47 protein-coding genes and 1 pseudogene (1 of these 48 running past the window's edge) are annotated in these 57671 nt (G+C 67.6%); 32 read left to right on the top strand and 16 right to left on the bottom strand.

Annotated elements, in window-relative coordinates; all coding sequences use genetic code 11:
- From SYV04_RS42020 to SYV04_RS42035, 4 genes and pseudogenes are all read left to right on the top strand, one after another.
- Positions 1-263, top strand: a pseudogene (locus SYV04_RS42020) (hypothetical protein); the annotation flags it as partial.
- A gap of 248 nt (positions 264-511) precedes the next feature.
- Positions 512-1285, top strand: coding sequence for a TetR/AcrR family transcriptional regulator (locus SYV04_RS42025; RefSeq protein WP_321551751.1), 774 nt, complete (start codon positions 512-514; stop codon positions 1283-1285).
- Positions 1200-2993 (top strand): DUF885 domain-containing protein, encoded by a 1794-nt coding sequence (locus tag SYV04_RS42030; protein WP_321551752.1) that lies wholly within the window; start codon positions 1200-1202, stop codon positions 2991-2993. Before SYV04_RS42025 ends, SYV04_RS42030 begins: the two co-directional genes overlap by 86 nt.
- Positions 2994-3161: 168 nt before the next feature.
- A complete protein-coding gene (locus SYV04_RS42035; protein ID WP_321551753.1) occupies positions 3162-3893 on the top strand; it encodes a class I SAM-dependent methyltransferase in 732 nt (243 codons plus the stop codon).
- A 35-nt stretch (positions 3894-3928) separates the two neighbouring features.
- Here SYV04_RS42035 and SYV04_RS42040 read toward each other — a convergent pair whose 3' ends face one another.
- The 3 genes from SYV04_RS42040 to SYV04_RS42050 are packed head-to-tail and all read right to left on the bottom strand — an operon-like array spanning position 3929 to position 8142.
- Entirely contained in the window at positions 3929-4957 is a 1029-nt protein-coding gene (locus tag SYV04_RS42040) for a hypothetical protein (RefSeq protein ID WP_321551754.1), read from the bottom strand.
- 12 nt (positions 4958-4969) lie between these two features.
- Entirely contained in the window at positions 4970-6037 is a 1068-nt protein-coding gene (locus SYV04_RS42045) for a ferritin-like domain-containing protein (protein WP_321551755.1), read from the bottom strand.
- A 32-nt stretch (positions 6038-6069) separates the two neighbouring features.
- Complete coding sequence (locus SYV04_RS42050; RefSeq protein WP_321551756.1) at positions 6070-8142, bottom strand: hypothetical protein; 2073 nt, start codon at positions 8140-8142, stop codon at positions 6070-6072.
- A 167-nt stretch (positions 8143-8309) separates the two neighbouring features.
- Between SYV04_RS42050 and SYV04_RS42055 the strand changes: the two genes are divergently transcribed.
- Positions 8310-8897 (top strand): hypothetical protein, encoded by a 588-nt coding sequence (locus SYV04_RS42055; protein ID WP_321551757.1) that lies wholly within the window; start codon positions 8310-8312, stop codon positions 8895-8897.
- 30 nt (positions 8898-8927) lie between these two features.
- Entirely contained in the window at positions 8928-9593 is a 666-nt protein-coding gene (locus SYV04_RS42060) for a TVP38/TMEM64 family protein (protein ID WP_321551758.1), read from the top strand.
- A 14-nt stretch (positions 9594-9607) separates the two neighbouring features.
- Here SYV04_RS42060 and SYV04_RS42065 read toward each other — a convergent pair whose 3' ends face one another.
- The 5 genes from SYV04_RS42065 to SYV04_RS42085 form a co-directional block, all read right to left on the bottom strand.
- On the bottom strand, positions 9608-11005 hold the full coding sequence (locus tag SYV04_RS42065; RefSeq protein ID WP_321551759.1) for a BamA/TamA family outer membrane protein: 1398 nt from the start codon (positions 11003-11005) through the stop codon (positions 9608-9610).
- On the bottom strand, positions 11005-12507 hold the full coding sequence (locus tag SYV04_RS42070) for a TolC family protein (protein ID WP_321551760.1): 1503 nt from the start codon (positions 12505-12507) through the stop codon (positions 11005-11007). Before SYV04_RS42070 ends, SYV04_RS42065 begins: the two co-directional genes overlap by 1 nt.
- Positions 12508-12604: 97 nt before the next feature.
- Complete coding sequence (locus SYV04_RS42075) at positions 12605-15706, bottom strand: efflux RND transporter permease subunit (RefSeq protein WP_321551761.1); 3102 nt, start codon at positions 15704-15706, stop codon at positions 12605-12607.
- Positions 15707-15763: 57 nt separating this feature from the next.
- A complete protein-coding gene (locus tag SYV04_RS42080) occupies positions 15764-16879 on the bottom strand; it encodes an efflux RND transporter periplasmic adaptor subunit (protein WP_321551762.1) in 1116 nt (371 codons plus the stop codon).
- 128 nt (positions 16880-17007) lie between these two features.
- Entirely contained in the window at positions 17008-17607 is a 600-nt protein-coding gene (locus tag SYV04_RS42085) for a TetR/AcrR family transcriptional regulator (protein WP_321551763.1), read from the bottom strand.
- A 188-nt stretch (positions 17608-17795) separates the two neighbouring features.
- Here SYV04_RS42085 and SYV04_RS42090 point away from each other — a divergent pair, with 188 nt between their 5' ends.
- Complete coding sequence (locus SYV04_RS42090; protein WP_321551764.1) at positions 17796-18305, top strand: nucleoside deaminase; 510 nt, start codon at positions 17796-17798, stop codon at positions 18303-18305.
- Between the two features lie 61 nt (positions 18306-18366).
- A complete protein-coding gene (locus SYV04_RS42095; protein WP_321551765.1) occupies positions 18367-19188 on the top strand; it encodes an SIR2 family NAD-dependent protein deacylase in 822 nt (273 codons plus the stop codon).
- A 32-nt stretch (positions 19189-19220) separates the two neighbouring features.
- Here SYV04_RS42095 and SYV04_RS42100 read toward each other — a convergent pair whose 3' ends face one another.
- From SYV04_RS42100 to SYV04_RS42110, 3 genes are all read right to left on the bottom strand, one after another.
- Positions 19221-19556, bottom strand: coding sequence for a DUF4180 domain-containing protein (locus SYV04_RS42100; protein ID WP_321551766.1), 336 nt, complete (start codon positions 19554-19556; stop codon positions 19221-19223).
- A gap of 100 nt (positions 19557-19656) precedes the next feature.
- Positions 19657-20253 carry a nuclear transport factor 2 family protein gene (locus SYV04_RS42105; protein ID WP_321551767.1) on the bottom strand — a complete coding sequence of 199 codons (597 nt, stop codon included), beginning with the start codon at positions 20251-20253 and terminating at the stop codon, positions 19657-19659.
- A 111-nt stretch (positions 20254-20364) separates the two neighbouring features.
- Positions 20365-21150, bottom strand: a complete 786-nt coding sequence (locus tag SYV04_RS42110; protein ID WP_321551768.1) for an AAC(3) family N-acetyltransferase — start codon at positions 21148-21150, stop codon at positions 20365-20367.
- Between the two features lie 118 nt (positions 21151-21268).
- Here SYV04_RS42110 and SYV04_RS42115 point away from each other — a divergent pair, with 118 nt between their 5' ends.
- Together SYV04_RS42115 and SYV04_RS42120 are read left to right on the top strand one after the other, a co-directional pair.
- Entirely contained in the window at positions 21269-24322 is a 3054-nt protein-coding gene (locus tag SYV04_RS42115) for an ELWxxDGT repeat protein (protein ID WP_321551769.1), read from the top strand.
- 76 nt (positions 24323-24398) lie between these two features.
- Complete coding sequence (locus SYV04_RS42120; protein ID WP_321551770.1) at positions 24399-24872, top strand: FBP domain-containing protein; 474 nt, start codon at positions 24399-24401, stop codon at positions 24870-24872.
- Positions 24873-24902: 30 nt separating this feature from the next.
- On the opposite strand, the gene SYV04_RS42125 is transcribed toward SYV04_RS42120, so the two are convergent.
- On the bottom strand, positions 24903-25547 hold the full coding sequence (locus SYV04_RS42125) for a hypothetical protein (protein WP_321551771.1): 645 nt from the start codon (positions 25545-25547) through the stop codon (positions 24903-24905).
- Between the two features lie 231 nt (positions 25548-25778).
- Between SYV04_RS42125 and SYV04_RS42130 the strand changes: the two genes are divergently transcribed.
- Together SYV04_RS42130 and SYV04_RS42135 are read left to right on the top strand one after the other, a co-directional pair.
- Positions 25779-26264 (top strand): DUF2127 domain-containing protein, encoded by a 486-nt coding sequence (locus SYV04_RS42130; RefSeq protein ID WP_321551772.1) that lies wholly within the window; start codon positions 25779-25781, stop codon positions 26262-26264.
- 411 nt (positions 26265-26675) lie between these two features.
- Positions 26676-29429 (top strand): choice-of-anchor A family protein, encoded by a 2754-nt coding sequence (locus SYV04_RS42135; RefSeq protein WP_321551773.1) that lies wholly within the window; start codon positions 26676-26678, stop codon positions 29427-29429.
- A 51-nt stretch (positions 29430-29480) separates the two neighbouring features.
- On the opposite strand, the gene SYV04_RS42140 is transcribed toward SYV04_RS42135, so the two are convergent.
- Entirely contained in the window at positions 29481-30554 is a 1074-nt protein-coding gene (locus SYV04_RS42140) for a type IV pilus twitching motility protein PilT (protein ID WP_321551812.1), read from the bottom strand.
- Between the two features lie 237 nt (positions 30555-30791).
- Here SYV04_RS42140 and uppS point away from each other — a divergent pair, with 237 nt between their 5' ends.
- The 17 genes from uppS to SYV04_RS42225 all read left to right on the top strand — a co-directional run bounded on the left by uppS (position 30792) and on the right by SYV04_RS42225 (position 49869).
- Positions 30792-31583, top strand: coding sequence for a polyprenyl diphosphate synthase (gene uppS / locus SYV04_RS42145; RefSeq protein WP_321551774.1), 792 nt, complete (start codon positions 30792-30794; stop codon positions 31581-31583).
- A gap of 68 nt (positions 31584-31651) precedes the next feature.
- Entirely contained in the window at positions 31652-33376 is a 1725-nt protein-coding gene (locus SYV04_RS42150) for an AMP-binding protein (RefSeq protein ID WP_321551775.1), read from the top strand.
- A gap of 17 nt (positions 33377-33393) precedes the next feature.
- Positions 33394-33780 carry a DUF4280 domain-containing protein gene (locus tag SYV04_RS42155; RefSeq protein WP_321551776.1) on the top strand — a complete coding sequence of 129 codons (387 nt, stop codon included), beginning with the start codon at positions 33394-33396 and terminating at the stop codon, positions 33778-33780.
- On the top strand, positions 33773-34819 hold the full coding sequence (locus tag SYV04_RS42160; protein ID WP_321551777.1) for a type VI secretion system protein IglI family protein: 1047 nt from the start codon (positions 33773-33775) through the stop codon (positions 34817-34819). Before SYV04_RS42155 ends, SYV04_RS42160 begins: the two co-directional genes overlap by 8 nt.
- Positions 34820-34825: 6 nt before the next feature.
- A complete protein-coding gene (locus SYV04_RS42165) occupies positions 34826-35743 on the top strand; it encodes a hypothetical protein (RefSeq protein WP_321551778.1) in 918 nt (305 codons plus the stop codon).
- A 136-nt stretch (positions 35744-35879) separates the two neighbouring features.
- Complete coding sequence (gene tssB / locus SYV04_RS42170) at positions 35880-36479, top strand: type VI secretion system contractile sheath small subunit (protein ID WP_321551779.1); 600 nt, start codon at positions 35880-35882, stop codon at positions 36477-36479.
- 52 nt (positions 36480-36531) lie between these two features.
- Positions 36532-38196: a type VI secretion system contractile sheath large subunit gene (locus SYV04_RS42175; RefSeq protein WP_321551780.1), complete on the top strand. Its 1665-nt coding sequence runs from the start codon at positions 36532-36534 to the stop codon at positions 38194-38196.
- Between the two features lie 46 nt (positions 38197-38242).
- Entirely contained in the window at positions 38243-38821 is a 579-nt protein-coding gene (locus SYV04_RS42180) for a hypothetical protein (RefSeq protein WP_321551781.1), read from the top strand.
- 18 nt (positions 38822-38839) lie between these two features.
- Positions 38840-40123, top strand: a complete 1284-nt coding sequence (gene tssK / locus SYV04_RS42185; protein WP_321551782.1) for a type VI secretion system baseplate subunit TssK — start codon at positions 38840-38842, stop codon at positions 40121-40123.
- A gap of 1 nt (position 40124) precedes the next feature.
- On the top strand, positions 40125-40511 hold the full coding sequence (gene tssE / locus SYV04_RS42190) for a type VI secretion system baseplate subunit TssE (RefSeq protein WP_321551783.1): 387 nt from the start codon (positions 40125-40127) through the stop codon (positions 40509-40511).
- Entirely contained in the window at positions 40511-42157 is a 1647-nt protein-coding gene (locus SYV04_RS42195; RefSeq protein WP_321551784.1) for a hypothetical protein, read from the top strand. Before tssE ends, SYV04_RS42195 begins: the two co-directional genes overlap by 1 nt.
- A 16-nt stretch (positions 42158-42173) precedes the next feature.
- Positions 42174-42773, top strand: coding sequence for a hypothetical protein (locus SYV04_RS42200; RefSeq protein WP_321551785.1), 600 nt, complete (start codon positions 42174-42176; stop codon positions 42771-42773).
- 25 nt (positions 42774-42798) lie between these two features.
- Positions 42799-44478, top strand: coding sequence for a type VI secretion system baseplate subunit TssF (locus SYV04_RS42205; protein WP_321551786.1), 1680 nt, complete (start codon positions 42799-42801; stop codon positions 44476-44478).
- Positions 44475-45089 carry a DotU family type IV/VI secretion system protein gene (locus SYV04_RS42210; protein ID WP_321551787.1) on the top strand — a complete coding sequence of 205 codons (615 nt, stop codon included), beginning with the start codon at positions 44475-44477 and terminating at the stop codon, positions 45087-45089. Before SYV04_RS42205 ends, SYV04_RS42210 begins: the two co-directional genes overlap by 4 nt.
- A 30-nt stretch (positions 45090-45119) precedes the next feature.
- Entirely contained in the window at positions 45120-45533 is a 414-nt protein-coding gene (locus SYV04_RS42215; RefSeq protein WP_321551788.1) for a hypothetical protein, read from the top strand.
- Between the two features lie 2 nt (positions 45534-45535).
- Entirely contained in the window at positions 45536-49384 is a 3849-nt protein-coding gene (locus SYV04_RS42220; RefSeq protein ID WP_321551789.1) for a type VI secretion system membrane subunit TssM, read from the top strand.
- A complete protein-coding gene (locus tag SYV04_RS42225) occupies positions 49381-49869 on the top strand; it encodes a hypothetical protein (RefSeq protein ID WP_321551790.1) in 489 nt (162 codons plus the stop codon). Before SYV04_RS42220 ends, SYV04_RS42225 begins: the two co-directional genes overlap by 4 nt.
- A gap of 12 nt (positions 49870-49881) precedes the next feature.
- Here SYV04_RS42225 and SYV04_RS42230 read toward each other — a convergent pair whose 3' ends face one another.
- From SYV04_RS42230 to SYV04_RS42240, 3 genes are read right to left on the bottom strand one after another with little or no spacing between them, the layout of a single operon-like run.
- On the bottom strand, positions 49882-51741 hold the full coding sequence (locus SYV04_RS42230) for a phage tail protein (protein ID WP_321551791.1): 1860 nt from the start codon (positions 51739-51741) through the stop codon (positions 49882-49884).
- A gap of 20 nt (positions 51742-51761) precedes the next feature.
- A complete protein-coding gene (locus tag SYV04_RS42235) occupies positions 51762-51986 on the bottom strand; it encodes a hypothetical protein (protein ID WP_321551792.1) in 225 nt (74 codons plus the stop codon).
- A 16-nt stretch (positions 51987-52002) separates the two neighbouring features.
- The gene (locus tag SYV04_RS42240) at positions 52003-53931 is read right to left on the bottom strand and encodes a hypothetical protein (protein ID WP_321551793.1); all 1929 of its coding nucleotides are present in this window, start codon (positions 53929-53931) and stop codon (positions 52003-52005) included.
- 518 nt (positions 53932-54449) lie between these two features.
- Here SYV04_RS42240 and SYV04_RS42245 point away from each other — a divergent pair.
- The 3 genes in view from SYV04_RS42245 to SYV04_RS42255 are tightly spaced (at most 15 nt apart) and all read left to right on the top strand, a layout consistent with a single transcriptional unit that may run on beyond the window.
- A complete protein-coding gene (locus SYV04_RS42245; protein WP_321551794.1) occupies positions 54450-56252 on the top strand; it encodes a vWA domain-containing protein in 1803 nt (600 codons plus the stop codon).
- A 15-nt stretch (positions 56253-56267) separates the two neighbouring features.
- Complete coding sequence (locus tag SYV04_RS42250; protein ID WP_321551795.1) at positions 56268-57284, top strand: hypothetical protein; 1017 nt, start codon at positions 56268-56270, stop codon at positions 57282-57284.
- A gap of 10 nt (positions 57285-57294) precedes the next feature.
- Positions 57295-57671, top strand: the 5' portion of a protein-coding gene (locus SYV04_RS42255; RefSeq protein WP_321551796.1) for a hypothetical protein. It continues 16 nt past the right edge of the window; only the first 377 of its 393 coding nucleotides appear in the window; its start codon is at positions 57295-57297; the stop codon falls past the right edge of the window.

A 57671-nucleotide genomic window follows, 5' to 3' on the forward strand; every position in this document is an offset into this window, starting at 1 on the left:
GCTCGGCCACCGTCGCCGCCAACCGCATCAAACCGCCCCTGCAGTATCCCGGCATCGTCGAGGACTATCGGAAGACCTTCGCCAAATCGAAGGCGATGAAGGTCGACATCTTCCTCGCGCCCCACCCGGAGTTCTTCGACATGGCCGGCAAGCGCGCGCAGATGAAGGACGGCGCCCCCAACCCCTTCATCAATCCCACCGAGTTCAAGCCCTTCATCGAGAAGCTGGAAGCCTCTTTCGAGAAGGCCCTGGCCAGTCAGTAGCACCAGGTCCCCTCACCCCGAGAGCAGACGAAAACAACCAGCGCGAACGTGCGGCGCAGCAGCCCCGCGAGAGTCCAGCCGCTGCGGATCCTCGAAATGCCCGTGGTCGCACTGCCTTCACCAGCGGCCTCAGAAGGGAGGGCCATCCCCGCCCGGATGCGGGCATGCCGCCCGCGTCGACGGCTTGACACGCCGCCCCCGTCTCGCCTTGGATGCGAATAGAGATTCGCATTCGCATTCAAGGCCTCATGTCCGCCACCACCACCTCTCCACGAGCGCCGCTCCAGGCGCGCAGCCGCGATACGCAGGCCCGCATCATTGAGGCGCTGCGGGCGCTGTTGACGGAGAAGCCGCTGGACGCCATCGGGGTGCAGGAACTCGCCCTGCGCGCGGGCGTGTCGGTGGGAGGCTTCTACCGGCGCTTCTCCGGCAAGGAGCACGCGCTCGCTCACCTCCTCTACGAGGGCTACGTGGCGCGAATGGAGGAGGCTGCCGCCCGTGTCCTGGATAAGGCGCGCTGGGAGGGAGCGGACACGGCCGAGCTGGTGCGCGCGTACTTCGGGATGATGTTGGAGGTGGCGCAGGAGCACCTGCCCGTGCTGCGCGAGATGGTGCGGCGCCACCGCGAGAACCCGGACGAGATGGTGCAGAGCGAGGCGTCGCAGCGCTTCCGCGAGAGTGTCCACGTTCCCTTCGTGCGGCTGCTCTCCAGCCGCGCCGGCACCTTCTCGCACCCCGACCCGGAGCTGGCGCTCCGCTTCGCCTTCTCCGGCTGCTCCTCCATCCTGCGCGAGGCCGCCCTCTTCCCGCACATGCAGCCGCGCATGGGCGAGCTGCCACAGGGCGCGCTCGTGGAGGAGCTCACCCGCATGTTCTGCGCCTACCTGGGCGTCCCGCTGCATTCCACCGACTCCTCTCCCACCGGAGGTCCCCCCGATGCGCCCCACCGCCCCACGCCGCGCGGCAGCCCGCGCGCTGCTGCTCCCCGCGCTGCTGCTCCCCGCACTCGCCGCCCGCGCTGAGCCCCCAGCTGGCGCTGCCCCTGCAACACGCTCCTCGCCCGCGGCGCTCGTGCGGGAGGTGGCGGATGCGTACGTGGCGGAGAGCGTCCGTCGCTCGCCGCACCTCGCCGAGCAGGTGGGGGCGCCCACGCCCGTGGACCGGTGGACGGACAACACGCCGGTGGCCCTGCGCGCCTGGGAGGCGCGGCAGGACACCTTCCTCGCGAGACTCTCCTCGGTGGACGCGGCAGCGCTCCAGGGGACGCCCGAGTGGTTCGTGCATGGCATGTTGCGCGAGGCGCTCGAAGCAGAGCGGGCGCAGCGGGTCTGCCGGGCAGAGCTGTGGCGGGGCGTGGACCAGATATTCGGCTGGCACCTGGGCCTGACGCAGGCGGCGGCGGAGCAGCCGGTGGGCACGAAGGCCGAGCGCACCCAGGCCCTCGCCCGCTGGCGTGCGCTGCCGGGCTTCGTCCGCACGGAGCTGGCGAACGCCCGCGAGGGGCTCGCCCGCGGCTACTCCGTGCCCCGCCCCAACGTCGAGCGCGTCCTCGAGCAGCTCGAGGGGATGCTCGCGCAGGCTCCAGAGCGCTCCCCATTGTGGAGCCCGGCGGAGCGCAGCGGCTCGCCCGCCTTCCAGAAGCAGTGGACGGGGGTGCTGAAGAGCGACGTGTTCCCCGCGCTGGGCCGCTACCGAGACTTCCTGAAGAAGGAGTACCTGCCGCGCGCACGCCTGGAGTCAGGGCTCTCCGCGCTGCCGGAGGGCGCGGCGTGCTACCGGGCCATCGTGCGTGCCTACAGCTCGCTCGACGTGTCGCCCGAGGAGCTACAGAAGCGGGCGCAGGAGGCGCGCAAAGGGTTGGAGGCGGAGCTCGCGCCGCTGGTGCGCCGGCTCACCAGCCTCGAGGACCTGCGCGAGGGGCGGCGGGCGCTGGCCACCGAAGCGCGCTTCGCCTTCGGCTCCCGAGAAGCGAAGGTCGAGCAGACGCGCGCCGAACTGGAGCGGGTGCGAGGACTCGTGCCGCGCGCCTTCTCGCGCACCCCTGAGACGCCGGTGGTGCTGGAGGTGGCCGCCGCCTTCCGGGAGCCCTCCTCCCCGCCCGCCTGGTACGAGCCGGCCCCCCTGGACGGCAGCCGCGCCGCCACCTACTTCCTCAACCTCGGCGGTGCGGAGACGTCGCCGCGCATGGGGCTCGCGCCCTCGGTGGCGCACGAGGCGTGGCCTGGGCACCACCTGCAGATTGCCTGGCTGCGCGAGCGGAGCGTGGCGCACCCGGTCCTCCGACTGCTGTCCACCGCTGCCTTCGTGGAGGGCTGGGGGATGTATGCGGAGCGGGTGGCGTTCGAGACGGGGATGTTCGAGGACGAGCTGATGCGCGCCGGGCTGCTCGGCCACCTGACCGATGCGCTTGTGGCGCTGGAACTGGACCCAGGAATGCACGTCTTCGGCGTCACGCGGGAGCAGGCGGTGCAGACGATGATGACCATCTCCAGCCGTCCCCGCGCCGAGGCCGAGCGCTATGCGGACCGGCACGCGTCCACCCCCGGCCAGCTGGCGACCTACATGACCGGCTACCTGGAGCTGATGCGACTGCGCGAGGAGGCCCGGAGCGCGCTCGGGGAGCGCTTCGATCTGCGCGAGTTCCACGACGTGGTGCTAGGGGATGGCCCCCTCGCCTTGCCCCTGCTGCGCCAGAAGCTGGAGCGCTGGGTGGCCGCGAAGAAGGCCTGAGCGGCCCCGCTGGGTTGGCTCTCGTTGTAGCAGGGCCTCATGCGCGCGGATCGGCGGGACCGAAGTTTCCGCCGATCCAGCCTGAATCCCCGCTCTCCCATTCATCGAGAGCCCGACACATCCTCTAGTGAAATCGCCCGCCTCTCGCGGGCCTCCCGAGGACACGTCATGGCTCACGAACACCCCGCCTCCGCCGTCCACCACTTCGTGCCGGGCTTTGGCGCCGACCGTGCTGCCCACTACGACGCCCAGGCGTCCGTCAACCTGGCCGGCATCCAGGCGGCGTACGAACTCTGCGTCAGCGCGCTGACCGCCCAGCTCGACGGCCAGGACACGGCGTCGCTGCTCTTCGTGGGACTGGGCACGGGCTCCGAGTTGATGCCCTACACGCGCTTCAACGTGCCGGGTTGGCGCTTCACGGGAGTGGATCCCTCCGAAGCCATGCTCGCCGTTGCCCGCAAGCGCCTGGAGGCCGAGGGAATACTTTCGCGCACGCATCTCCACGTGGGCGAGCTGCGCACCCTGCCTTCCGGCCCTCCCTTCGACGGTGCGCAGATGATGGGGGTACTCCACCATGTGGAGGGCGAGGAGGCCCGCATCGAGCTGCTGCGAGAGGTGACCCGACGGCTCAAACCCGGAGCGCCCCTCGTGCTGGGCTGCCGCGTCGGCAATGACCCCGAGCTGATGAACGTGGAGCTGCGGCGGCTGCGGGCGTATGGAATCCCCCCGGAAGATCTGGAGCGTCGGCGCCAGCTCTTCTCGGTGATACGGCCCATCGAGTCCGATGCCGCCCTGTTCGCGATGTTCGCCCGGGCCGGATTGGTGGCGCCGCGTCCGATCTTCGTCTCGCTGCAGTTCAAGATCTTCCTGGCGCGCTTCGAGCCCGACGCCGCGGGCTGAGACGCCAGGGGACGCGCCCGCTCCTGGAAGGGAGCCTAACGCTGGCGGCCGATGGTGCCCCAGGTGGGCGCGGACTTACCGGACTTCAACAAGGCGTTGGACGTGCTCGGCGGGTTGAACAGCTGGCACTGGGGCAGGGTCTTCGGATCGAGCCCGCTCACCTGGGCCCAGGTCTTGGCAGGGTCGGGCCGGACCATGGCGAAGTCGGTGTAGTTCTGGCTGACGATCGGAGCGTTGGCGGGCGGCGCGGGGTAGCCGGAGAAATAGAACGACTGCGGGTGGCGGTAGGGGGCTGCGGCCGTATCCACCCGGTCGGGCGTCGCCTTGCTGTCGAACGCGTAGCCAAAGAGGATCGCCGCTTCCTGCGTCTTGTCGGGGCTGGCGCCTGTCTGGATCGGCTTGCCCGTGGCGTGGTCCACCCAGAAGGAGTAGCCCTGCACGCGCCCGTCGAGCTGGGCGCTGTCGCCCTGGCTGTAGGGCAGGTGCTTGATGAAGTCGCGCCGAGGCGGGTGGTTGCGAGGCGAGAACAGGCAGACCGGCGGCATTCCCTGGGGCCGATCGGACTCGTAGGTCACGAAGAAAGCTGTGTCGCCCAGCGAGATGAACGAGCAGGTGTAGTTGTTGGGGATCGGGAAGATCGGCAGGCAGCGCTTGTCGTAGTGCTCCATCATCGCGCCCCGGCCGCCGTCCCAGGTGCTGTCGTAGTAGGTCGCTCCGTACGAGACCTCGTAGTCCTGGCCCTCGACGAGCGGAGCCGGGGGCTTGCCATCGTAGGGCGGCAGGTGGGTCTCATAGTTTTGGAAGACCCGGTACATCGTCCAGTTCGACGTCCAGTACTCCGGATACTCGGGGTTGGTCGGCTCGCCTGGGCCTCGGGTGTACTCGCACTGGCGGTTGGCGCACTGCTTCGAGTGCGAGGAGTTGTGCACGCCGTAGGTGGCATAGACATCATCGGCCGCCCCGTCGTCCCGGGTGGCGGACTTGCTACAGGCGACGCCCCCCAGCGACAGGGCCAGGGTGAGGGCGGAGACAGGAACAATGGGCAGGCGGGAAGGGTGGGGCATGGTCAGGCTTCCTTATGAGACGACCTGAGGGACGTACTCGAACGTGAGGCCGGTGCCGTGGGCCGTGTCATTCGGATCCGGCTGCGTCAGCACCTCGTAGGCGAGGATGCGGAGCTGGTACATGAGGCCCAGGACGGTGTTCAGCCGCTGGGGCTGGCCTCTGAAGACGGTGTCGAGTCCCAGCAGGATCTGCATGTACGCCTGGTTGAACTCGTCCACCAACTTCCGCGCGCGCGTACCCACGGGGTACATGGCGGCCTTGGCGTTTGGCGTCATCGGGAACACCTGGCTCTCGTCGAACTTCACGTCCAGGCCGGTATAGGACCAGCTCGCGGGCTGGGGCTGGATGAGCTTCGCGCCGTAGTAGATCTCTCCAAAGCGGTAGAAGTGCGCGGGATCGCCGTCGTCGTCTGTCGGGGCGTTCGTCGCCCCCTCGCCCTCGGAGACAATGATGTTCACGGCGCGCTTCGCATCATCCAGGGAGGTGATGGGGAACCAGTCCGTCACCCGGAACCACTGGGACTGGGTCGTCTCCGGGGTGACCTGGGCGGACGCCGGACCCCAGGTGACCGGCATGGACTCGAGCATGCGGAGCAGGGCCGCGTAGAAGTCGCCGATGGTGGGGTACTCGCCCGAGGAGGCTGCCGGGTAGTCCGAGGTTCCTCCGCCCTTGAGCGGGAGCCGAAGCGGCTCTGTCGGTTGCTCGATGCGCATGAAGGTGTCGTAGATGAGCGACTTCGAGCAGGGCAGGAGGCCGACCTGCAGGTCATCATCCACCTGCATGGGCAGGGGGCCTGGGTAGCTCGGCACGAATCCTGGGGCGGCGAAGTGCGGCTTGCCGCCCAGGGCGACGAGCAGGTTCGCCGCGATCGTCATGTGCAGCATCTCCTCGCGCACGATGGAGGTGATGATCTGCGCAACGGCAGGGTTGCTGCCGGGCTGCAGGCTGTAGAGCGCCGTCAGGTAGGGCGGAATGGTGGAGTGCTCGAGCTGGATGGCGGCCTGGAGGAACTCGTGGAGATCCGCCTGTGTCCTGGCTTGCCGCAGCCGCTGGAGCAGGTTCTGTTTCACGCGGAGCATGGAGGTTTCCTTTCACCGTGCGGGGGGACGCGTCACGGCTTCTCGCTGCCACTCTTGACGGACTGGCTCTTCTTCAGGCGGGCGGAGACGGCCGAGGCGGTCTCCTTGTCCAGCGCGGGGATGGAGGCTCCCGGTTGGAGCGCGGCTCTTCGCTTCGAGACCTTGGGGGCCAGGGTGACGGCCTTGCCCTGGAGCTTGCGCAGATAGGCCAGCAGCGTCTGTTGCATGGCGGGCGGCATGTCGCGCGTCACGGGCATGAAGTTCGGGTCGTTCATGTCCAGGCTGAAGGCCAGCTCGATGATGGCGGCGTTGGCCGTGACGGCGTCCTTGTTGGACAGATCGACGAGCCGCTTGCTCATGACAGGGTAGAGGTTGCCGTACTGGGTGAGGATGGGGGCCACGTCCTCCCAGCTTGGATCGAGGTTCACCGCATAGCCGTCGCGCACGTGCAGGTAGACGGCGTCGAGCATGTGCTGCTGGCCGGTGGGGCTCTTCCAGCCCGCTGTCTCCTGGAGCGTGTACAGGAGGGTGTAGATCTGGCCATTCATGTAGGGAGCGGCCAGCGCGGGCTGCTTCTGGGGCGGGTCGCCGGCCTTCAGCTCTGGCGGCGTGTAATAGACGAGCCGCGCCCCCTGCGGATCCGTGGCCGTGACGGTCAGCGCGGTTCGTCCCTGGGCGAAGGCTGTCGTCGTAGAGGAGACCACGTCGAGCGGCCAGCCCATGATGGGAACGGGGATGTCCAGCGCCTGGTTGCCGGTGCCCTCATCGGGATCGGCGCCCGCCTGCGCCACGGTCAGGGCGGTGCTATCGAGGGGAGTGCCCCACTGCGCCGCATAGACAGACACGTCCACGGAGTCCGTGGGCTGGGGGTCGGGGTACTGGCTCTGTGGGTTGAGGCGCTGGACGAACTCGTCGGCGCGGACCAGGTAGCCCATCACCGTCTCGCGGGCCTTGAGCGTGTAGGACGGGCGCGGATCCTGGGCCACGGTGTGGATGAGGGCCAGCGGGTGGTCCTTGATGAGCGCCAGCGCCGCGGGAGGCAGCGGCAGCCGGACGATGCCAGCGGTGGTCTCCAGCCAGCCCGGCTCCTGGTAGGGAATGGCGCCGATCGTCACGAACTGGCTCGGGGTGAGCGTGGCGTCGGTGGGCAGGAAGGTGGGCTGCCCATTCGAGACGGTGTCGGCGACGGTCAGCACCGCCAACGACAGCTGGCCGAGGTCCGTCTTGACGTTCGCGTCGTCATCCAAGGGGATGGAATTACCGAGGTCGACGGAGACGGTACTGGACGCCATGTCGACCATGGCATCGAAATAGCTGAAGCCGGCGGGAAGCCCCCGGGGCGTTGAGGTGGGGGCGAAGCGGCGGCCCAGCACGAAGGTCTTCGGCTCGCTGGGCAGCGCGACACCCAGGGCTCCGACCACATTGCCGAAGGTGTAGCCCTGCGCCGCTGAGTTGTTGATGTAGTTGCGCCCGTACTTGTACACGCTGAGGCGGATGGAGAGCGCAGCCTCGGGGCCGTACCGTTCCACCAGGGTCCGCATCTGATCCAGCACCTTCGAGAGCACCTTCGGGGCCGGGTCCCAGACGAGGTTCTGCAGGATCGAGGTGTAGGCGGCGCCCAGCGACTGCTGGTTGGGCGCGGTCCTCGGCTGCCGGGTCATGAGATCGCGGAACGAGGCGGGCCAGAAGTCTCCCGCGACATGGCCGGCGCCAGTGCCGTCCGTCAGCCGGATGCCCAGGCCCCAAAGGGCCGAGACCATCTGCATCTGGGGATCGAGATCGACCATCTTTCCGGCTGAGCGGCCCAGCGCGTTACCGACGAAGAGGCCAATGGCCGAATCCTGCGTGGGGTTGGTGACCCAGGTGCCGTCTGCCCAGAGGGCTCCCTTGACCACGCAGTTGACCAGACGGAAGGCGCCAGAGCCGTCGGGGTTCCACCAGCCACCCTCGGACGGAGGAGGTGGCTGTTCGTAGGAGGGCTGCTGCTCCTGGAAGGAGGGCTTGAAGTCTTTGTTGGAGTAGTGCCGGACGTCGTTGTTGACCGTCGAGACATCGGCTTGGAACAGACCCGAGAACGTGATCCGGGGCCCCACCAGATAGCTCATCTGTGCCTCCCTCCCCTGCGCAGAGGGCAAAGCCTAACCTGTCCGGCGCTGCCTCCCAAGGACTCTCGTGGAGTGCTGCAATGCCTCTCAGAAAGGTTTCTCTGTGGCTCTTGGCCGCATTGTTGGGCACTCTGTGCGCCTGGGTTCCTCTCTGCCGTGGAGCATGCATGTCGCTGATCCACCCTCTTGGCCGGCTGTTGGTGGTGTCCTTCGTCGTCATGGCAGGGCTCGCGGGAGCAGAACCCGCTGGAACGGTCGAGGCCGAGCAAGAGGCGGCCCCCCGCAACTACGGCAACCTGCGCATCGGGGCGTCCACCTCCGCGCGCCGCCCCTCGCTGTGCCTGGAGCTGGCTCCGCTCGACAGGATTAGCGTGGAGGGCTGCGGCACGGGCTCTGGTTTCCTCCACCATGATCCGGAGCCGGAGATCGCTCACTTCCGCGCTCACTTCCGGCTCGCCTCGTGGAAGACCTCCGTGGGCTGGTTCCAGCCGAGGCTCAGCGCGGGTTTCGCCGAGCTGCAGGTAGGAGAGGACAGCGGCGGCTTCCATTTCAACGGCACCGGTCCCACCGGGGTGGAGACCGCTGGGCCCGAGGTGGGGGCCTCGTTGAGGGCCCTGCTGCCTGTCGCCGCTGGCGTGGAGCTTGTGGGCGAGCTGGGCATGAACATGGCCTACTTCCGCCATGCCCCGGAGCTGCTGCGCCCTCAGCGGGTGTGGCACCCGGGAGCCTCGCTCTCGGTGGGCGTGGGCTTCTGAGCGGTTTCCAGGGAGCAAGGGGCGGCTGAGATGGAGCCGGAGAGCTTGCAGGCGAAGCGGGTGGCGGTGGGGTGGGGGGCCTTTGGCGGCCTGCTGCTGGCGGCCATCCTCATCCCCTTCTTCCTCTTCGGCGAGGCGCTGGAGGAGGCCGCCCGCCGCTTCCTCGAGGCGCATCCTCCGGGTTGGCAGGCAGCGCTGCTGCTGGGCGGGCTGCTGGCCGGCGACACCGTCCTGCCGGTGCCCTCGAGCCTCATCGCCACGGCGGCGGGGGCGCTGCTGGGCTTCTGGCGCGGCACCGTCACGTGCTTTGCCGGGATGATGGTGGCGAGCGAGCTGGGGTATCAGCTCGGGGCAAGGGCCGGCGAAGCGGCCCTGAGGCGCATGGTGGGCGAGTCCGAGGTAGCCCGGCTGGTTCGCGTGGCCGGGCGCCATGGCCATTGGTTCCTGCTCGTCTTCCGCGCGGTGCCTGTGCTGGCCGAGGCGTCGACCGTCTTCGCTGGGGCCAGTCGCATGTCACGGCGGGGCTTCTTCACCTCGGTGGCGCTGGGCAACCTCGGTGTCTCCGCGACCTACGCAGCGGTGGGAGCCTCGGCCGCGGGGACGGGCTCCTTCCTGCTGTTCTTCGCGGGCATGGTGTTGCTGCCGGGCCTCGCGCTGTGGCTGGCGGGGCTCCCAGGCAGAACCCGCTCTCGGTAACTGCAGAGGCCTCCTTACAGGCTGACGCCGGCCGCGACGCTGACCGTCACCTCGTGCGTGGTGGGGGCGCGCGTCACGTCGACGCCCAGGGCGGGGATGGCGACGTTGCGCAGGTAGACGCGCAGGCCCGCACCCGGGGTCGCGTACGTCAGCGGGTCGCCTTGCCAGCGCGCCACACCCGCGTCCACGAAGGCGTTGGCGGTCAGGACGCCCCAGCCTGGCTTCCAGAGGGGCAGCTGGTATTCGGCCGTGAAGGTGGTGGCCTCCTCGGCCCAGAGTCCCCCCTGCACGAAACCGCGGCTCCCCATGCGCCCGCCCAGCAGGATGGTGTCGCGGAAAGGGTTGCCGTGGGAGAGCTCGAAGCTGCCCGAGAAGCTCAGGGTGTGGTCCCCCAGCACCGCGTGCGTATAGGTGGCGCTCGCCTGCACCCGCCGGTACGGCAAGGAACCGGCGAGGTCCAGCCCCTCGTCCACCTGCAGCCGCGCGTTCAGCCCTTCGTTGAAGAAGAAGCGGAACGTCTGGCCCTGGTAGTCGGCCGAAGCCGTGACGCCATACGCCTCGCCGCCAGGGGGCGGTGCCGTGGCGAAGCCATCGCGAGCCTTGGGGCGCAGGATGCGGCCGAAGAGGCCTCCGGACACGTTCAGCTCGCGCGTCAGTTGATAGCCCAGCTGGGCGCTCGCCTCGTAGCGAGCGTCCCGGTAGCTGTCGAGGACCACCTCCACGGGCACTCGCTCGCGGTCCGTCACGCCGAGGAAGGTGGACGCGCTCAGTGTCCAGTTGCTGCCTCCGAGGCTTGGGTCCCGGTAGAAGACGAAGCCGTTGCTGCCACGGTTGGAGTAGGTGCCGCCGGCCGCCAGTTGCTTGCGGCGGCCGAAGAGGTTGGTCTCCACGAGGAAGAGGCCCGCCTGCGTGCGGCCCTGGGAGCTGTTGAAGAAGGGCACGGGCAGCAGCGTCCAGCGCTCCACCACCCCCACCTCCAGCACCACGCCGGAGGCGCCCGGGCGCAGCGCCACCTTGGCGGCCGAGAAGAGGCGCAGGTTGATGAGGCGGCGCTCCAGCTCGGGCACGTCCTCGGTCGAAACGGGCTCGCCCTCCTTCACGCCCAGCGCGCGCAGGATGACGTCCGGGTGCGTACGCGTGTTACCCGTCACCTCGATGCGCTCGAGGGACCGCACCGTGGGCGGCGCCTCCGGCGTCGTCTCGTCGCGCTCGAGGGGCTGCGCCGCGGGCGGCGTCTCTGGCGTCGTCGTCTCGGCACGATCGATGAGCTGCTCCGCGGGTGGTGTCTCCGTCGTCGTTTGGGCGTGCGCGTATCGGGCCGGGAGGAGTGTGGAGGCGATGAAGAGCGCGAGGAGCGCATCCTGCGCTTGGGGACGGAGGGCGCGCGAGGCCAGGACATGCGCCGCCCGCATCAGCGCACCGTCTCGGGCGCGGAGTCGGCTGGGGCGGGGTCGAAGTCGCCCACCGCGCGCTCCAGGTCGAGCCGGGCCAGGCGCACGTTGAGCGACTCGGCGACGGCCGCCAGCTCCGCCTGCGCGAGGGCCGAGTTGGTATCCGACACCTCGAGGTAGGTCGCCGCGCCCAGCTCGAAGCTGCGCTTGACCTGCAGCGCGGACTCGCGCGCCACCGCCACCTGCTCCTGGGCCGTGGCGAGGTTCTTCTCCGTCGTCTCCAGGTCGTTGAGGGCGCGGCGCACCTCGTCCCGCGCTTTCTCCTCGGAGGCACGCAGCGTGGCGCGCGCCTCGGCGATGCGCCCGGAGGCCTCGCGCAGCTGCGCCTCGCGCAGGCCGCCGTCGAAGAGCGTCCACGACAGGCCCAGCCCCACGCTCCAGTTGCTGTTCTGGCCGGTGAAGCCGCCCGCGTTGCTCAGGTTGTAGGTGCCCGTGGCGGCAAGGTTCGGCAGGTAGCGCGCGGCGACGGCGCGGCGCTGCCCTTGCGCGACGTCCACGCCCACGCGCGAGGCGGCCACGTCGAGCCGCGCCTCCAGGGCGTGTGCCTCGGCGCTGGCGGCGTCTTTCTCGGCCGACTGTCCCACCGCCCCTTGCCCCTCGGGCGTCTGCACGTCGAAGTCCACGGGTCGGGCGAGCAGCGTGGCGAGCGCGCTCTTCGCGTTCGTGTACGCGTTGCGGCTGCGCACCAGCTCCTGCTCGGCGCGCGCGCGGTCGAGCGTGGCGCGCAGCACCGCGAGCTTCGGAACGTCGCCCACGGAGAAGCGCGCCTGGGCATTGCGCTCGAAGCCCCGGCGCACCTCCAACAACTGCTCCTGCACGGCCAGCACCTCGCGCAGTGAGGCGGCTCCCAGGTAGGCGCGCGTCACGCCGAAGAGGATGGCGCGCCGCGCATCCTCCACGCTGAGGGTGGCCTGCTTCTCCCCGAGGTAGGCATTGCGGATGGCGACGTAGCCCTCGGGGATGATGAGGCCCTGGCGCAGCGAGATGCTGCCGCCCAGCTGGTCCTTCTTCTGGATGGGGACGGACTGGTAGTCGGCCCCCACGGCCACGAAGTTGGTGGCACCGCCGGGCGGGTTGTCTGGGCCCACGGGACGGCTCGGGTCGTTCGCGGGGCCGGTGGGCGCGCCCACGTCCCGCACGATGTAGCTCGTGGGTAGCGTCAGGTTCGCCTCGGCCGAGTTGCGGGTGTAGCCACCCTGGGCCGTCACCTGCGGCAGGTACGCGGACCAGGCCTGGGCGGACAGCGTGTCGGCCTGGGCCAGGCGAGCGCGAGCCACCTCGAGGTCAGGGCTCTGGCGGTCTGCTTGCCGCAGCGCCTCCTCCAGGGTGAGGACGGGGAGCTGAGGCGCGGGCGTAGCGGCGGGCGCGGAGGTGACAACCGGCGCGTCGGCGGCAGGGCTCGGGGGAACTTGGGCCGGGGCCTGCGCAAGCAGCAGCCCGGCAAGGAGAGAGAGGGGGTGCATGGTGGGGAAGTCCTGAAGCGTGGGAAGAGAAGGGGGACGGAGCGCCCGGCGGCGGATGCGGCACGCCGGGCGCGGTCCAGGGGGAGGAGCGAGGTGACTACGGGGTGCTCGCCACGGGCTCCGAGTGCGCAGGGGCCTCGGCGGGCTGTGCGGCCTCGGCGTGGCGCTTGCGCGAGGCGAGGCCGTCCAGCAGCGAGTACACCACCGGCACCACCACCAGCGTCAGCACGGTGGAGGTGATGAGGCCGCCGATGATGACGAGCGCCATGGGCACGCGCGTCTCGGCACCATCCCCGCGGGCGAGTGCCACCGGCACCATGCCGGCCACCATGGCGATGGTCGTCATGAGGATGGGGCGCAGGCGCACGGGAGCCGCCTGCAGCAGCGCCTCGCGAGCGCTCTTGCCGGCCTCGCGCAGCTGCTGGGTGAAGTCGACCAGCAGGATGCCGTTCTTCACCACCAGGCCCATCAGCATGATGACGCCGATGAGGGCAATCATCGACAGGGCGTTGCCCGACAGCAGCAGCGCGCCGATGGCACCAATGAGCGCGAAGGGGAGCGAGAGCATGATGGTGAAGGGGTGGATGTAGCTCTCGAACTGCGCGGCCAGGATCATGTACAGCAGCAGGATGCCGAGCCCCAGCGCCGTGGCGAAGGCCCCCATCGTCTTGCCCATCTCCTTCGCGTTGCCGGAGAAGCCCCCGGTCACGCCCTTGGGCAGCTCCTGCGGGGCCTTCGCCGTGAGGAAGCTCATCCCCTCGCCCAGGGTGTAGCCGGGAGCGAGGTTGGCCAGCAGGGTGATCTGCCGCTGCTGGTTGAGGCGGTCGATCTGCACCGGGCCCTCGGACGGGGTGATGTTCGCCACGTTGCGCAGCTCCACCAGCTGCCCGCTCGAGGTGCGCACGGTGAGCTGTCCCAGGGCCTCCTGGGAGGCGAGCGTGGCATCGGGCAGGCGCAGCTTCACGTCGTACGTCTCGCCGCCCTCGCGGTACGTCATGAACTCATCGCGGCCGAGGTAGGCGCGCAGCGAGATGCCCACCTGGGCGGCAGGAACGCCGAGCTGCGCGGCGCGCTCGCGGTCGATGCGCACGTCATACTGGGGTTTGCCGCTGCGGTAGGTCGTGTCGATGTCGGTGAAGCCCGGGTTGGACTTCATCACCGCGAGCATCTTCTCGCTGGCGGCGGTGACCTGGGCCCAGTCGGTGCCGCGCAGCACGTACTGCACCTGCTGGGTGCGGCCGCCACCACCCACGCCAGAGCTGTCCTGCACGGACATCAGCACGCCCGGGCGCTGCGCCAGCGTGTCGCGCAGGCGCGTCTTGAAGGACTCCTGGTCGAAGCTGCGCTCCTTGCGCGGCACGAGGTTCACCAGCACCTCGCCCTTGTGGACCTCCTCGAGGGTGCCGCCACCCGCCGTGCTGAACGTGTCCTTCACGCCCTCCAGGGTGCGCACCTGCTGGGCCACGATGCCGAGCTCACGCTCGGTGTCCTCCAGGGTGGAGCCCACGGGCAGCTCGAGCGTCACGCGCACCGCGCCGTTGTCGGAGGCCGGGATGAAGGTGAACTTGAGGAAACGGGCCATGCCCAGCGTCAACACCAGCACGCCCACGGCGGCGGCCATGGCGAGGCCACGGCGGTTGAGCACCGCGCCCAGGGCGCGCCGGTACCAGTCCTCCATGCCCACCAGCACGCGCTCGATGGCGGCGCTCAAGCGGCTGGGGGTGTCGTGCCCATGCCCCTTGAGCAGGCGGCTGGACAGCATGGGCGTGAGCGTCATCGACACCGCGTAGGAGATGAGCACCGCCACGGCCACCGTGACGCCGAACTGGTAGAAGAACCGGCCAATCATCCCCTCCATGAAGGCCACGGGGATGAACACCGCCACGATGGCGAGCGTCACGGCGAACACCGCGACGGCGATCTGCCGGGTGCCCTCGAGCGCGGCCTGGACCGGCGTCTTTCCCTCCTCGAGGTGACGCACGATGTTCTCGATGACCACGATGGCGTCGTCGATGAGCAGACCGATGGAGAGCGTCAGCGCGAGCATCGTGATGATGTTGAAGGTGAAGCCCAGCAGCGCCATCACCGCGAAGGTGCCGACGACGGACACGGGCAGCGCGATGGCGGACACGAGTGTGGAGCGCAGGTTGCGCAGGAAGAGGAGCACGATGAGGACGGAGAGGACGCCGCCCAGCACCATGTCCACCTGCACCGCGTGGATGGAGGCGCGGATGCTGGTGGAGTTGTCGCTGACGGTGCTGACCGCCACGCCCTCAGGCAGCCCGGCGTTGATCTCCGCGAGCGACTCCTTGACGAGCTCGGCCACCTGCACCGTGTTGGCGCCCGACTGCTTGCGCACCACGAGGGCGACGGCGGCCCCCGAGTCCGAGCGTGCCAGGCCGCGCGCCTCCTGGGCGCCGTCCACCACCGCCGCCACGTCACGCACGCGCACCGGGGTGCCGTTGGGGCTGGCGAGGATGATGTTGCCAATCTCCGAGACGCTGCGCGCCTCGGCCGTCAGGCGCACGATGCGCTCGCGGCCCCCTTGTGTGGCGCGCCCGCCGGGCAGGTCCACGCTCTGCGCCTGGAGGGCCTGGCTCACGTCGCCGATGGCCAGCCCGTAGCCGCGCAGCCGCTGCGGATCGACCACCAGCTGGATCTCCCGCTTGCGACCGCCCACCACGCTGATGCTGCCCACGCCCGGCTGGCTCTGCAGCGAGGGCTTCACCACGTCCTCGGCCACGCGCGTGAGCTCCTCGATGGGCAGGGAGCCGGACAGCGACAGTGTCACGATGGGTGCCGCACCGATGTCGAACTTCTCGATGACGGGCGCCTCGATGTCGTCGGGCAGCGAGCGCAGCGTGGCCTGCACGCGGTCGCGCACGTCCTGGGCCGCCACGTCCAGGTTGGTGTCCAGCTTGAAGCTGATGATGATCTGGCTGACGTTCTCGAGGTTGATGGAGCTGACCTCGTCCACGCCGTTGAGCGTGTTGAGCACCTCCTCGAGCGGGTCGGAGACGTTCTTCTCCATGGACTCGGGGTCGGCGCCCGGCAGCAGCGTGGTGACGGTGACGACGGGGATGTCGACGTTGGGGAATTGGTCAACGCCAATGCGTGGGTAGGCGTAGAGGCCGAAGACGACGACCGCCGCCATCAACATGATGGTGAAGACGGGGCGTTTGATGAAGGTCTGGAGCATGGGAAGGGCGTGCGGCGAAAAGAGTGGGAAGGAAGAGAGGGGAAAGGCCGCCCGGAGCTACTGGACGACCTGGAGCGCGGTGCCGTTCTGGAGCGGCAGGCTCGCGTCGGCGACGACGCGCTCCTCGGCGCCGAGGCCCTGCACCACGCGCACGAAGCCGGGCAGCACGCGCTCGACCTTGACGTCACGGCGCTGCGCCTTGCCGTCCTGCACGACCCAGACGAAGCCCTGCTGGCCCTGGGCCTGGACGGCCTGCGAGGGCAGGAAGAGTCCCGCCTGGCCCGGCTCGCCTTCGGAGGCCACCGCGGCCGAGAAGTCGAGCTCCACGAGCGCCCCCGCGCGCAGCTGAACTCCCCCGGTCTCCTTGGCCGGGAGCACGTCGGCGAGCACCTCGACGGTGCGCGTCTGCGAGTCGATGGTGGCGCCCAGGCTCGCCACTCGCGCCTCGAAGGGAGCGCCGGAGGGGCTGATCGTGCCCTTGACGACGCTGCCCTGCTTCACGCGGTCCACGAAGGCCTCGGGCACCGGGACGCGCACCTCGAGTTCCTGCGTGTTGACGAGGCCGAAGATGGCCGTGCCGGTCGACACGTAGTCGCCCTCGTTGCGGTTGCGGCTGGTGATGACGCCGTCGAAGGGAGCGGTGAGGGTGGCGTCGCGCAGCACCTCGTTCGCGTTGGCCAGCGCGGCGGCCGCCTGGGCGGCCTGGGCCTGCGCCTGTCGGTAGCCCACCTCGGCCTTGTCGAGGGAGGCACGGGCGAGGCTGCCCGCCTCCGTGAGGGCTCGCGCCCGCTCCACCTCGGTCGTCGCGCCGTCGAGCGCCGCGTCCGCCGCCGCCTTCGCGGCACGCGCCTGATCGGCGGCGATGCGCGTGTTGGAGGTGTCCAGCTGCGCCAGCACCTGCCCGCGCTTCACGCGCTCGCCCACCTTCACGCTGACGCGCATGAGGGTGCCCGAGCCCTGAGCGCTCAGCGTCGCCTCCTGCTTGGAGCGCACGCTGCCGGTGGCCCGCAGGACGCTCGCCTCGAGCTGGGGAGCGGGCGTGAGGGCCTTCACACCCACGGGCTTCTGGGCCACCTGGGCTGCCGCGGGCGGGGGGGCCGACTTGCTGCTACCGCCACACCCAGCCGCCGCCACCGCCACTGCCACCACGACCGACTTCACGGACGCCTTCATTGTTTTGCTCCTTGTTCTGTGGGTCTGGCCCCTCTTGGGAATACAGACCTGATGACTGGATTGGTTTTTGGGTCAGTTCAGGGCACACGAACACCCCACGCCTGCGCGGTGAGGAGGTGCGTGGCGTTTCAGCTCGGATGGGGCGGCGCGGCGCGTGGAGGCGCAAGCCCGCGGATGAAGACGTCGAGGTAGGCGTCCAGCGCTGCTCTCAACGCAGCGGTGCCGTCCTGCGTCAGCAACTTGCCGGAGATCGCCCAGAGTGTCTCCACCAGACCGGTGGCCACCAGGTGGGGGGCTGCGACAGCCATCACCCCTTGAGCATTGCCCTCGGCGAGGATGCGCTCGAGAAGCGCCGTCTCCTTCTGCTGGAACTCGGGCAGGAGGCGCCGAGCCTGCGTGCCCAGCTCAAAGAGGGTCTCCATCTGGAACCGCTCCCTGTGAGCCATGCGCGAGTTCTGCTCCAGCTTGCACTGGATGAACGCCCGGATCTGGGCACCAGGGGTTTCGGCCCGACGCACGGCCATCTCGAACTCGGCTATCGACTGCGCACTAAGGAGCCGAAGGCACGCCTCGAACAGCTCCTCCTTGCTCTCGAAGTGAAGGTAGAGGCTGCCCTTGCCCACACCGGCGCGGCGGGCAATGTCCTCCATGGAGGCCTTCTTGAACCCGAAGCGGGCGAAGACCTCACCGGCGGAGTTGAGAATGGCGGTGCGAGGGTCGGAACTCATTGACCCAAATAGTAATCCGGTCAGTCAGTCAGCGCAAGTCCTCTTCTCCACAGTGCGGAAGCCCCCCTCCTGCGGGCCGCCTGAAGGCCGGTCGGGCATCCTGGCGCTCGAAGTCCGGCCCGTCCTGCACCCCGAGAAGTCATCCCATACGCCCTCACTCTGCGTAAGGTGGACACGAGGAGGGTGGCATGACGGGCTCTCGTATGAACACGCGTGATCGAACCTACCTTGAGCGCGCGGTCGAACTGGCGCTCCAGTCCGAGCGTGCGGGCAACCTGCCTGTGGGGGCGCTCCTGGTGCTCGATGGCTCCATCATCTCGGAGGGAGCGAGCTCGGTGCTGCAGCCCGTCTACGATCCGGGCGCGCATGCGGAGATGTGCGCGCTACGGGGAGTGGACAAGGCGCTGTGGCCGCGAGCGCGAGAGATGACGTGTTACAGCACGCTGGAGCCATGCGTCATGTGCATGGGCGCCCTATTGCTGCACGGGGTGGGGCGGGTCGTCTTCGGCGCGACCGACGTCGAAGGGGGAGCTGGAGGGCTGCTGCCCCACCTGCCTCCGTACTACGCGGGCACGAACGCCATGGAGTGGGTCGGTCCGCTCCTGCCCGAGGTGTGTGATCCGCTGTACCGGCGGACCGATGAGGCCTTCGCGAAGCTGCCCTGCGGGCGGGATGCGTTGCGCTCCAGGGACTCGTGAACCCATGAGCGCGTCCCCCGATATCCAGCTCTGAAAACCCCGCGTAGTACGCTCGTGCCCCATGCAGAAAGCCCTCTCCACTCTCATCGCGTCCGTGCGGGCCACGCACCCCGGCCAGATCCTCATCGTCACCGGCGCTGGCGTCAGCCACGCCAGTGGCATTCCCACCTTCCGGGGCACCGATAAGGACGCCATCTGGAAGCGCGATGTCACGGAGCTCGGCACCTACCGGTTCTTTTCCGAGAACCCAGCGGGCTCGTGGCAATGGTATCTCTCTCGGTTCGACAAGCTCGAAGGCGCGCGTCCCAACCCGGGGCACCTCGCCATCACCGCGCTGGAGCGATTTCAGCTCGCCCGGGGAGGCGACTTCCTGCTGGTCACGCAGAACATCGACACGCTGCATGAGCAAGCAGGCACGCAGCGGATGATCAAGGTGCATGGCAGCAGCGATCGCTATCGCTGCTCCGAGCCCGACTGCGCGCTGGGGGCGCCCGAGGGCTCCATCGCCGCGAGCGAAGTCGATCTCACCGCCTTCCGGAAAGAGCCGGTAGAGGCCAACGTGCCGCGGTGCCCATCTTGCGGCGGCTTGCTGCGCATGCACGTCCTGTGGTTCGACGAATACTACGCCGAGCACCGCAGCTATGGCTGGCAGGCCGTGTGCCGCTCCGCGGAAGAGGATGCGCAACTGGTCATCTTCGCGGGTACGTCATTCTCGGTGGGCGTAACGGACCTGGTGCTGCGCTCAGCGCGCATGCGCAACGTGCCCATCTTCAACATCGATCCCGCTCCGCGCGTCAGCGGCGATGGCGTCATGTCCATCTCCGCCGGCGCGGAGGTCGTGCTGGTCGAGGTGTGCAAGGCGCTCGGATTGGCGATGTCATAGACCCCTCGCGACAGGTAGCCTCGCCAGCTGCATCAGGCGCGCAGCCAGGTCTCGGCTTCCTCTCTCGAACGAACGAAGCGAATCATGTTGTGCGATCGATGTTCGTAGGCAAGCTCCTTGACCCGGTCGCCATGGACTTCTGGATTCGGCAGGACGATCGCCACGCGCAGTCGATAGTTCGAAAACTTCTGTAGGACCTCGCCCGCCAATCCGTTGCGGAGAACGAAGAACTCCGGCCCGAGATCTCCCTCGAGGAAGATGATGCCCTCCGCGCCAAAGCATGCGCCGATGGCGTCGGGAATGTCTTTGACGCTTCGGATGGAAATGCCCTGTTCAGAAGCAACGATCACTCTGCGCTCTTCTTGCATGGTCTCGTTTCTCGGTGGAACGGCTCATGGCAAGGGTACACCGAGAAACGGATGGGCGCGCGGCGTCCGGGCACCGCGCGCCGTGCTTGCCTGAGGCGCGCTACTTCGGCTCCTCCGGGGCTTCAGGGACTCCGGAACCCCCGACTCCAGAGGAGGGCGCGTCGCCCCAGCCCGCCTCGTACATCGTCTTCCACTTCCACTTGCCATCGCGTTTCACCAGGAGCCCAGCGTTCCGACCGCTCCGCTTCTTCCCTTCCGAGATCATGGTGAAGTCATTGGTGTAGGTGGCAAGCGAGTCCGACAACACGGTGATGGTGGGCTTGCTGGTCATCACCGTGTCGGCGGGCATGTGCGCGAACATGGACTGCATCATCTCCTTGTACTTCTGAAGGTCGTACGTCTCCTCCTTGGGGATGCCTTTGCGGGTATCGGTCACCCAGAGGGTCGGGAAGTCCACCCGGGAGATCGCCACATCGATATCGCGGCTCTTGATGAGGGCGTCCTCTTCCTTGAAGAAGGCTTCAATCTCCTTTTTGGTCTTCGATTCGTTGGTCGGCTTGCGGGTCCATGGCCCCATCATGTCCGGGTCCATGGACATGCCCGAGCCCCCTGTCTCAGGTGGGGGCTTCGGGTCCTTTGCCCAGGCAGGTGCGGTGAGCACGAGCGAGACGAGACACACTGCGATTCGACGCATCATGAGCGACGTCCTCCTGACGCGAAGGTGGAGGCGCTCCCATTCACGGACAATCAGGCCCGCTGAGGTCGCCTTGTCCCGAGGGGAGCCCCGAGCAGCCAGAGGGGCGCACTCCTAGATGTCGCCAACGCTCGCCCGCGCTTCGTCGCATTCCTCGCAGCCAGCGCCCGAAGGGTGGAGGAACAGGAGGGGGTCGCTCGCCAGCCGCTCGACGGCAACCCGCACGAGGTCCTGCGCGCGCACCAATCGCGCAGGCGCGTGACCCACCGGGCCTTCCGCCTGGAGCCCCGCTGCCCGCAGCCATGCATCCATCTGCTCGAAACGCTCGCAGCAGTGGTCGTTCTCGCCGTAGTCGATCCGGACGGGCCGCCCGTCCCGGAGTTCCGTGTAGTGGCGCGGAACCCGATAGGGGGCGCCGCCGAGGATCTCCGCGAGGTGCAGCATGGTGCTGCAGCCATGGCCCACGCCGAGCAACAGCACCTGCCCGTCGAGCGCGTGGATGACGCTGATCGGGCTTCCAGGCGAGGACGGGGGCAGCGTGAGCGGCGCGGAGATGATCTCGGCTGCCCGGGGTCCCACTGACGCGAAGCCGCCAAAGTGGTTGCTGCGGAGCACGCCCGGCTGACGCCAGAACAGCTCGGGCAGGATGCCAAGGCTCTCCGCTGCGGGCGTGGTTCGGGGGTCGAACGGTGTGTCATCGTCGCCGGTGCTCGAGGGCAGGACCAGTGTGCCCCGCGGCCCGAGCGCGTCGCGCAGCGCGGAGATCAATCCGAGGGGTCCGCCCTCCACCGGCCGCACCGCGCGGAAGGAAGTATGGACGAGCAGCACGCCGCCTTCGCGGACGCCCAGCGCGCGGAGCTGCTCTGCGACATGGGCTCTGCTGAGTTCGGGTCGCTCCATCTCGCTTGCGCTCATCCTGGCCATTATCGCGCCGGGCGATGCCTCCGTGAACAAGACGCTTGCCCAAGAGGAGAGGGAGCCGGATAACGAAGTGGCACTGAAGGGGGAGGACCCATTGATGCGACGGACGAAGAGGATCCAGGCACTGCTCGTGGCCGCGATGGCGGCGGGACTTTCGGGATGTGAGGAGCCTTCGGCGCAAGCAGGAGCGCGGACGACTACGCCCCAGTCCTTGGAGGGAGTCACCCGGGCGCGGGACATCAACACGCGGCCCCAGGGGTTTCCCGACTACGCGGATGAGGGCAAGGGGGAGATCTTCACCACGGCGGCGGGAGTGACCTTCCTGTCGCTGGACGATGGGGCAAGCGGCAACGAGCTCTGGAGGAGCGACGGGACGGAAGCGGGAACCCGGCGCATCAAGGACATCGCCCCAGGGCTGAGCTCTTCCAATCCCTCCCGTTTCGTCGAGCTCCAGGGCACGGTCTACTTCGTGGCCACCAGCGACTTCGCGGAGGTGGGCCTCTGGAAGACGGATGGTACGGAGGCGGGCACGGTGCTCGTGAAGCGCTTCCGGGATGGACGCGACCCGGAGCAAGACATCAGCGCCACGGCTGTCGTGGGCGACAAGGTGCTCTTCATCCGCGAGAGACAGCTCTGGAGCAGCGACGGAACCGAGGCGGGCACGGCCCCCTTCAAGGCGCTCTCGTCGGGGGAGGACTTCTACTCCGACTCCCAGCTGGTCTCCATGGGAGGCGCGGTCTTCTTCACCGCGCTGGACGCCACCCAGGGCGTGGAGCTGTGGAAGACGGATGGCACGCAGGCAGGCACCACGCGCGTCTTCGATCTGGTCCCCGGTGCTCTGAACCGCTCCTCCGCCGAGCTGGAGGCGGTGGGGAGCACGCTCTTCTTCAACGCGGGCAGCTCGCGCAACGAGCTGTGGAAGACGGACGGGACCGAGGCCGGGACGGTGCGGCTCGACAACCAGTCGGGAACGCCCTCCCAGCTGACGGCCTTCCAGAGCAACCTGCTCTTCGTGAAGAACAACCGGCTCTGGCGCAGCGATGGCACGAGCGTGGAAGCCCTCACGGGCACCGACTTCTCCTTGATCTACAAGCCGCAGCCCGTGGGGGGCACGGCGTTCTTTCTCTCCGCCGCTCCGGATGCCAACGAGCCGGAGCTGTGGAAGACGGACGGCACTGTCACGGGCACGGTCCCGGTGGGGGACTTGTGGCCAGGCGAGGCGCGCGGCTACCCCCACGTCTTCCGCGCTTGGCAGAACACGATCTTCTTCCTGGCCTCCGCGGGCGAGGGCCGAACCGGCCTGTGGAAGAGCGATGGCACGGAGGCGGGCACCGTGATGTTGAAGGACTGGGCCCAGGACTGGGACGTCATCCACGACGCCTTCTACGGCGGGCCCGTCCCCGTGGGCGCGTCGCTGTTCTTCAAGATCCGTGGCGCGCAGACGTCGACGGAGGTGTGGCGCACGGATGGGACCGTGGCCGGAACCGTGGCCATGGGGAGCCTCGAGCCTCGGACGAAGCACTCCGTGCTCTCGGTTCGCAACCTGGCGGTGATGCAGGGCTCGGTCCTCTTTCCGGCCGACGATGGCTCGGGGAACCTGGGACTGTGGAAGACCGACGGCACCGAGGCGGGGACCGTGTTGCTGAAGCACTTCGGCGTCCGCCCCGCCGTGGGCATCTCCCTGCCCCTGCTCGTTGGCACCACGCTCTTCTTCGTCACGGATGACGGCGTCCATGGCACGGAGCTGTGGAAGACCGACGGGACGGTGGAGGGGACGCAGCTGGTGAAGGACATCCGCGTGGGGCCTGGGGGCGCGACGATCCTGGAGCTCGTGGCGCTGGGAAACACCCTCTACTTCATCGCCGATGATGGCATCCACGGCGGGGAACTGTGGAAGAGCGATGGGACAGAGGCGGGCACCACACTCGCGATCGATCTGAACCCTGCCGCCAACGAAGGCTCCTACCCCGAGCAGCTGACGGTGGTGAACGGCTCGCTCTACTTTGCCGGCTCCGCCGACGGCACGGACCCGGTGCTGTGGAAGAGCGACGGCACGCAGGGGGGCACGACGCGCTTCCGGGAGCTCTACCCGCGGAACATGCTCGCGGGCGGCAACACCCTCTTCTTCATCACCTCGGACGGAGAGCTGTGGAAGAGCGATGGCACGGGGGAGGGCACGGTTCGACTGCGCCAGGAGTTGGGCGAGGTCAACGAGCCGCGTTGGGTGGGGGACCGGCTGTTCTTCGTCGCGGACGATGGGACCCACGGCCTCGAACCGTGGACGAGTGATGGAACTCCGGAAGGCACCGTGACGCTCGGAGACCTGAACCCAGGCAGCGCATCCTCCTTCGCGGGGGCGTTCACGCGATTGGGCGCGCATGTGCTCTTCGCTGCCTTCGATGATGCGCATGGCTTCGAGCTGTGGCGGACGGATGGCTCCGCGGCGGGTACGGCTCGGGTGTCGGACGCGCGGCCGGGGCCCACCAGCGGACTCTTCGTGCCCTATCTCCTGGATGATGACAGTCCGCTCGACCTGCTCGTGCTGGAGGAGCGCGGGCTGGTCCTCTTCGCGGGGATCGATGATCAGGCAGGCGTCGAGCCGTGGGTGACGGACGGAACCGCGCAAGGCACCGAGCGGTGGGTGGATGCGGCGCCAGGCGCGGGCTCATCGACTCCACTGGCCTTCTCGCGGCTGGGCGACCATGCGTTCTTCTTCGCGAATGACAGCGCCGTGGGCTTCGAGCCCCACCGCATGGTCCTCCCGGACCGCACCGTGCCCGTGCTGAACTGCCCGGCCAATGTCTCCACCACCACCAAGGCGGAGGAGGCACAAGTCGACTATGCGCCCGCCACGGTGACGGACCCCATCGGCAACCCGACGATCGCGTACAGCCATGCCTCCGGTGCCAGCTTCCCGGTGGGCTCCACGACGGTGATGGTGCTGGCCACCGACGCCAGCGGCAATCGGGCACAGTGCTCCTTCTCCGTCACGGTGGAGCGCGATTCCCAGGTCCAGAATCCGGCGCCCGAGACAGAGGACAGTGGCTGTGGGTGTGCGTCCTCCTCGGTGGGCGGAGGCTGGGCGGGGTGGGGCTTGCTGGCGCTGGCGTGGGCAGCGCTGTCTCGCGGAAGAGCGCTCGGTCGCATGTAGGCAGGGCGGCCATGCGGCTAGGGTGGATCCGGGAGGGCCTGCTTGTTACGCACTGAGGCCTTCCAAAGGAGCCGCTGTGTTCCGACTCGAAACCGACCGGGCGCTCATCGAGTCCTTCAGCCCGCGCGACCGCCGGGTCATCGAGATGCCCTCGGCCATTGCCTTCCCGCTCTTCGTTCGCGACTACCTTGCGTGGACGGAGACGTCCGGGGCACGGGTGTACCTCGTCTTCACCGCGCCCGGCAGCCGCAAGCCCATCGGCATCATCTTCCGCCGCGACTCACCGGACCGTGGGATTCCCAGCTCGCGCATCTGTGACTGGTGCCACACCCATGGCTCATCGATCGAGGTGGGCCTGCTCACCACCGACGCGACCAGCAAGCGCCGCGTGGGGGTGAGCCTCTGTGTCGACCTGCGGTGCAAGGAGAAGCTGGAGGAGGCGGCCGACCGCTCCGGACGCCACCCGCGTGCGGCCATCGAGCAGCTCAAGGAGCGCATGTTCCGCTTCGCTCACGAGGCGCTCGGCATCGAAGGTCAACCCGCGGCGTAGGCCCGCGGGCTGGCCGTGGCGCCTCGCCGGCTAGGTCCCCGGCGGTTTGCGCGGCAGGTCCGTGCCGAACGCCGCCTGGAGCAGATCGATGAGTCCCGGCCAGGCTTCGGCCGACAGCCACAGGCCTTCGGCGCAGTGCTCGGCCGAGATCGCCAGCGTCGAAGACTCGAAGAGCCGCGCCGAGACCACCCCCTCCTTCGGGAGCTTGCCGTCCACCTCCAGCACCTGCCCATCCCAGCGGATGCCTGGAGGCAGCAGCTTCTCCGCCAGGGCCCGTATCGCCGCCTGGCCCGCTCCCGCGCGCAGCACGCCCATCAGCAGCGCGGACCCCGCCGGCGACCCTTCCAACTCCACCTTGCCCGGCGTGCGCAGCCACATCTTGTAGCGCCCGGAGGCCAGCTCCAGGCGCTCCAGGGTGGCCTCCACCCGCAGGCGCCAGCCGCTCACGGACAGCCGCACGTCGTACACCGTGCCACCAGACGCCCAGTCGCGCAGCTCCAGCGCCTTCACGTCGCGCAGCACCTGCCGCGAGAGCGCCTCCACGCGGGGATGGGACAGGCGCACCCGCTTGCGCCCCACGTCGATCGCCACATCCGCCGCCAGCGCCGTGGGCAGTCGCTTCACCCAGTCGCGCGCGCCTTCCAGAATCTTCGTCGCCAGTGACTGCCCGGCCATCCTGCTTCCTCCGTGGTGCCGCTGCGGCTTCGAGCATGCCTGGGTTTTCCCTGGGATGGTCGGCCTTTCAGGCAGGCAGGCGGGCGGGCGGGTGACTGCCAAAGCCGCGTACAAGGTCGGACGTCTGAGATTGGGGGCCGGTCCGAGGGAGCGCGGAGGATTCGTCGGGCGGCGCACACTCCTGCCAGCGGAAGATGGGCGGCGAGCACCCCGGCAGGCAGGTTGTACCGTATGCCGCCACTGTCCCCAGGCCCGTCCGAGCGGCCCTTCGGACTCAAGCTCATCATCGGCTACAAGTTCACCAAAGCGACGCTGATGCTGGGCCTGGCGCTCTTCCTGACGGTCGCGCCCGAGAGCGCGGGCGCCCTGGCGAAGCACCTCGCCACCGAGCTCTCCTCGGGAGGGACGTTCATGCGCCGAATCGGAGCGTGGCTCGGGGCGCACAGCCTGGGCACCCTCGTGGCCGAGGCCCGGCTGGCGGCCTGGCTCGACGGGCTCACCACCGCGCTCGAAGGCGGGCTCATCTACCGGGGCAAGGCGTGGGGTGAATGGGTGGTGATCGCGCTGCTGAGCGTGCTCATCCCCGCGGAGCTCGTCTCCATGGCCCGGCGCCCGTCCGAGGCGAAGGTGCTCGTCCTCGTCCTCAACGCGGCCGTCGTCGCCTACCTCGTCTGGCTCCGGCTCCGGGCGGGAAGAGCCCGGAAAGAAATGTTTTAATTGACGTCCCCGAGTGGGTTCCCGCCGGGGAAGCAATTGCTCGCGAGGATGAATTCTTCTCGCGTGGCACCTTTCTTCCCTTGGCGTGTCTCATGCCCTGTTTACAGCGCGGGAGGCGGTTTCTCCGAGCGAGAGCGTCACAATGTTTCAGGGGCGAGGTAAGAACCGCCCACAAATCCAGACGGTCAAATTTCGCTTGCCAGTGTTCAGCATTAAGAGCAACTCTTTGGGCCGCCCTGTGCTGTGGATTGAACCCTGGTTGTCTATGAAATACCAGGAATTCCCATGCAGAGGTGATCTCGGGTGCGACTGCCGTTGCTTGGATTATCGAGGGATCAAATGGCATTGAGAGCTTCGTGGAAGGCATTGCTGCTGATGTCTGCGCTGACAGTCATTTCCTGTGGTGAGGAATTGACTGAACCCCTGACGCAGCCGGCGCTGGAAGCCGCGAGCACGGTGCGCCAGGAGGTCAACAGCCTCAAGAAGGTGCTGATCCTGGGCTCGTCCGTGAGTGGTGGGACCTCGAGCCGCGAGGCCGCGGCCGCGAGCGCCCTGGGGATACCGGTGGAGGTGGTCACCCCCGCCCAGTGGAGCACGATGACGGCCGAGCAGTTCATGAGCTACCGCGCGCTCATCATCGGCGACGGCACGTGCGAGCCAGGGGAGCGCGCGTTCCAGGCGGCCATCGACACCCGCGACAGGTGGGGAGCGATCGTCGACGGCAACGTCGTCATCATCGGCACCAACCCGACGACCAATGGCACCGAGCAGCTCGTGGAGAACGCCATCTCCTTCGCGACCGCGATTCCCAAGCTGACCGGCATGTACGTGGCGCTGGGCTGCGCCTACCAGGGCGCAGCGCCGAACACGCCGGTGCCGCTGCTGCAGCCGTTCGGAAATTTCACGGTGGCGGGTGCCGATTGCGGCGCCCATACCGCTGGGCACGTCTTCTCGCAGTACCCGGCCCTCGTCACGGAGGGGCTCTCGGATGGAGCGCTCAGCGGCAGGGAGTGCGCCGCGCGCTCGGTGTTCACCAGCTACCCGGAGCGCAACTTCTCCATCGCGGCGGTCGCGGTGGATGCGAATGGTTCGCTGCCCGGCTCGCAGCTCCACTTCGACTACGACTGGCAGGAGAGCTTCGCGGGCACGCCCTACATCCTCACGTACGGCACCGCGTCGCTGGGCCTGGGCTGCGGCGGTGACTCGAACCACGTGTCCTCTGGCGAGGAGTGCGACCTGGGGGACAACGGCAACGGCCAGCCGGCGCTCCAGCTCGTGCCGGAGCCGACGTGCTCCTGGTCGTGCCGCGAGAGCTGGTGTGGCGATGGCATCTTGGATCCCGCCATCGGCGAGGAGTGCGATGACGGCGTCCGCAACGGCCGTGAGACGGACGCCAGCGCCAACATCGGCGCGTGTACCGCGTTCTGCAAGATTCCCGACTTCGCGCCCCAGGACGGCCCGCCGGTAGCCCTCTGCCGGGATGTGACGGTCGTGGCCGAGTACACCTGCGGCGTGGAGGCCTTCATCGACAACGGCTCGATGGACGCGGACGGTGACCTGGTGGGCTGCACGCAGAGTCCGGCCGGTCCGTACGCCATCGGCACGACCTCGGTGACGCTGACCTGCACCGACGCCGCGAGCAGGAGCGCCACGTGTACCAGCCTGGTGACGGTGGTGGACCGGGTGGTGCCGACAGTGACGCTGGTGGGCCCGGTCAGCCAGACGCTGGAGTGTGGCTCGGCGTATACGGATCCGGGCGCCACCGCGGGTGATCTCTGTGTGGGGGACCTGACGGCGGCCATCGTTCGGACGGGCTCGGTGAACGCCCACACGCCGGGGATCTACTCGGTGAGCTATGACGTGGAGGACTCGGCCGGGAACAGCCCTGAGGAGGTGACGCGCACGGTCACCGTGAGCGACACGCTGCCGCCAGTGCTGACGCTCAATGGCCCGGCCAGCCAGACGCTGGAGTGCGGCACCCCGTACGCCAACCCGGGCGCCACAGCCTCGGATCTCTGCGCTGGAGACCTGAGCGCCTCCATCGTCACCTCCGGTGCCGTCAACGTCGCGCTGCCGGGCAACTACACGCTGAGCTACGCGGTGGTGGACCCCGCTGGCCAGGGCACCACCCTCGGCAGGACGGTGAAGGTCCAGGACACCCTGGCGCCCCAGCTCCAGGTGCGCCCCGGGCCGTCCGTGCTCGAGTGCAATGGCGCGCCCTACGTGGACCCTGGCGCTACGGCCTCGGACGTCTGCGCCGGCAACCTCACCCCGAACATCGTCGTCACCAGCAACCTCAACCAGACCCAGGCGGGCCAGTACTCGGTCACCTACCGCGTGACGGACAACGCGGGGAACGTGAGCACCGCCGTCCGCTCACTCACGGTGGGCTCTTGCGCCACCTGCATCAACGTCAACCTGAGCGACTACAACCTCTTCCTGCTCGGCGACTACAACGGGGGACACGACGTGGAGGGCAAGGTGGCCGTGGGTGGCAACCTCACCATGACGGACTTCTCGATGGCCCATTCGGTGCCGGACGGCTCAACGGCCCGCTCGGTGGTGGCCGGCGGCAACCTGACGCTCTCCCGCGGTGGTGTCTGGGGAGAGGCTTGGTACGGGGGGAGCTTCAGCGCCGACACCACGGTGGTCTACCCACGAGGCCGCAGCGTGTCCCAGGGCACGCCCATCGACTTCGCCGCCCGGTTCGCGGAGCTGCGCGGCCTGTCCACGAAGCTCGCGGGCCTGACGGTCAACGGCACCACGCGACGCGAGACGTGGGGCGGCGTCATGCTGCGCGGCACGAACGCCCAGGTGAATGTCTTCAAGGTCAACGCCAGCGCCTTCACCGGCGCCAAGCTGCTGTCCATCGAAGCGCCCGCTGGCTCGCTGGTGGTGGTCAACATCTACGGTGCCTCGGCCACCTTCACGGGCTTCGGGCACTCGTTCAGCGGCGGCATCAACCAGAACGGCATCCTCTACAACTTCGTGGACACCACCTCCATCACCGCGCAGGGCTACGGCTTCTGGGGCACGGTGCTGGCGCCCTACGCTCACGTCAACTTCAGCGATGGCAGCTTCGATGGAGGCCTCTACGCCCTGTCGCTGACGGGCAACGCCGAGGGCCACATCAACGTGCTGACCAACCGGCAGATCTGCCGGTAGCGGCCACGCCCGGGCTGGAGACTCGCGGTGTCTCCAGCCCGGCTTCCTGACTCACTCGAACTCGAGCGCGCGCTGGAAGTCGGCGGGGTTGGTGGCTGCGCCGCGGGCCGTTTCCAGGGTGATGATGCCATCGCGGTACAGCTTGCTCAGGTGCTGATCGAAGGACTGCGTGCCGTAGGTGTCGCGGCCCTTCTCGATGACGTCCTTGAGCTCGTTGGCCCGGTCCTCGCGGATGTACTCCTGGACGGTCTTCGTCTGGACCATGATCTCCAGCGCCACCGCGCGCCCCTTGTTGTCGCCACGGGGCAGCAGGCGCTGGGAGATGGTGGCCTTGAGGCTGTCGGCCAGGCGCATGCGCACCATCGCCTGCTCCTCGGCGTTGAACACCGAGACGAGGCGGTTGATGGTGCGCGAGGCGTCCGTGGTGTGAACCGTGGAGAGCACCAGGTGGCCCGTCTCGGAGGCCTTGAGCGCGATGTCGATGGTCTCCGTGTCGCGCATCTCGCCCACGAGGATGACGTCCGGGTCCTGCCGCAGCGCAGCGCGCAGCGCCATCGCGAAGCTGTTCGTGTCCGGGCCGATCTCCCGCTGGGAGATGGAGGACTTGATGTTCTTGTAGACGAACTCGATCGGGTCCTCGATGGTGAGGATGTGCAGGCTCTCGTTGCGGTTGATGTGGTCGATCATCGCCGCCAGCGTGGAGCTCTTTCCCGAGCCCGTGGCCCCCGTCACCAGCACCAGCCCGCGGTCCTGGCTGGCGATGGACTTGAGGACCTCCGGCAGTCCGAGCGTGTCGATGGTGGGCACGCTGGCGGGGATGATGCGCAGGATGACCGCGAGCGTGCCGCGCTGCCGGTAGATGTTCACGCGGAAGCGGGCGACCCCGGCCAGGCCGTACGAGGCATCGTGCTCTTGGAGGGTGTCGATCTGGTTCTTCGCGTTCGGATCATGAATGAGGTGGAGGGCCACCTCGCGGGTGTGCTCCGGGCTGAGCCTGTCCATCTTCAGCGGGCGGAGCACGCCGTTGACGCGATAGATGGGCGGGTCGCCAGGCCGGAAGTGGATGTCGGAGGCGCCGTTCTGCACGCCGACGGAGAGCAGCTTGTCGAGTGTTGCCTTGTCCAGGATTCTTACCTCGCGAAATGGGGGAACCCTAACATCTCGGGGCTCCAGTCCATAAGGCGGTGTCTTGGGTTCTCGTCCTGGACGGCGACAGGGTTAGCGGCGCGTGTCGCGACGCTTCTGCTGGCGGGCTTGCTCCGCTCGGAGTGCGCCACCGATGCGACGGCCAGCCACTTGCCTGGGTGCCGCAAGTGCGTGCCGTAGACGAAATCCACCTCGTGCATTACGGTTCCCCAGCCTATGTCCAGCCCTGCGTCGCCGGATGAGCTCCTCGAGCAACAGGTGAAGGAGCGAGGGGTGCCGCGCCATGTAGGCATCATCATGGATGGCAACGGGCGCTGGGCGGAGGAGCGGGGGCTTGTCCGGCTGGAGGGCCACCGCGAGGGTTCCTCCAGCGTGCGCGAAGTCACCCGTGTTGCGCGCCGCCTGGGCGTCTCCGCCCTGACGCTCTACGCCTTCTCCTCCCAGAACTGGGCCCGCCCCGCCGAGGAAGTGGCCGGACTGATGGAGCTGCTGCGCGAGTACCTGGAGAAAGAGCGCGCGGAGATCCTCGACAACAACATCCGCCTCGATGCCATTGGCGAGCTGGACCGGCTGCCTCGCTATGTGCGTGCGCCGCTGGACCGGCTGCGGGAGGACTCCGCGGGCAACACCGGCATGGTGCTCAGCCTGGCGCTCTCCTACGGCGGCCGCGAGGAGCTGGTACGCGCGGCGCGCCTGCTGGCCGAGGCGGCCGTGCGAGGGGAACTGAAGCCTGCCGCCGTGAACGAGGAGCAGCTGGAGCGCCACCTGTGGACGAACGGCTTGCCTCCGCTGGACCTGGTCATCCGCACCAGCGGAGAGCAGCGTATCAGCAACTTCCTGCTGTGGCAGGCCGCCTACTCGGAGCTGGTGTTCGCTGAAGAGCCGTGGCCGGCCTTCCGCACGCCGGCCTTCCTGGCCTGCCTCGCGGAGTACCAGCGGAGGGAGCGCAGATACGGGCAGACCTCCGCACAGGTGCGGGGCGGCGTCGTCGATCCTACCCCCTCCTGAGTTCAGGCCTAAAAGTGTACAGCCCCGTGGCGAGGCGGCAGGCTGCCGCGCCATGGGGTGGTGCTGACATGCCCTTCGACGTGCGGGAGATCCTCAAGTACCTCGATGAGGGCCACCACCCGGACGCGGGACCTCCGCGTTGGCTGCGGGAGAGCTGGGAGGACCCGGAGGGGTTCTTCGTCGCGTTGAGAGCCGCGCACGCGGGCCGCTCCGCGGTGCAGCCCAAGAGCCAGCCGGGTCAGCACTACGACCTCTTCCATGACCTGGTCCTCCGGCACTTCGACTCGGACCGCGTTGCCCTGCGGGCCTATGACAAGCTCCGGGGATGGCAGACGCTGAGCTACCGCCAGCTTCATGACCGGGCGTCTCGGCGAAGCGCCGAGTGGGCCGAGCAGGGCGTCAAACCCGGGGCGAAGGTCTGCCTCATCTACAACGTGGGAGTGGAACAGGTCATCTCTCTCCTGGCCGCGCTGCAGCTGGGCGCCTGCGTGAGCCTGCTGCCCACCCGAGGCATGAGCTTCGTGCCTCACCGCCTCGAGATTCTGCAGCCAGACCACATCGCCGCCGAGCCCCACCAGGTCCCCCTGTTCGAGGGCTTCGAGAAGCTCTTGCTACGCGGCCGAGGCGTGGCGACCCCGCGCTTCAGCTCGCACGTCTACGAGCCGGATGAGCCCGTTGGCCTGCTGTTCTCGCCGCTGGCGGATCCTCCTGACACGCCCGTGCCGCTTACCGCGGCCCAGGCCTGGCAGGGTGCGCTCTGTGACGGGATGCTCACCTTCGGGTTGGGCGTGGGCGATCACCTCGCGGCTCCCGGCCTCCACTTCCTTCAGCATCAACCGGCTCTGCTCTTCGCCGCGCTGCTGCGAGGCGCCACCTTCCTGCACCTGGAGCTGGAGGATCTCGAACGGGATCCGACACCGCTCTACACGCACCCCATTCACACGATGGGCGTCTGCCCGGAGCTGCGGGAGATCCTCCTGAAGTCCCGGAGCGGGAGCCTCGCGAAGGTCTCCCTCTGGTTCCGAAGCCCCGAGGAGCCACTCGACTGGAAGTCCTGGCGAGACTGGGTGCGCCAGTGCGAACTCACCGAGGCTCAGCACGCCAACGTCCTCATCGACGCCGCGGCAGGGGGCATGGTGGTGGGCTCCCTGAGGAGGGTGGGGGACATCCACGTCGATGCGTCCCCGGCCCCCGGGCGCACCTGGACGTTGAAGGACATCAACATGAGCGGGCAGGAGGCGCCGGGGGATGTCGGCGTCTTCACGCTGTTGCCCGACGAGGAGCGCCCGCCGGGCCACGTCGTCCTCTCGCGCGTGAGAGACCAGCACCTCTATGCCGCCACCCGCGACGTGCGGCGGGAGGGGCGCGTCTACCCCGCCGCCGAGGTGGTGACGGCCCTCCAGGACATGCCCTTCTCCGCGGGCGCCTCGGTGTTCCCGGTGCCAACGGGCGGCTTGCAGGGGCACAGCTACGTGCTGCTCGTGTTCACCGGAGCCGAGCTCCCCGCTGTGACAGCGCGAGAGGCGGGGACGCGCAGGGAGCAGATCCGCCAGCACCTCGAGCTCCAACTGGGCGCCGAGTACCTGCCGGACCGCATCGAGTTCTTCCCGCTCTATCCCCGAATGGCGAAGAAGGGCCTCGACGACGCATGGTGTCGCTCGCAGTACGAGACCGGCGCGCTCCACCGCAAGTCGAACCACCCGATCTTCCGGGCCATCACGGGAGTGCGTGGCCGTTTGCTGGAAAGCGAGGCAAGGTCGGGTGACGATGCGCGGGACCGGATGACCGGGTGAGCTGAGGGAGAGGTCTCATGGGTGCGCAGGTCGTCATGGGCGCCATGCTTCAATGCAGCTTCGGCGTGGCCCCCTCTTCGATGGTGGTGCTGCCGACAAACCACGTCTTGGGCTCCATGCCCGCGGCGAACATCATGGACAACGTGCCGTTGATGAACATCCTGCCGTTCGGGATGTGCCAGTCCCCCTCCAACCCCACGGTCGCCGCCGCGACCGCCGCGGCCCTGGGGGTGCTCACGCCCATGCCGTGTGTGCCGGTGACCACCGCCCCATGGATGCCGGGCGTGCCCACAGTGTTCATCGGCAACATGCCGGCCGTCGACAGCAACTGCAAACTCATGTGCAACTGGGGTGGAGTCATCCAGGTCGTGAGCCCCGGCCAGTTCGTGGTGATGGATGGCTGACGAAGCTTCCTCCCTTCCCCCTCTGGACGGTTCACTGCTCGAGGAGCCCCTCGAGGGCGCCCCGCTGGAGGAGGCGGATTCAGAAGAGCCGGATACGCGGGTGGACGACGTCGCCGACCGGGTGGGAAACGGCGACTACGCCGAGGCCGCGCGCATGGCCGAGGCGCTGTTGCGAGCAGAGGTCCGCGACGTACGGCTCATCAGCCCCTACCTCTTTGGGGTGTTCCACGAGAAGGGGCTCCAGGCGATGCCGGGGCTCTTCCGCTCCATCATCGTCACCCTGACGAAGAGCTGGGACGCCTTCGGCCCGCCGGAGAAGAAGGTCGTCCTCACCGCTAACGGCCTGCGCTGGTTGCTCAAGACGCTGAACAAGCACCTGCTGCACCACGAGAAGCTCAAGGACTCGCGCTGGAAGCAACTGGGCGAGCCCGCCAACCGCGCTCCCCTCGAGGAGGCGATTCCGCTGGCTGGCCAGGTCCTCGCGGCCCTCGATGAGACGCTCCCGGAGAGCGGCTGTGACAAGCCCTTCCGTGCCCTCGTCGCATGGCTGAATGATCACCTGCGCACGCTCCCAGCCCCGAGCGCTCCAGAGCAGAAGGCCTCCCCAGCTCCCGCGAAGCCTGCCTCGGTCTCGGAGCCGGAGCAGGAGCCCGAGGACGAGCAGGTGGCGCCGAGCACCACATCCCCCGTGCGGCGAGCGGCCTCATCGGCGCCAGCCGCTGAGCCGGGCCTGCCCATCTCGCCGCCCATGGCGCTGCTGCTGCGCAAGCTCGAGGCCTTCAACGTGCTCGTCGAGCGCCAGGACTTCCTCAAGGCCGGTGTCGTCGCCATGGACGTGCTGGCCACCGTCGAGCGGTTCGATCCTCGCCTCTACCTGCCGATGATCTTCTCGCGCTTCTACGCGGGCCTGAGCACGCACGCGGAGACATTCGAGCCCTTGCTGCAGAGCACCGAGTCGCTGGCGTTCCGCTCGCTCGATCAGCTCTTCCGGGTCGACCTCGAAGCCTTCCTGGCCCAGGCCGAGCAGGCGGAGGAGTAGTCATCCATGGTGGCGGAGCAGGGCAGGGAGCGTCTCCAGCGGCACGTTGCCGAGCGCATCCAGGACTTCGACATCCCGGCGCTGCTCTCCCTGCTCTCCAGGATGGGCTACGGCAGCGACCAGATCGAGTTCCGTAGCCACCGCACCACGGTGCATCAGCCCCACCTGCTGCAGGAGATCCAGTTCATCCCAGCGGACTTCGACACGCGGTTGGGCAAGGAGCTGCCCGCGCGCGTGGAAGTCACCGTGAACCTGGGCCTGCTGGGCATCCAGACGCCGCTGCCCTCGTTCTTCTTCCGCGAGATGGATCAGATCGATCCGGAGAAGATGGAGCGCTTCATCGGCTACTTCGACCACGTCCTGCTGTCGGCGCGCTTCCGAGGCCTCTTCCCGGAGCGGGACGAGTCGTTGCTGCCAGGGTGGACGGGCAAGGACTCCACGTTGCACCGGCTGCAGCTGCTGCGCCTGGCCAGTCCCAGCAGCCTGCACTGGCTGTGCTCCAAGGTGTTCCCGGAGGCGGAGGTGGCGGTGCAGCGCGAGACGAGCCGCCAGCGCATCGACGCCCGGGGCCTGCGGCTGGGCAGTGGGGCGCTCGGAGATGGGGCCGCCGTGGGAGGCTTCGCCAGCGTCCCCATGGGGGGCGTCATCGTGTGGATCTACCTCGATGGCTCGTCCACCGGGGACGGCAAGCCCTGGGCGGAGGAGGCCCGGCTCCGCCTCCACGAGCGCATCCTCCCGTACCTCGTCGATGCCCTGGCCCCGGTGACGGTGATCCTCGTGCTGAGGGATCAGCAGGGCTTTGCCCAGCTCGAGGACACCAGCTACCTCGGCTACGACCCCATCAGGGGCGGGCCCGAGCACGCGCGACAGATCATCCTCTTCTCGGGCATTCCCTCGAAGGCGCGAAGCACGCGCGAGCGCTGATCAGCCTGTCGAAAAATTGACCGGGCCCGAAGCCCAGCTAGGGTTTTGTGGCAATCCATCAGCATGAGCGCGTCCGAGCATTGGGCGTGGTGGGGTCGAGGCGGGGCAGGGGCGCGTTCTGATTCCGGGAGATACCGTGGCAATCCAGGACGAGCTGCCCAAATCACGCATTACCCTGACCTATCGTACGACGATCAACGGCGAGCCCGAGACCGTCAAGCTGCCGCTGCGCCTGCTCATCCTGGGTGATTTCTCCCTCGGTACCTCGGCGGACCGCCGGGAGAAGGACGAGAACGGCAAGGACAAGAAGAACGAGGCCGGTGACCTCAAGGAGATCGACCTCGAGGCGCGCCGCATGCGCACGCTCAACGGTCGCAACCTCGATGACGTCATGAAGGACATGAAGATGTCCCTCAAGCTCGACAGCATCACCAACTTCATCGATGAGAGCGGGCCGTTGCCGGTCGAGCTGCCGATCACCCGGATGAAGTCGTTCCACCCGGATGAGATCGTCCAGCACGTCCCCAAGCTCAAGGCGCTGCTGCTGCTGCGCAAGCTGCTGGCGGAGATGCAGTCCAGCATCGACAACCGCAAGGACCTGCGCAACGCCATCTACAAGCTCTTCGAGGACGAGGCGCAGCGCAAGGCGATCGCCGACGAGCTGGCTGCCACCCACAAGAGCCTGAAGCTGCCGGCGGGCAAGGCCCCCGATGCCCCCGTGACCCCCACCACCTAGCGCTGGGACGCGTCCGCAGCCCCCTTATCGAGAGAGAACCCGAGGATTCGCCATGGCCGGAGAAGTGAAGAAGTTCATCGAGAGCCTGAAGTTCGAGCCTCTCACCGAAGAGCAGCTCAAGGTGTCGCTCATCAAGGATGACTTCACCGAGAACACGGACATCACCAAGCAGCTGGAGGAGAAGAAGCTGAAGGACAAGGAAGCCGATGCAATGCGCTTCCTCTCCAGCCTGGCGGCCCTGCTCCAGAACGTGGAGCCGGTCGCGCCCGCCGACCCCAAGGGCAAGGCCCGCTTCGACAAGGGCCGGGTGGCTCGGGCCATCGAGAAGATCGATGACCTGATCAACCTCCAGATGAACGAGATCCTCCACAACGAGAAGTTCCAGCAGATGGAGGCCGCCTGGCGTGGGTTGGAGGACCTGGTCACCAACACCAACTTCAAGGCCGATATCACCATCGACCTGCTGGACGTGGAGAAGAAGGAGCTCGCCCAGGACTTCGAGAACAACTCGAGCAACATCTTCTCCAGCGCGCTCTTCGAGAAGGTCTACATCCAGGAGTACGATCAGTACGGTGGTCGTCCCTACGGTGTGATGATCGGCCTGTACGAGTTCGACTCGACGCCCGCCGACCTCAAGTGGCTGCAGTTGATGGGCAAGGTGGCCAACGCGGCCCACTGCCCCTTCGTGTCCTCGGCCAACTTCAAGTTCTTCGACGGCGCCTACAAGAAGGCCCAGGACGTGGAGGCCATCAAGGACCTCGACGGCCATCTGGCGCATCCGAAGTTCAGCCGCTGGAACAAGCTGCGCGACACCGAGGAGGCTGCCTACATCGGCCTGACCTTCCCCCGCTATGTCCTGCGCTCGCCCTGGCACCCGGAGAAGAACCCCTGCGAGGTGCTCAACTTCGAGGAGGACACCCGGGCTGACAACAAGTCGATCATCAAGCTCGAGAGCTTCCCGACGGAGGACCAGAAGGCCATTCGCCGCGTCGAGGAGGACAAGATCTCGGACCCGGAGGATCCGCGCAAGGATCCGAAGAAGGACCCACGTCAGATCGACCAGTCCAAGTACCTCTGGGGCAACGCGGCGATCCTGTTCGCCCGCAACATGGTCAAGGCCTTCGAGATCGCCGGCTGGTGCCAGGCCATCCGCGGGCCCAAGGGCGGCGGCCTCATCACCGGCCTGCCGGTGGACACCTTCCCGCTGCGCGGCCAGGAAGAGATGATGCCGCCGGTGGAGATCGCCATCCCGGACTACCGCGAGTACGAGTTCGCGCGAAACGGCATCATGCCGCTCGTCTATCGCAAGGGCTCCGGTGACGCGACGTTCTTCAGCACCCAGTCGCTCAAGGTGACCAAGCGGTTCAAGGACCCGAAGGACTCGGAGAACTCGCAGCTGGTGGCCAACCTGGCCTACACGTTCTCCATCACGCGGCTGGCGCACTACATCAAGTGCATCATGCGCGACAACATCGGCAGCACCGCCGACGCCGTCTACATCCAGCAGCAGATCGAAGCCTGGCTGGCGGGGTACGTGACGACGGTAGCCAACCCGGACGACCTCACCGTGCGCCGCTTCCCGTTCAAGGCCACGAGCGTCGAGGTCATCTCCCGTCCCGGCGAGATCGGCTGGTACGACTGCAAGGTCGCCGTGCTGCCGCACATCCAGTTCGAGGGCCTGAACGTGACGCTGATGCTGGAGTCCCGGCTCGGCTGATCCCCATCGGAACCCCTCGCCACAACCATCTTCGTAGGAGTGGGAAATGCCTCAATTCTCCCGTGCGCTCGACGTCTACCAGGGCTTCAACTTCAAGAAGGACAAGCAGTCCCCCATTGGCTACATCCTCTCGATCAAGATCGGCGATCAGGACCTGACCGCGGACCAGGAGACGCTGAAGGATCCGGAGCAGCCGGCCAACGCGCTGGCCGACAAGGTCGTGGCGGTGCTCAACCACTACCTGTGGGAGACCGGTACCACGGACGCGATGTACTTCTCCGGCCAGGTCTCCACGGCGAACAAGCAGAAGCTCGCCGAGATGATCCTGGGCTCGTTCTCGAACATCCAGGTGGCCTTCAAGTACGTCGTCTACGAGTACGATCCGCTCGCGAAGAAGTACTTCAAGTCCAACTACGTGGACGCGGTGGTCAACGGGCTGCTCGAGAAGAGCGGCGACGAACTGAACATCTCCGTAGCGGATGACCCGTCCGCCGAGGTGCAGTCGCCGAAGAACTACACCTTCCAGATCGGCATCAAGCCCCAGACGACGGAGCAGTCGGTGAACATCGCCACCGCCTCTTCGAAGAACATCGTCAAGCAGTGGGGCGTGACGGAGACGGCGTAGCCTGAGCCGCGCCTGAGCATGAACGAGCCCTGGAAGTTCAAGCTCGCGCGCGTCCATTGGGAGGTGGGGCAGACCCTCCTCCCGATGCACTTCACCACCCAGGAGGAGGCGCTCAAGGCGGAGATGCGGCTGCACGCCGCGCTCTCCGGGCTGCCCTCCTATGGGATCGCCGAGCTGCGTTGGGACAGCACGCAGCTCGGCGAGGGCTTCATCGCCATCTCGTCGTTGACGGCGGTGACGAAGGCGGGCTTCGTCATCCATGTCCCGGGCAATGCGACCGTCGAGCGCTTCCCGTTGGACGACAAGGGCCGGCCGGAGCTCACCCTCTACCTCCATGTGCTCAGCGGCACCCGCACGGAGGAGGCGGACGCCAAGCGCATCCCGCTCTATGCCAAGGATCCCCTGGGCCTGGAGCGCGTCATCCACGAGCTGCAGCTCTCCATCGATCCGCAGCTGGATGGCTCCATCGACTCGTTGGAGCTGGCGCGGGTGGAGCAGGGCAAGGACAAGCAGTGGCGCCTGGTGGAGAAGTGGGCACCGCCGCTGCTGCTCGTCGGGGCCAATCCGCTGCTGGACTGGCTGCTCGATGACCTGGCCCCGTTCTTGAGCGGGGTGGAGAACCAGCTCCGCGCCCACTTCATCGACGACATCAACCTCAACCAGCACCACCGCAACAGCGCTGGGCGAGTGCTGTGCGAGGTGCATCGCGTGCTGGCGATGCTGGCGGACTTGAAGAAGGGGCGCGTCTATCTGCACCCCTATCACCTGTTCGACGCGCTCCGGCGCCTGTACTTCGAGACCTGCTCCTACCTGGGAGAGCTGCCCAGCCCGAAGCTCCCCGTCTACGAGCATGACTGGATCGGCGAAGGGCTCGCGGAGTGGTACCGGTTGCTCGAGCAGGGCTTCAGGCCCGAGGTCACCCGCTCCACCTACCAGCCCTTCGACTTCCGGGAGGGGAAGTTCATCCTCTCTCCGTTGCCGGAGGAGGCCCGCTCCGCGTCCGACATCTACCTGCTCGTGAAGCGTCGGGACGGCAAGAAGGTCTCCATCGATGGCATCAAGGTGGCCAGCCCTTCTCGGCTCTCCACGGTGCGCCGCATGGCGCTCAAGGGGATCCAGCTCAAGCCCGTGGAGTACGTGGCCTTCCCTCATGGCATGGACGATGACCTCGACTGGTACCAGCTCCAGATCACTCGGAACGAGGAGTGGACGCAGCACGCCCTGAAGGAGAACGGCCTGGCCTTCTTCCCCACCACGGAGTTGCACCAGGACAGCGATGTCTCGCTGTTCTGGCGCGCGTGAGATGGCTCGCAAGTCGTTCCTCGACAAGTTCAAGGGCGACAAGTCCGGACACAGCGTCCGGGACAGCCTCACGCACGTGATTCGCAACATCGAGGCCGTGCTGAACACCAAGTCGGGCTACGGCTACTTCGTTCGGGACTTCGGGCTCGGGGCCTACACCGAGAAGTATGGCTCACGGGATCTGCTCAAGACGCTCGTCGAGGAGATCCAATCGGAGATCGAGCAGCACGAGCCGCGCATGAGCGAGGTGTCGGTGGAGCTCAAGGGGCGGGATAGCGGACTCTGGCTGCACTTCGAGTTGAAGGGGGTCGTCAACGACCAGCCGTGCAAGCTGCGGCTCTCCTTCCACACCGTGAGCGGCTTGGTTCGCGTCGAGGAGAGCGCTTGATGGAGACCGGCTTCACGGACCGGCTGGTCCCCACCCTCAAGCTCACCCTCGCCGGCACGGAGCACACCATCCCTTCCGGCAACGTGAGGACCTTCGAGCTCGACCTGTGCGGCTGGGGGCTGGAAGGCTGGGTGGAGTTCCTTGTCGTCGATGATCAGGGACGAGGGGGGAAGCAGAAGGACGAGATCCTGGCGGACTTCCTCGAGGCGGACCTGGGCGAGGTCTCGCTCGAGCTCAAGGCGTCCTTCACCGACTCGCCGACGATGCCGGAGGTCACCTCCCTGCAGGTGAAGGGCCTCATCATCGACAAGTCGCTCACGGAGATGCCGGCCACGATGGCGAAGGGGGCGCCGCTCCTGCATCGTCGCTACAGCGTCCACTTTTGTGACGCGGCCCGGCTGCTGTGGCGCCAGCACCACCCCACCGTCCTCTACACCAGCAAGACGCTCAAGGATGTGTTCGACGCCCACAAGGGCGACAAGATCTCCCTGACGTATGACTGGACCGACGGCTTGGAGACCTCCTGCCCGATGATCTTCCTCGGGCTCGATCCGGACTCGGGCGCGAGCTTCTATGACTTCATGCTCTGGTACGTCGATACGCGTAACGGCGTGCTGAGCTACGACTACACGGAGCAGGGCTACAAGCTCTCCGCCGCCAAGGATGCCTCCGGGACACCCCTGGACCTTCGCCCCGAGGACGTGGCGGAGGTGGAGGTGGTCTTCCCGGAGGTCATCCGCCACGACGTGACGGTGCTCAACTCCTACACGGAAAGCACGGCGACGGAGGCCATCACCCAGGAGCAGGCGGTCTCCGGGATTCGACAGGACATCCTGCTGCGCACGCCCATCGCCGACGAGGTGCAGGCGCGGGTGACGCTGGAGACGGCGCGGCTCAAGATCCGAGGGCTGGAGGTGGAGCTGAAGTGGCGGCGCCTGCCAGCCGCCTCCTTCACGCCGGGGATGCTGGTGAAGCTGCCTGGCACCACGGGGTTCTCGGCCGCGGGAGTCCCTGCCTCCGAGACCTTCCGCGTTCGCCGGATGCACCTGCGCGGTGAGGCCATCGAGGCCGGAGCGGACTCGGAGCACCAGGGCACCACCGCTGGCTACCACTTCTCGATGAGCTCCCGTCTGGAGCGCAAGGACGAGACCTACGTCGAGCTGCCCGAGTACAGGGCGCCACGCTATCCGCGCTACATCGAGGGGAAGATCGTCAGCGAGGTGGGCGAGGACACCCACGAGACCTGGCAGGCGTACACCGACTCCGAGACCTCGGTGGACAGCTACAAGGTGAAGATCCCCCTGTGGGAGAACCAGATCATCACCGTCCCGTTCAACGCGAACCTGCAGCCGGGCCAGTTCTACTTCCCGGCCTACAAGGGCTCACGCGTGCTGGTGGCGATGGACTTCCAGCAGGCCTGGCTCAAGCGCTTCCTCGACTGGCGCGCTGGAGCCCGTATGCCCTCGGATGGGCAGGGCGTGCAACTGCTCATGGGCAAGACGACGACGAGCGGCACGGCGATGAAGCACTACTACGAGGACGCCAAGCCGGTGTTCCAGCTCCAGCGCATCAACGACAAGGACACGGCGAAGATCGAGGTCAAGGAAGGCTCCCTGCTCATCCTGGTTCAGGAAGAGCAGTCATGACGGTTGGCGAGGGCTCATGGGCACCCTGGTTTGCAAGATCGAGCTGGACAAGCAGAAGGGCATCACCGTGACGGTGGAGAACGCCGACGGGAAGATCACCCAGACGGTGACCATGGACGGCACGACGATGACGCTCAAGGTGGCGGGCGAGTCGGACACCAGCACCGTCGTCCAGAAGGCCGACAGCATCGCCGTCACCTGCAAGACCTACACGCTCGACGCCGAGACCATCACGCTCACCTCCACGAAGGCCTCGAAGTGGACGAGCCAGGACACGCTGGAGGTGACGAGCACCAAGGACATGACTTTCACCTCCAGCGCCAAGCTCACGCAGAGCGCCACCCAGGACGCCAAGCTCTCCTCGAGCGCCAACGTGAACGTGGAGGCGACCAGCAACCTCACCATGAAGGGCATGGCGGCGGCGATGTCGGCCACGGCGGGGGAGGCGAAGGTGGATGGGCTGACGCTCAAGCTGAGCGGCCAGAGCCAGGCGGAGATGGCGGCGGCGATCGCCAAGGTGACGGCCCAGGGCCAGCTGAGCCTCGAGTCGTCGGGCCTGGCCAACCTGAAGGGCTCGATGACGACGGTGGGCGGCTCACTGGTGAAGCTGGGCTGACGGCGAGGCGCCGGGAGGAGGGACCGTGAAGGACTTATCGGAGCGAATCTACCTCGACTACCTGTCCGAATTGGACGGGCTCGAGCGCTTCCGTCAGCGCTTCCAGGAGCGCCACCCCGCCATCCCGCTGGAGCGCGAGGACCCGGACGTGCGGCGCCTCATCGAGGCGATGGCCTATTTCTCGGTGCAGACGCGCAACGCCACGATGAAGAACCTGCGCTCCACGTGGCGCCGGCTCTTCGCCGGCTTCTTCGACTTCCTGCTGGAGCCGGTCCCCGCGTCGGCCATGATCCAGGCGTTGCCAGGGGAGCGGATGGCCGAGGTGGTGGAGCTGCCACGCGGCACGGAGATCCGGTTGGCGCCCGCGGACGGAAAGGCGGGTGCCTTCCGCCTCCAGCGGGATCTGCGCGTGCTGCCTGTCTACATCGAGCGCTCGGAGGTGGTGCGGCGCGAGGGAGGCTTCCGGCTCATCGTGACCTTCCGGTCTCGCTTCACGCGCCCGGACCCCGTCGGTGTCCTCAGCCTTCACGTTCGCCACCTGGATGAGTACCGGACGTCGCTGGCCGTCTTCCACGCGCTGCAGAAGTCCCTGGAGCGGGTGAGCGTCGTCTACAACGAGCCCGCGGACGCGTACCAGAAGGGGCTGCTGTGCAAGGAGGTCTCCTTCAGCCGTGCGCCGCCCGCGCCGGATGACGCGGTGGCCTACTCGCACCCCCTCCAACGCCTGCGCTCATTCTTCCAGTTGCCCGAGCAGCAGCTCTTCGTCCACATCCAGGTGCCGACCAGCCCGGTGGACTGGGAGCGGTTCTCGCTCTGCTTCGATCTCAAGTCGGACTGGAGGACGGGCAACTCCCATCACCCGGACTTCTTCGTGCCCTTCAGCGTGCCGGTGACCAACCTCAAGCGCGAGCCGGCCCAGGTCATCACCGCCGATGGCACGCGCACCGAGTACGCCATCCGGAGCGTGAGCACCGGGCGCGAGTTCAGCCTGCACTCGGTGCAGGGGGTGTACGAGCTGACCAAGGCAGGGCGGGCGCCGCTGCGGCCGAGCTACCTTCCGGACGTCAATGCGGACGCACGGAAGCCGGGCGAGCAGTCACCCAGCTATGAGATCGACGAGACGATCGATGCGAGCCTGAACGCGCACCAGAGCCTCATCGTCCACATGCCCGAGGCCTTCACGACGCCGCGCAAGCTGCAGGTGGAGGCGCTCTGGTATCAGCCGGGGTTTGCCCCCGAGGCGTCGGGCCGTATCAAGGCGACGCTCCCGGGGCGGCACATCGATGGGCTGGAGTGGCAGGTGTCCGGTGAGGTCAAGCAGCACCTCGACAGCCACCTGCAGCACGACATGTCCGCGCTCGTCCATGTGCTCTCCATGCGGACCCGGTCGACGCTGACGCGCGATGACCTCATCGCGTTGCTCAACTACCTCGGCACGCCCATGGAGAGCCCGTTCCGCAGGGTGCTCCCCTGGTTGCGCGATCTGACGGTCACCACCCAACCCGACGGAGCGCTCCGCGGCACGGGAATCCAGCACCTCTACAAGGCGGAGTTCGACGCGTTCGACCCCAGCTTCGAGCCCCTGGTCGTCTGCTTTCTTGATCAGGTGAGAGAACTGCTCGATGTATGGAATAATGAGGCAACGGTGGAGCTGCGGGCCACCGTCGCCGGTCGAGAGCTTTTCCCGCCGAAGAAGTCGCCATGAATCTCGAGCACTGGAAGGCCATCCTCGGAACGTACCGGCAGGGGAACGCGCTGATCGAGAAGCTGGTGCCGTCGGCGGCGCAGGTGAAGCCCGAGCGTCTGAAGTACCTCCAGGAGCAGCTCATCGAAGAGCTGCTCAAGCTGCAGATGGCGCTCAGCGTCGACATGCGGGCCGACCTGGTGAAGGACCTCCTGCGGCCGCTCACCTACCTCTTCGATGAGCTCGTGCTGCGCAGGCTGGAGGACAAGGACCCCTCGCTGTGGCCGATGCTCCAGAAGCACTTCTTCGAGCTGGACTGGGGCGGTGACCACTTCTTCGAGTTCACCGAGGAGATGCTGAGGCAGCCGGGCACGCCCATCCCGGTCTACGAGATGCTGCACTTCTGCCTGGGCGCGGGCTTCGTCGGCCGCTATGCGAGCTGGCCGGCCAAGATCCTCGATTACATGAAGGAGCTCTCGGCCCGCATCCCCAAGCCGGCCGCGGTCACGCCGCCGCCTCCGCTGCCTCCCGCGGAGCCTCTCCAGGCCTACGATTTCCCCCTCCGGTACTACGTGACGACCGGTTTCGTGATTGTCTGTCTGCCGGTGGTATTGTGGGCGCTCTCGAATTGAGTTGAGGGCGCGGAGATGAGGGAGCCGAGCATGCCCCCCAGGACGGCGGTGGCACCGGCGGCGCTGCTGGAGGAACTGGTGCGCGTCATCGCGGCCAGCCCCAGCTCGACGCTGGAGAGCCTGCGTGCCCTGGTTGCTCCCAGTCCTGATGGGGTGCGCCCCTGGTCCTTGGCGCCAGAGGCATGGCGCGCGCAACTGGTGGAGGAGATGACGGGCGCACGCCGTGAAGGCGTGGCATTCCTGCTCGCCGACGTGGTGCAGGGCGTGTCCGCCCTCTACCCGGATAAGGCGGGGGCGTTGCCCTCGCCCAAGGAAGAGGAGAAGGGGCGCGCGAAGATGGCGAAGCTCCTGGACCAGCTGGAAGACATCCTGGAGGCGATCGATCTCTGGGATGTGTCCGCCGACCCCTTGGCCGCCAAGGGTGGGAGACGGGGAGGAAGCTGACGGTGGGGGCGCTCCAGAACATCTGGACGGCGGTGCGACCGCACCTGGGTTGGATTCTGCTCGTGCTGGGGATCCTGCTCGTCGTCGTCCTCGCGCTCACCGCGAAGAAGTGGCGGCCCAAGCTCCAGAAGTGGCTCAAGGGGCTGAAGGGCGGTGCGGCCACCGAGGGGGAGGCCCTGCACCCTCGTCGGCTCGTCGGGACCTACAAGCGCTTCCTGCGCGCGTTGCCCTGGCGCTATCGCTCCGCCGTCGTCGACTTTCCGGCCGTGGTGGTGCTCGGGCCCGCGGGCAGTGGCAAGGCGGAGCTGATCGGACTCGAGGTGGACTGGCAGCGGCAGAAGCGCCAGTTCATGCCGAGCTACGAGGAAGATCCGCTGGTGAAGATCTACCTCGGGCCCGAGTCCGTGGTGCAGAAGATCTCCTCCTCGCTCCTGGGGAACATCACCCCGGAGGCCGAAGAGGCGCTGCGCAAGCTGTGGAAGGAGAGCATCGGTCGGAACAAGCGGGCGCTGGCGGTCATCGTGCTGGATGCCAACTGGCTCCGTGAGCGGCCTCCCGATGAGATTCGGGAGTTCACCCACCTGCTGCGCGGCAAGCTCAACCTCATCTCCGACGTGTGCAAGGCGCCCGTGGAGACGCGCGTCTGCCTGACGCACATGGACACCCTGCCGGGCTTCGCGGACTTCGCCAAGCTCTTGCGCGGGCACGGCGTCTCGCTCGACATGGAGGTGCCGGCCGGAGGCGAGGAGAGGCGCCTGGCGGACCACCTGAAGCGGCTGGAGGAGCACCTGGCCCTCGGGTTGACGGCCCTTCCGGTGGAGGCGTTCGAACGCCTGGAGGCGTTCTACTCCGGCCTGGGAAAGGCGTTCGAGGGCCTCATCCGGTTCGTCAGCGGGCTTCGGGAGGGCGGCTCGCTGTCGTTCCCACCCAACCTCACGCGCGTGTACCTGTCGACGCTCTCGCCGGAGTCGCGCGCGATGGGCTCGCTCGCCGTCCAGACCGAGAAGAAGGTCCAGCAGCTTCAGAGCCACTATCGCTGGGTCCACCTGCGGCGCTGCGCGATCATCCTGGCGCTGGGGTGCCTGCCGGTGCTGGCCGCGTACGTCAACTTCTACCGGGTGCTGGGCAATGCCTGGGATCGGGTGAACCACTTCGAGCAGATGGCGGAGCGGCTGAAGGAAGAAGGTATCAAGCCCGAGGGAGAGCTCGTCGATCGCGAGGCCGCCGGGGCGATGGTGGCGATGGAGAAAGTCTGGGCGTCGTCGCGCTACTGGCCGCCGCTGCGCAAGAGCTTCCAGGACGACCAGCGGCAACTGCGCGCCAAGCTGGCGGGGATCATCCGCGAGGCCTACCTGCAGCCGCTCTTCGAGCACTGTCGGGAGGTATGTGCGAGCTGCAACGAGGTCCCTGGGTGTTCCGCGCAGCCCAAGTGCAAGAACAAGCAGGCGAAGGACACCGAGTACTACCACTATGCCGAGGATTGCCGCCCCGAGCAGATGCTCTACATGCAGGCGATCCTCAACGCCTCCCGGGGGGATGCGCTCGGCGACTTCATCCTCGGCAGCTTGGATAGCAGCGAGCATGGCAAGTGGAATTGGGCCCAGGAGGCGCTCGAGCTGCACCACCAGGCGAACCGAGGGAGCGATCAGAACAACTGGATGGACCGGCTCGGGGTGGTCGATGCAATCGCCGGCATCTACGTCATCAACAGCGACAAGCCCTGGGACGCCGAGGATCCGGAGAACCCCGCGGAGGGGGACTGGTACAAGTGGCCCTACCAGAACTTGACCTTCAAGGACCAGATCGCTCCCTGGTGGAGGCACTTCGACAGGCTGAAGGCCTGGTTGGAGGAGGAGGAACTGGACCTGGAGGAGTGGGAGCGCCTGCAGGCGGAGCGTGCAGAGCTCCTGGTGCTCCTGGAATCCGCCCAGTATTACTCGGAAGGAGAGCTCCAATTGGAGCGGCTCAACGCTTCTCCTACGAGCGTCAAACAAGGCCATCTCGCAGGGGTCAAGGAGACCCTGCGCGCGCTTGCCTGGATGCGTGAGAATCACGAGGCGCTCCAAGCGGTGCTGGCGCTGGAAGAGGAGGCGGGCGAGGCGCTGTATGCAAGCCATGAGATGTCCGACGCTCAGCTCCTCACGCAAGCCAACGGCCTGTTCGTGCCGAAGGCGGGAGACGTGGTATTCGAGATCTCAGCGCCCGATTTCGACACGTTCGATCTCAGCACGATGACGGTCTCCGAGCGACTGCTGGACAAGCTGGAGCTGCAGGTCAAGCAGTCGGAGCGGCTGGCCTTCGACCAGCCTCGGGGTGATTCGGCCGAGGGCACGGTCGTGCCGGTGGGTGGAGCGGTGGGAGAGGACGGGGAGGTGGTGGAGGGGGTGGGGGTGCCTTCTGGGCCCCTGGTGAGTCGCAAGCAGTTCGACACCGAGATCAAGCCGCTGGTGGATGAGTTCACGCAGCGACTCGACAAGTCCAACCTGACGCCAGAGAAGGCCGCGACGCAGGAGACGTTCCTGCTCGGGAAGATGAAGGGGTTCTCGCAGAACTACAGCCAGAGTCTCTTCGCCGCGTTCCGTGGCTACAAGTTCGAGGCGCCCGCGGGCACCCTGCGGGCCGAGCTCGGGGCGCTGTCGCAGCCCTCCTCGAATCTGGCGGACATGCTGCGCGATGTGTCGGACCGCGCCAGCATCGGGCCGCTCGACAGTCGCTTCTACGAGCCGCTGCGCAAGGCCATCGAGCCATTCAAGCCCATCGTTCAGCTGATGGCGCCGGACAAGGACGGAAAGACGCCTGCGTTCGATGAGTACCGCCTGCTCGTGTCCCAGCTGCATGGAGAGCTCGCCGGCTCCAAGCCCGCGAGCAAGGCGCCCGCGGCGAAGGCCCCTGCGGGCAAGGCCGAGACGGAGAAAGCGGAGGCTGGCGCCGTCACGGAAGAAGCTCCCGGGGCGCAGCTGGCCGAGCTGCTCTCTCCGCTTGGGCGGGTGGCGCTCGCGATGTCGCTCGAGGAGGAGGGCTCCTATCTGGCCAAGGTCGATGTATGGCTCGAGCAGCAGGGGATCCTCGGAGAGTTCCGGGTGCCGTTCCGCAAGCCCTTCCTCGACGTGCGCGAGCGCGGCATGGAGGAGGTCAACGCGGTCGTCCGGGAGCAGTGGAACACGCGGTACAAGCGCTTCCTGGAGCCGTTGGTGAAGCGCTATCCGTTCGATCCGAACGCGCAGCAGGAGATCGACCCGTCGGACCTGGAGGTGCTCCGGCGCAAAGATGGGGAGTTCTGGCAGTTCATCGACCAGGTGTTGTCACCGCTGCTCGTGGAGCGCGGCTCGGAGTGGGCGCTGCGCCGCCCGCTGCGAAAGCTGCTGGCGCCACCGCCGCGCATGCTGAGCACGCTGGAGCAGATGGCGCGGCTGTCGCGCACGCTTTGGGACGAGCAGGGTAAGCCGGTGCCGTTGGCGCTGCAGGTGCGGCCGCTGCCGCTGCCTCGGCTGACAGCTCCCGGGGACTTCGTGACGAGGTCCTACTTCAAGTGTGGGGGAGCCTCCGCCTTCGGGTTCAACCAGAGCCCCACCTGGCAGGACTTCCCGCTGAACTGGTGGGACCAGCGGACCGCCTCGCTGGGCGTGGAGCTGGGCTCACCCAAGCGAGAGGGGAAGCGGTACCGCACGGTGGAGATGGCGCGCTCGTCGTGGAGCTGCTTCCGCCTGCTCGAGCTGGGGACGCTCACGGAGGAGCAGAACATGGTGTGGGCGCTGCCCGGGCCGGACGGAGACACCAGCGCGCAACTGATGGAGGTCAGCTTCGGGCTGCGCGGCAAGCCTTGGGCGGCGTTCCGGAGGGACGCGAAGTGAGCGCCCACAGGCGGTCGTCAGGGCGCGGGCTCCTCGGCTGGCTGTTCGCGGCGCTGCTCGCGGTCGGCTGTGCGCCGGCCCACCTCACGGTCAACATCAAGTCACCGGCGGATTCCAATGAGGGGCGCCCGCTCTACATGGTCATCCGCGAGGTGGACCCCAAGCAGTACCTGGCCGACACGTACGTGGACGTCGCGGCCAAGGTGGTCACTCCGGACAAGACGGTGCTCCAGACGGTGGTGATCTACCCCGGCACGACGAAGCAAGTCCGGGTGAAGAAGCCGCCCGAGCTGCCCGTGGCGATCGCGTTCCTCTTCACCACTCCGGATGGGGCCTGGCAGACGCTGCTGGATGTGCCGCTGCCCGAGAAGGTCGAGCTGGAGTTGCTGGAGAACCGCATTCGGACCGGAGCCAACGCGCCTCCCTCGCCTCAGCCCGCGCTCCAGCCCGCGGCCCCGGCGGCACCCGAGAAGGCCGCCAAGTAGGCGGAGTGAGCCTCAGCTCGCGGAGTCCGCCTGGGCCTCGAGCGCAGCGAGTGCCGCGGCCACTCGGGCCCGGGCCGCTTCCACCGGCTGCTTGAACAGTGTGCCTCCTTGGAGCTGGGCATCGAGGGCATCGAGTGGGGCGAGGAGCTGCGCCTGGACAGGGGCGATGCCGCTGGAGAGCGCATCGAGTTGGGACAGCGCGCCTTCCTTGAGTGAGGAGGAGCGCTCGCGGAAGGTGGTGAGCACCTGATCCACCTGGGCGGTGATTGTCTCCTCGAGCTGGGCTCTGGCCTGTTTCACCGTCTCGAGCGCCGAGTCGACCGTGCTGCCAGTCGTCTGGAGCCCGGTGTTCACCTGCTCTCGGGAGGAGGAAATCTGATCCTCGGCGGTGGTTCTCACCCCGGACATCTGGTCGGTGGCGGCCTGGGTACCGCTGGCGATGCTCTCCTTGAGTGTCGTGAGCTGCGTCTGGACCTGGGTCTTCAGTGCCTCGACACGCTGCTCGACCTGCTGCTTCATGCCGTTGACTTGCTGCACCCCTCCGTCGCGAGCGGTGCCAATCTGCTGGACCACGGTCGTGACTGCCTGATCGATCTGCGTCGAGGCCTGTGTGATGGCCTGGAGGACCGAGTCCTTGAGGGCGCCGATTTGCTGGCCCACTTGTTGGGTGAGCGTCTCGATCTGCTGCTGGGCCTGGGACTGGACGGTCTCCACCTGTGTCATGAGCTGCTGCTGGATCGACTGCATCTGCTGAGCGATCTGGCCGGCGAGGGTGTCGAGCTGGGTGGTGATCTGGGTCACGACCTGGGTGATGGCCTGGACCGCTGGGTTCACCAGCGGCTTGGGCAGGCTGGAGGCGGGGATTGCCTCGAGCAGGGTGGTGGCGCGCTCCAGGAGCGCCTTGAGGGAACCGATGACACTCTGGAAGAGCGTCTGGAGCTGTTCGAGTCGCTCCGGCAGCGCCTCGAGGAGCGGCATGATCTGCTTCTTCAAAGCGGCGATCTGCTCAAGGAAGGTATCCAGCGTGGTGAAGGTGGCGGTGAGCGTCTGCTGAACAGTGGACTGGATGGACGCGACGGCGGTCAGTGCTCCCTTGACCAGGCTGTCGATGGCGCTCCCCACCTGGGTGATGAGGGTGTCGATCTGCTGCTTGACCTGCTCGATGAGCTGCTCCACGGCCTGGACTTGCCCGCTCAGGGTGTTCACCTGGGTCGTGATGGTCTCGTTGAGCGTGTCGAGCGCTCCGCCCGCTTGCTCGCGGCCCAGCGCCAGGGCGCTCCCTACGGTGGCCTCCAGGGTTTCGATGATGCCCGTGGCGGTCTGCCCGGCATTGTCGACCTGGGCGCGAATCGGCTCGATTTGGGAGAGGAGCAGGTCCACCTGTCTTCGTGTCTCGTCTTTCGTCGAGGTGCCTGCCGTGTCGATCTCGGCGCTGAGCGTCTCCAAGCTGCTGGAGGGGCCGGCGACGGTCGCATCGAGCGTCTCGGCCAGCTGAGAGGTCTGCGCGTTCGCCGTCTGCCGGGTCGTGGAGACCTGGCCAAGCAGGGTCTCGAGAGCTGTCGTCAGCTGTGAGGAGACGCCTAGGAGCTCCTGTGTGAGCTGTGACCGGGTCTGCTCGATCGACGCAGCGTCCACGCTTGGGGCGAGCGCATTACAACGTTGCTCAACCTCCTGCCGCAGGGCTTCGACCTCTCCCTGGGAGGACGCCTCCGCGGACTGGGCATTTCCTTCGAGCGTGTCGCAGCGGGTGGACACTTCGGAGGTCAGCGCTTCGACGTCGCCACGGACACGCTCGGCGGAGGACTCCAGCTCTTCACGGAGCCCGGAGACCTCCGCTGCCAGATCGTCGAATCGTGCCCACAGCTCCTTCATCCCATCTCCTCCTGAAGCCTTCAGGGCTTCAGCGACGCCAGCTCCGCTTCTAGATCCTCGATACGTGTGGAGAGCGCACTGATCGAGGAGGCCACGTCAGGGCGGATGCTGGCGATGGCCTCTTCGACGCCACTGGCGAGGGCTTCGATCTCCGACCTGGCGGATTCAATGCTCGTGCCCACTTCCGCGCCAAACGCCTCCAGCTCGCTTCGGATGCCCGCCACCTGAGCACTCAGCTTTTCCATCTCCGTCCTCCGTGCCTCATCTCAGGCCGTTGAGCGCTGCCTTGGCGTCCGCGGCCGCTGTGCCGAGCGCGTTGGTACGACCTGCCAAACCACTGAGTGCGCCCTGGAGTTCGGACCGGGCAGCGGCCACCTGGGATGAGACCTCTGCTTCCGCTGCTTCGAGCGCGGCCGAAGTCTCCGCGGTCGCGGTCGCGATCTTCTCGTTCACGGCCGCCATGGACGACTGGTACGCGGCGGTGGCATCACCTATCGCGCCGCTGACGCCCGCGGAGAGGTCTCCCTTGGCGGTCTCCACCTGAGGCGTGACGTCATAGGTCGGCGTCGTGCTCGCGCCGCCCTGCTCCTCCTTCGTCTGGAGCAGGAGCACTCCCTCCGCCATGCGGATGGTCTCGGTGTCCTTGTCCGACGCCCGGTGCATGCGCCACACCGGCTTGTTGTCCTGGTAGTCGTGGGTGAGCGACGTCTGGCTCGTGCTGTTCTTGCCCAGCAGGAGCTGGTCTCCCTGGCCGTCCTGCGGTGAGCGGACCCCCTCTCCCCAGTCGAGGAAGCGCTGAATCTCCGCGCGGTCGAAGCGGAGTGCCAGCAGCACCCGCTCGTTCTTGTAGGGCGGGAAGTAGAACTCCCCAGCGGTGTGGATGGGCTCGGCTGGGACGCTCACCGTTTTGTTCCACAGCGGCACCGTCACCCGATAGGTCGTGACAGAGGTCTTCTTGTCCTCGACGAGCAGGTAGATGCGGTCCGTTTCCCCGCCCCCGGGGCTGTGGATCTTTCCCTCGACGTAGATGGGATATCGGGGAGGGCGGTAGGTGGGAAGCTCGGCGACGGGATCTGACTTCTGTTCGAGCCGCGCGTTCAGCTCGACTTGATAGCCCGCGTTGAGGTCCTGGGGGCCTGAATGAGGGCCCGGCTCCAGCGCGCTTCCCTGGAGCACCAGCTCCACCACCCGGAGGTCTTCACCGGAGCCCTTCAGTCCCGATGACCAGAGCCCGCCCTCGAGGCGGACCAGGGCACCGGGATGGATGGCGATGGTCGGGAACTGCCGGAAGGTCAGCCGTACCTGTCGTTGCCGAACCCCCAGACGACCTTTCTCCAGCGACTGTCGCTGCTCGGCCTCGGAGGCGATGGGGGTGCGCAGGAGATAGTCGCGGCGGATACCGGTTGTCGCCTGCTCCTGCTCCAGGTCCGTGCTGGTGGCTCCCTCGGAGAAGGAGTTGAGGACACGGGCGCTGTGGCGGATGACGGGTGGCAGCACGAGCTCCGTGCGCTCGACGTGCTGTCGGCGGAGCTTCGAGGCCTGGCCTCCCGAGGGCTTGCTCTTCGAGAGGGTGTACTGATCCTGCTGGTTGTCGTAGGTCCACACCCCGTCGCGCGAGTCGACGTACCAGTGGATGAAGTCGTAGAAGCTGGCTGGCCGCTCGTCCTCGCCGATGCCGAGACAGAGCAGGGGTTGCTCCGCGTCGAGGACGTCCCAGTCGTAGTCGAGGGTGATGGCGTCCGTCTTGTGCGCGTCCAGCAGGTCCGACATCTTCTTGTCGGTGTGCAGCTCGATGGGGCGGTGCTGGCGCCAGAGCACCTGGGCCGCGTCGGCGAAGTCGATGGTGTAGCGGCGGAAGTCGCGGGCTTCGCCGTCGAGGGAGCCATGCCCGAGGCCTCCCAGCGCGCGGGTTCGTGCCAACCCCTGGAGGACCAGCGGGTCTGGCGGCGAGTCTGGGAGGTCGTACAAGCCAGAGATGGCCAGCCGGACCTTCAGCAAGCCTGGTTCCTTGAAGGCGAGCAGCAGGGCCGCGTCGGCCTTCTCCAGGGCGGTCCAGAAGGTCACCGAGGCGGTGAAGCCATGGCTGGAGAGCCGCGCCGAGAAGTGCTTGAGCTGCCCCCCGGGAATGGCGAAGGACTGCCCACCGGCGGTGAGCGAGAGCTCCAGCTTCAGCCTTTCCTCGAAGGACATCCCGACTCCGCGCCCGGAAGGGCCCACGGCTCAGGAAAATCGCCGGGAAAATGCCGTGTCAGGCACTGCCCGCAAGCCGCGTCCCTGGAAGCGTAGGCGAGGTTGACGACGGCGCAAGCCCGAGACCTCGCGAATGCTCTTGAAGCGCCCGGCCGGAGAGGCCTTACAAGCCCAATGTTGGTTCGAATCCAACTTCCGCCACTTACGGCGGAATAGCCTAATGGTAAAGGCAATCGACTTCGACTCGATCAAACCATGGCTTCCCCACTCGGGCGTTTCAAACTTTTCTTCTGACGAATTCGCGTCCGGCCGAAGAGGCCATACAAGCCCAAGGGATCTTGAGGTCGTCGGTTCGAATCCGGCCCTCCCGACCATATCGGGAGGTAGCTCAGTGGTAGAGCGCGAGACTAAAAAAAGGGCTTCTTCACTCGGGCGCAGCCTTCTTCTGTCCCCGTAGCAGCGGAAAGGGTCGCGCGCTGGGCCGTGTTTCGGGGAGACTTCCCGCTGGAGGGACTCCCATGACCGCCCCGCGCAATCCGCCGCTACTCCCCGAGGCCCAGCTGGGCCCCGCCGAGAAGTTGCTCGATCTCGTCCTGAGCTCCTCGGCGCACCTGTGGCACAACCGCCCCGGCCTCAACGTTCGCAACGTCTGGCAGCCCGCGCCCCGTGGTCGTACCGCGGCGGTGTCCGCCAACGCCGTGCGCATTCCCCCCGGTCTCTTCGTCCCGGCCGCCGTGAACCTCTACCGGCGTCTGCTGGAGATCTACCAGCTCAACCAGGACCTGATGGGGCACTTCGCCTCGTATGCCCTCACCCAGACCGAGTGGCGGGACCTGAAGGTGTCGTGCGCCGCGCTGATGCTGGTGCAGAGCCGCTCCGGCCAGCCCGTGCGCGAGGAGGACGGCGCTGTGGCCTTCCTCGATGACGACTTCCGCGCCATCGGCGAGGCGATGCTGCTGCACTACGAGAAGAAGTCCACGCGCATGCTCACCCCCAAGGCCGTGCTGCGGGTGGCCGAGCTGCTGGAGACGCCCGAGATCGCCGCCCTCAACCGCAAGGCGGGCTTCGCCGACCCTGGCTCGAAGAAGCCGCCGCTCGGACGCTGGAAGCGCGCGGCCACCAAGTGGCTGGCGTTCCGCGAGAAGAACCCGGCCATGCTCGAGGGCCTGGTGAAGGCGGGCTTCAAGGAGACCATCAAGAAGATCGCTCGCAAGGCTGGCTACAAGCCCGAGTCGCAGGCGTTTTTCGAGATCCTCGGCTGGAAGCAGAAGCAGGCGGGTGGCGGTCACCGCAAGGTCGGGCTCACCGGGCTGAAGCTGGAGAAGCGCGAGCGCTTCGATGGTCTCTCCGAAGCGGAGATTTGCGAGGCCATCGAGACGCAGAAGCTCGGCTACAAGGAGGTGGTGGGTCGGCTGCCCAAGGATGTGGGGCTCACCCCCGCCATCATGGTGACGCTGCTGCCCTCGCTGTCGGACCGGGACCTGCGGCTGATGACGCCCACGCTGGAGGAGCTGGGGCTGATGGCCGAGCCCACCATCCGCGCGCGCTGGGAGAAGGCCGTGGTCGAGTCGACCGACCAGCGGGCCCTGAATGTGGCGAAGAACGTCCGCAACAAGGAGCTGCGCGAGAAGCTGGAGGAGGCGGCTGACAACGCCGCGCGCAAGGCCGTGGCCGAGGCGACGACCGAGGCGGACGTGCGCGTCATGTTCCTCATCGACAAGTCCGGCTCCATGGAGGGCGCCATCGAGCAGTCCAAGGAGGCGCTCACGCGCATCCTCGCGGGCTTCCCGCTCGAGAAGCTCCACATCGCCACCTTCGATACGGTGGGCACGGTGCTCAAGCCCAAGGCGGCCTCGCGCACCGCCGTGCAGCACATGCTCAAGGACATCAAGGCCAGCGGCGGCACCACGCATGGAGCGGCCGTGCGTGCGCTGCATCGGTCCGGCGTTGCCTTCCCTCAGGAGGCTCGGCTGGTGGTCATCGTCGTGGGCGACGAGGCCGGCGAGGCCGGTGACCAGCTCGCCCGCACCTTCCGCGAGTGCCACTACGCGGTATCGGCGATGGCGATGCTCGTCTCCGTCTCGTACGCGCGGGGCAGCACCGTGAAGACCGCCGCTCAGCAGCTCAAGGTTCCCTTCAGCGAAGTATCCGTGGACTCCTTCAATGACCCCTACCAGGTGACGCGCGTGCTCAAGGCCCTGGTGGATGCGCCCGTGGCCACCGCGGGCGCGGCCCAGTCTGGGTGGGTGGAGAAGGTGATGCGGACGCCCTTGCTCAAGCTCACCCCCACGGGCGCCGTGGCCAAGAGCGCGACCGCATAGGCGCAGGAGGCGGGCGTGGACTACCGGAAGTTCCTGGGCAAGGAGGAGGAGCGGGTGCTGCCGTATTTCGGCGGTGCCTTCCTCTACGCCGCGGACCGGCGCCTCCGGCTTGCCACCGAGCCCGAGGCTCCCGGCTGGTATCGGTTCCGAGTGAAGGGACGCGAGGCCACGGCGCTCGGGCCCTCGGAGCCCGAGGGGCTGGAGGCCCTGCCCACCGTGCGCGGACATCTCGTCGGCGAGCGGTTGGTGCGCGAGGGCTCCATCGCCGAGCGGCTCCACTTCCTCCCGGAGGAGGAACCGCCCCGGCTCACGCCCGCGCGCGCCCGGCGCTGGCACTCGGGAGAGCTGGTGTTCGAGATGCTCGACTTCGAGAGCGAGGCCGAGGAGGCCGCTCGGCGTGCGCTCGAAGAGGATGCGTCGCTCGCTCAGGTGAAGGGGGTTCCCGCCACGCTGCGCTCGGCGTTCGCTTATGCGGTGCTGGAGGCCGCGTCGCGAAGGTTGGGGATTCCCGCCGCGCCTCGGGAGCTGCGGCCGCACCTGGGCAACGTCGCCGAGCAGGGGCGCGTCGAGGCGGAGCGCGCCCTTCGTGCCCTGGCCGCCGAGCGGATTCTGGCTGCTCGCGAGATGGAGGAGCTGAACCGGCGCCGGCAGGTTGCCGCTCTGGCTCAGCACGCAGCCCTGGCGCAGGAAGTCGCGGTGCAGGCGCGTGTCCAGGCAAGGCGTCAGGAACGGGGAGGGCGGCACCGGCGAGGGGAGGAGGATGCGATGGCTCGGGCCGAGCTGGCTCTAGAGGCTGCGGGTGCCCGGATGCGCAGCGTCCGCGTGCTCGGCAACGGCAACCTGGAGGTCATCTTCACCTTCATGGATGAACGCTTCATCTCCGTGGTGAATAGGGACACCCTCCAGGTGGTGGACTCCGGCATCTGCCTGGGGCACCCGCCCAGTGACAATCTCGTCACGCTGGAGAGCCTGCCGTCGGTCATCAAGGAGGCGATCGATACCGACAGCCTCGTCATCCTCCGGCATGCGTGAGGCGCTCCCCATGCAACGCGAAGTGTGCTTCCTCATCGATGGCGAAGGGCGGCTGCTCTGGAGCGACGCGTCCTCGAGCCCTATCTCCCTTCCGGACTCGCGCGCGCGGTGGGAGGCCATCTGGCGCCATCGGGCGCAGCTCTCGGAGATCTCCCACAGCCATCCCATCGGGCCGCTGGCCTTCTCCCATGAGGACGAGACCACCATGGAGGCACTCATCGCCGCCCTGGGGTCCCGACCGCGCTTCTCCGTTGTCGCGCCCGACGGGATGCTCGTTCGCGACCGGGATGGCCAGGAGCTTCGCCCTCCCGAGGAGCCCTGGTGGACGGGCCTGCTCCGGCTCGCCTCCGGCATGACCGGAGATGGCGGATCTGTCAGTCTCCCCGA

It is taken from the genome of Hyalangium ruber (assembly GCF_034259325.1).
Classification (GTDB): Bacteria; Myxococcota; Myxococcia; order Myxococcales; family Myxococcaceae; genus Hyalangium_A; species Hyalangium_A rubrum.

Coding starts and splice junctions, on each gene's coding strand:
- SYV04_RS42025 (WP_321551751.1), top strand. CDS start 512: ATGTCCGCCACCACCACCTCTCCACGAGCGCCGCTCCAGGCGCGCAGC.
- SYV04_RS42210 (WP_321551787.1), top strand. CDS start 44,475: ATGAATCTCGAGCACTGGAAGGCCATCCTCGGAACGTACCGGCAGGGG.
- SYV04_RS42215 (WP_321551788.1), top strand. CDS start 45,120: ATGCCCCCCAGGACGGCGGTGGCACCGGCGGCGCTGCTGGAGGAACTG.
- SYV04_RS42080 (WP_321551762.1), bottom strand. CDS start 16,879: ATGAAGGCGTCCGTGAAGTCGGTCGTGGTGGCAGTGGCGGTGGCGGCG.
- SYV04_RS42065 (WP_321551759.1), bottom strand. CDS start 11,005: ATGCGGGCGGCGCATGTCCTGGCCTCGCGCGCCCTCCGTCCCCAAGCG.
- SYV04_RS42095 (WP_321551765.1), top strand. CDS start 18,367: ATGCAGAAAGCCCTCTCCACTCTCATCGCGTCCGTGCGGGCCACGCAC.
- SYV04_RS42110 (WP_321551768.1), bottom strand. CDS start 21,150: ATGGAGCGACCCGAACTCAGCAGAGCCCATGTCGCAGAGCAGCTCCGC.
- tssE (WP_321551783.1), top strand. CDS start 40,125: ATGGCTCGCAAGTCGTTCCTCGACAAGTTCAAGGGCGACAAGTCCGGA.
- SYV04_RS42060 (WP_321551758.1), top strand. CDS start 8,928: ATGGAGCCGGAGAGCTTGCAGGCGAAGCGGGTGGCGGTGGGGTGGGGG.
- tssK (WP_321551782.1), top strand. CDS start 38,840: ATGAACGAGCCCTGGAAGTTCAAGCTCGCGCGCGTCCATTGGGAGGTG.
- SYV04_RS42195 (WP_321551784.1), top strand. CDS start 40,511: ATGGAGACCGGCTTCACGGACCGGCTGGTCCCCACCCTCAAGCTCACC.
- SYV04_RS42030 (WP_321551752.1), top strand. CDS start 1,200: ATGCGCCCCACCGCCCCACGCCGCGCGGCAGCCCGCGCGCTGCTGCTC.
- SYV04_RS42040 (WP_321551754.1), bottom strand. CDS start 4,957: ATGCCCCACCCTTCCCGCCTGCCCATTGTTCCTGTCTCCGCCCTCACC.
- SYV04_RS42075 (WP_321551761.1), bottom strand. CDS start 15,706: ATGCTCCAGACCTTCATCAAACGCCCCGTCTTCACCATCATGTTGATG.
- SYV04_RS42175 (WP_321551780.1), top strand. CDS start 36,532: ATGGCCGGAGAAGTGAAGAAGTTCATCGAGAGCCTGAAGTTCGAGCCT.
- SYV04_RS42055 (WP_321551757.1), top strand. CDS start 8,310: ATGTCGCTGATCCACCCTCTTGGCCGGCTGTTGGTGGTGTCCTTCGTC.
- SYV04_RS42035 (WP_321551753.1), top strand. CDS start 3,162: ATGGCTCACGAACACCCCGCCTCCGCCGTCCACCACTTCGTGCCGGGC.
- SYV04_RS42230 (WP_321551791.1), bottom strand. CDS start 51,741: ATGAAGGAGCTGTGGGCACGATTCGACGATCTGGCAGCGGAGGTCTCC.
- SYV04_RS42045 (WP_321551755.1), bottom strand. CDS start 6,037: ATGCTCCGCGTGAAACAGAACCTGCTCCAGCGGCTGCGGCAAGCCAGG.
- SYV04_RS42085 (WP_321551763.1), bottom strand. CDS start 17,607: ATGAGTTCCGACCCTCGCACCGCCATTCTCAACTCCGCCGGTGAGGTC.
- SYV04_RS42150 (WP_321551775.1), top strand. CDS start 31,652: ATGCCCTTCGACGTGCGGGAGATCCTCAAGTACCTCGATGAGGGCCAC.
- SYV04_RS42130 (WP_321551772.1), top strand. CDS start 25,779: ATGCCGCCACTGTCCCCAGGCCCGTCCGAGCGGCCCTTCGGACTCAAG.
- SYV04_RS42100 (WP_321551766.1), bottom strand. CDS start 19,556: ATGCAAGAAGAGCGCAGAGTGATCGTTGCTTCTGAACAGGGCATTTCC.
- uppS (WP_321551774.1), top strand. CDS start 30,792: ATGTCCAGCCCTGCGTCGCCGGATGAGCTCCTCGAGCAACAGGTGAAG.
- SYV04_RS42070 (WP_321551760.1), bottom strand. CDS start 12,507: ATGCACCCCCTCTCTCTCCTTGCCGGGCTGCTGCTTGCGCAGGCCCCG.
- SYV04_RS42200 (WP_321551785.1), top strand. CDS start 42,174: ATGGGCACCCTGGTTTGCAAGATCGAGCTGGACAAGCAGAAGGGCATC.
- SYV04_RS42155 (WP_321551776.1), top strand. CDS start 33,394: ATGGGTGCGCAGGTCGTCATGGGCGCCATGCTTCAATGCAGCTTCGGC.
- SYV04_RS42125 (WP_321551771.1), bottom strand. CDS start 25,547: ATGGCCGGGCAGTCACTGGCGACGAAGATTCTGGAAGGCGCGCGCGAC.
- SYV04_RS42245 (WP_321551794.1), top strand. CDS start 54,450: ATGACCGCCCCGCGCAATCCGCCGCTACTCCCCGAGGCCCAGCTGGGC.
- SYV04_RS42115 (WP_321551769.1), top strand. CDS start 21,269: ATGCGACGGACGAAGAGGATCCAGGCACTGCTCGTGGCCGCGATGGCG.
- SYV04_RS42160 (WP_321551777.1), top strand. CDS start 33,773: ATGGCTGACGAAGCTTCCTCCCTTCCCCCTCTGGACGGTTCACTGCTC.
- SYV04_RS42180 (WP_321551781.1), top strand. CDS start 38,243: ATGCCTCAATTCTCCCGTGCGCTCGACGTCTACCAGGGCTTCAACTTC.
- SYV04_RS42235 (WP_321551792.1), bottom strand. CDS start 51,986: ATGGAAAAGCTGAGTGCTCAGGTGGCGGGCATCCGAAGCGAGCTGGAG.
- SYV04_RS42240 (WP_321551793.1), bottom strand. CDS start 53,931: ATGTCCTTCGAGGAAAGGCTGAAGCTGGAGCTCTCGCTCACCGCCGGT.
- SYV04_RS42050 (WP_321551756.1), bottom strand. CDS start 8,142: ATGAGCTATCTGGTGGGGCCCCGGATCACGTTCTCGGGTCTGTTCCAA.
- SYV04_RS42090 (WP_321551764.1), top strand. CDS start 17,796: ATGACGGGCTCTCGTATGAACACGCGTGATCGAACCTACCTTGAGCGC.
- SYV04_RS42105 (WP_321551767.1), bottom strand. CDS start 20,253: ATGATGCGTCGAATCGCAGTGTGTCTCGTCTCGCTCGTGCTCACCGCA.
- SYV04_RS42165 (WP_321551778.1), top strand. CDS start 34,826: ATGGTGGCGGAGCAGGGCAGGGAGCGTCTCCAGCGGCACGTTGCCGAG.